The organism is Leptospira gomenensis (genome assembly GCF_004770155.1).
GTDB classification, from domain to species: Bacteria; Spirochaetota; Leptospiria; order Leptospirales; family Leptospiraceae; genus Leptospira; species Leptospira gomenensis.
On the sequence record NZ_RQFA01000073.1, the window covers coordinates 170,001 to 211,316 of the forward strand.

Consider the following 41,316-nt stretch of genomic DNA (forward strand, 5'->3'; position numbering starts at 1 on the left):
TCCGGAAACGAACTGGACGACATACTTCATACGGGCGACGACAACTACGGAGCCGAAGACGTTTCCGGCTCGACGGAGAACACTTCGGAGGAACTGCCGGATTTCATCACACATACCGATTTCGAAGACGACGAAAACGAACCGATTTCCCTTTCGGACGAAGAATTGGGCAATCTTCTCGCGGACAATTCCGGAGAGGACGCAATTCCGTCTTCGGATCTTTCCTTCGAATCCGAAACGGCGGATCAAGAACCTCCGACCCGTTCCGAATTCTATCTCGAAGAGGAGGAGGAAGAGCCTATCTCCCTTTCTCTCGAAGAATTGGATCATATTCAATCCGACGGCGACGCGTTAGACGAAACACAGATCTCCACCGAAGACGGTTTTTCCTTGCCGGAGGAATCGTTTTCGGACCCGACGGGATTCTCCTTCGAATCCGGGGATTCTTTTTCCGAGGCGGAAGAGGACGACGAGCCGATCGCACTCTCCGAAGAAGAACTGGGCAATCTGCTTTCCGACGATTCGGGATCCTCGGGTTTCTCCGAAATTTCTACCGAGACGGAAGGTTTTTCCGACCTGCTCGAAGGAGGGGAACTTCCGGAGGACAGCGGTTCTATGTTCGGGGAAAACGCGAACTTCGATCTTAACGACAAACAAAACTTAGGCGAACCGGAAGGGTTGGAAGCGTTCGATTTGTCGGAGGAATCCCTTTCCGATTCGGCAGGATTTTCGTTGGAACCTTCGGATTCTTTTTCCGAAACGGACGAAGACGAAGAACCGATCGCGCTTTCCGAAGAGGAACTCGGAAATCTTTTGTCCTCGGACTCGGACGATGGACAATCCGCTTCGACTTCCGCATTGTTCGACGAAACCGTTTCGGACGATGATTCGATCTCTCTTCCCGTAGAGGAATTGGACGGACTCGGAGACGACTCGATTTCCCTCGACGGAGACGACTCCCTTTCTCTCGACGGAGACGATTCGTTTTCTCTCGGAGACGACTCGATTTCCCTCGACGGAGACGATTCGTTTTCTCTCGGAGACGACTCCCTTTCTCTCGACGAATTCGATCTGCCTACGAACCACTTCGACTCTGTCGAAACTCCCGCCGACTCGACTGCCGCGTTAGACGAAATATCGGAAGAGGACGAGGGGCCGATCTCTTTGTCAGACGACGAACTCGGTAATCTTCTCGCATCGGACGATTTCGAGGAGAATGATTCCTCCTTCGACTACGATCCGCAAACCGCAGTAGGATCGGAAACGAAGGAAGACGATGAGGGCGAGCCGATCGCACTTTCTTTGGACGAACTGGATCACATCCTCGGAGACGAATCCTCCGAAACGACCGACGCAGAACCGCAATCCACTTTAGAATTTTCCGGAGCCGATTCCGAAATCGATTGGGACGCTCCCGTTTCCGAGCCGTCGGAAATTCCTTTGGAAGACGAGGAACCGATCGCGCTTTCCAGCGACGAATTGGATCATATCCTGACCGGGGAAGAGGAACACTCGGAAGAGGACGAGGGTCCGATCGCCTTGTCCGAAGACGAACTCGGTCATCTTCTCGCGGATTCGCCCGCGGTCGAAGAAGGCCAGGACTTAAACGAAATTTTGGGAGAACTTCCGCCCGCGTCCGATTTGGACGCTTTCGATTCCATAGACGAGGACGTTGCGGGGGGAAGTTCCAGCTTCGCGACCGAAATCGTTCCGACTGCGGAACGGGTAAACGACGAGGAAATGGTGATCGTTCTCGACGAATACGCCGACGAGGAGGAGATGTCTCCGGTCGAGGAGTTGCGGAAAACGCCGGATCCTATCGAGGCCGGCGGCGAAGAAGGGGAAGTTACGCCGTCGAAGGACGAAATGAAACGTATCATGACGTATCTCGACGAACTTCTCGGAAATCTTCCCGACGATCTGATCCGGGAATTCTCCCGTTCCGATTATTTCGAACTTTATAAAAAACTAATGAAGCAGATCGGTGTATGACCGATGGGTTTACTCGAACGGGTCAGTAAACTTGTCAGATCGGATTCGTCCGGAGTTTCGCCGTCTTCGTCTCAGACAACGGATGAAAAAAAATCCCTTCTAAAAAAATCGGAATCGTTTCGGAACAAACCGGGTTTTTTTCAAAAAGCCCTCGGTATGCGAAAACAGTCGGAAAACGAATCCTCTTCGCAGGAGATCCGATCCGATTCGGAAGAACCTCTTTATACGGCGCAAGATCTTTCCGATCACGTCGAACCGTCTTCCCTTGCGGATTTCGAGCTTGATCCCTCTGATTCCCATTCCGAGGAATTTTCCCTTCCTGAGTTGGATCATTCGACGGAAGATTTTTCGGACGAAGAAGATTCCGAGTCGATCGAATTCCCCGAATCAGGATTCGAAAATTCGTCTTCCGAGGTCTCTTCCGATTCGGATCCGTTCGAAATTAAGGACGAGTTTTCCGCACCCGAAGGATTCGAAAATCCGTTCGAGTCCTCCGACCACTCCGCCGAGGAAAACGAAGACGATATTTCGATCGACGATCTGTTCGGAGAAGAAGAAACTCCTTCCCCGGAAATTTCGATTTCGGATTCCGATACGGAAGAGAATTTCGAACCGGAACCGGAGGTTTCGGACGATACGAAAGACGAAAGTTCTCCGTTCGACGAACCGTTGTTAGACGACGATCCGCTTTCCTCGGACGAGGATCCTTTCGGCGAATGGGTCAAGGAAGCCGAACAAGAGGCACAACGTACACCTCCGAAGAAGGATACGAACGCGGTTCCCTCCGAGAAGGCGGAATTCCTGTTCGACGACGATTCGAATTTCACGACTTCGCCGATCGATCTACAGATCGCTTCCCGTAAAAAATTGGATAACTACATTTCCGTTTTCGAGATCAGTAAGGAAATCGGAGTTTCGACCGACTTCGCGAACTTTTTCGAAAACCTTCTTTTTTCGATCATGGGTCAGATCGGCTCCGAATCGATCGGCATTTTCTCCTCCAAAAACGGAAGCCGCGATTTTTTTCGTCTGGAGGATTTTCAAGGAGAGGGTTTCGATCAGGAGTGGACCGTTTCCTCGGAGGACGAAATATATCACGCGGTGTCCAACGCGGGTTCCGTAGTATATGCAAAAGAACTAATAAAGCCGATTCTCCCCGCAAAGGAAAAGGAAATCCTCCAGAAATCGGGGGCGGAACTGCTCGTTCCGATCCGTTATATGGACGATTTTTTCGGTATCATCGTATTGAGTAAAACCATCGGAGGCGAGGACTATTCGGTCGAAGATCTGGAATTTTTGAAGATCATCGGAGAGATCGCCGGTTCCGTTTATAAACGGATTTACGATACGGAACAACTTCATCAGGAGAATCAAAACCTAAAGGAAGTAATACGCACCAACGAACTGATCATTTCGCTCGCGAGGGATTTCGCCGCGATTCGAACTATGGACGAGGCGTACGATCGTCTGTTCGCGGCTTTCCGGGACGAATTGAAAATGCGCAGAGCGACGTTTATGATTCTGGACGGCCATACGAAAAACGAATTCAGGGTTTTCGCTTCCAATCTATTGACGCCCGAACACGTCGGGAATTTTTCTTTGTCACTAGACAGCTCCATCGTCGGGATCGTCTCCAATATCCCGGGAGTGTTTCGCATCGAGAATTTTAGAAAACATCCGGAATTGATGCGTAAACTTTCCAACGACGAACTCGGAATGATGGGCGACTTCATCGTGATTCCCTTCATCAATCTTCATTGGCTTGTGGGAATGTTGATCGTTCATGAAACGGAAATTCCTTGGACGGACACGGATCGCGAAACCGCAGTGGGAATTTCGGAAGTGCTTGCGCCCGTATTCTCCAATCTTTTGCTCGTTCAGGAAAGGGATTCCGTGTTTAAGGATCCGTTTAGTCCCGTCGAAGAGAAGATCGAAGAGATGATCCTCAAATCGGCCCGTCTCGCCAGTTCCTTTAGTCTGACTATATTCAAAATTCAGAATATATCTAGGATGGTGAAACTGAAAGGGTCCGGTTTTTTCGCGGCCTACAGCGAGGAACTCAGAAAGTCGATCCAGGAAAATCTTTCCGAGGCTGATTTCCACTATCGGATCGGTCAGGGAAAATTCGCCGTGGTTCTTGACGGAAAGGATCGCGAGGAAACTCAAGTTCTGATCCGAAAAATCAAAAACCGTCTCGGTGAAACGGATCGCAAATCCAAGGACTTTCAGACATCCGTCATTCAACACACTCTTTGTTATCCCGCGGATACGAGGGAAAAGGAAAGGATCCTCGAACTGCTCGAAGAATCCTGACCTACGGGGATGTTATTCAATTCTCTTAATTTTCTAATATTCTTTCTTGTTTTTTGTCTGATCTATTTCCGCCTCGGCACACAGGGCCAGAACCGACTTTTATTTTTCGGAGGTTTGTTCTTTTACGGTTTCTGGAAAGCGGAGATGGTTCTGCTTTTGTTGTTTTGTATCTCTTTCAATTTCGCGGGAGGGGTTTGGTTGGGCCGTGCGTCCGTAGTTTCCAGGAATAGGATTTTCCTATTTCTGATCGGACTTAACCTCGGAATTCTGGTTTTTTTTAAGTATATTCTTTTTCTATTGAGCATTTGGAATGACACGTTAGGCGTCTTGTTCCCCGGCTCGGACGTTCGGATTCCCGATATCCTTTTGCCGGTCGGGATTTCGTTCTATACCTTCCACAATATCAGTTATCTTTCCGATATCCGGTCGGGAAAAATCCGACCGTGTGTTAATTTTATTCGGTTCGGCGTTTACGACCTTTTTTTCCCCTTACTTTTAGCCGGTCCGATCGAACGTCCCGATTCCCTTTTGCCGCAGATCGAAAACGAACGACATACGGATGAAAGCGGTTTTATCTCGGGAGCTTTTCTTTTTTTTTGGGGAATTTTTAAAAAGGTTTTTATCGGCGATCATCTTCTTTTATTCACGAGTAAGGCGATGGAACCGGGAATGTCTCTGCCTTCGGGAATGATACTTTGGATCGCGTTCTGTTTCGCGTTTCAAGTATATGCGGATTTTAGCGGTTACACCGATGCGGCTCGAGGTCTGGCAAAAATACTTGGCTTTCGGCTTTCATTGAATTTCAATTTTCCCTTCGTCTCCTCCAATCCATCCGAATTCTGGAAACGCTGGCATATCTCCTTGTCCACCTGGCTTAGGGATTATCTTTATATTCCTCTAGGAGGAAATCGAGTTTCCCTTTTTCGACAGAATTTGAATTTGATGATCGTTTGGATTCTGGGAGGTCTTTGGCACGGAGCGACATACGGATATCTGGTCTGGGGATTTTATTGCGGGATCCAAGTCGTTTTTTACAACCTAATCCGAAAATACGTTTTCGATTTTATAGATCAGAATATTAGAATATTAAAATATACTTTCCAAATATCGGGTGTTTTTTCCACTTTTTGGGGGTTCGCGCTCGGATTACTTTTGTTTCAGGTGCGTTCTCCGGACGAACTATGGAGTTTGATCCTCAACGCGACCGGCGGATTCTACTGGAATCCGGTTTTCGCCGGTAAGTTGGCGTTTTTACTCCTTCCGCTTTTGCTTTTGGAGCCGTGGATGATCGTCGCCGGCGGTATGGATCCGTTTTTGGAAAAGCTCGTCTCCAAGCGGAGCCGCTGGATTTTCCTTTCCTGCGGAATCGGCATCGTATTCTGTCTTTTTTCAGTGTTTGAAAAGAAGGAGTTTTTCTACTTTCAGTTTTGAGAATGTATGAAAGGAAAAACGTATCGAAGATGAAAAACGTTTTATCAAAGAGTAAGTTGGGAATTCTGGGGATCGTCGCCGCGTTTTTTATCTTTGCGATCCTACAATGGTTGTCTTTTCCTTTTTTGATTTTGTTTCAGGAGAAAAATTCGTTCTTATATGATCGTCTTTCCTTGTTAGGCGAATCGCTTTTTTTCGAGTCTACTTCCGAAAAGGCGCCGGTCGTATTTTTGGGAGATAGTCAGATTCTTTCCGGAATCAGACCGGCGGATTTGGAAACCCTGATCCGCAGGCCGATTTGGTTTTTACCGAGGCCCTCGGAACAACCCGAGGGCATGTTGTTGCGTTGGAAGGAATACGAGCGCAAATACGGAATAAAACCCGCGCTCGTAGTCGTAAACGGTTCTGTTTTTTCTCTGGCGGATATGGACGTTGCGTCCGCACACAGAAGTTTGGTTTTGAACTACGATTCCTTTTTTCCGGAAATCGTGTTCGATTCCGATTTCAGGAATTTTTATCTTAAAAATTTTTCTTCCGGAACGTTCTACCTTTTGGGTAGGATTTTTCCGTTTCTCAGATTGAACGCGGCCGTATCGACAACGATTAAAATAGTCGGAGAAGGGGACGAGTTTAGCCATTCCGAAACGGATCTGGGTAAACTTCTCTCCGGAAATCCGCTCAGCGTTTGGAAGTCGCGATTCGAAAAAAATCAATTTATAGAAAGTGAATATTCAAAAAACAAGGGATATATGGATTGGGCGCGTTCGGTTCCGTTCGACGGAATTTGCGTTCCCAACGAAAAACCGATTCCTCTGCCGGAAAATTCGGCTCTCGCGCTCCGAAAAATCCGTCCTTCCGCGCCGATCGCTTGGAAAAAACTTTTTTCTTATCTGAGGGAAAAAGAAATTCCAGTTTTGGCGATCACCTTGCCGTTTCGTCCGGACTTCGAAAATGGGATCCTGTCCCTGCCTCATTCCGCGGTTTTCGAATCGATTCTTATAGAAAAGGAAATTCCGTTTTGGAAATCGGGTGGAGAAGTTTTCGATCTTTCCGATTTTGGCGATTATACCCATCTCAATACTTGCGGAATGAAAAAGGCGGTTCCTCTTTTGGCGGACGAAATCCGCAAGCGAATCGAATCTACTCGATAAATCCCGTTTTTCGTTATTCTCGGAAACGGGTCGAATGCGAGCCGAGGTTCGTTCGTTTTACAGACGAGTTCGACGATCTTTCCGTCCCCATCCGAGGCTACAAAAAATCAAAGAACACGATGTCGCTTAACAACGTGCGGCTTTTTTCTTTTTCCCGAGTTTCCCCGCCGCTTCCGCTTTGCGGATATAAGAGGTCGCGTCCGGGACTTGGCAGGAAGTTTTTCCCATCCAGACTTCCACCTTGCCGATTTTTTTCGCGGTTTCCAGAGATTCTTTCAGAAGTTTCGGATAAAAGATTCCTACGGCGATGACGAATCCGTTCATACAATACCGCACACGATTGTGAGCCGATCCTATCTCCGATTCCACACGCTTTAGTAGTTTATGAATTTCTTTTGCATCGATTTCTTCGTCCGAACGGATCGACAATAAACTGGAATAGAGGTTCCATCCAGAGGAAGCAACGTTCTCCTTGGGAGACTCGATCCATTCCCTGGCGAGGTCCCAGCCGTGAGGGGTTTCCGCGGCGATCCAAGGTACAGTGTATTCGCTGGTCATCGGCGAGACGGAACGTTTTACCCAATTCTGAAGATCCTGTTTCCGGATTTTGGTTTCGTCCGCGATCAAACCCGCGAGATACATGGCGTCCGCGTTGCCGGTTTTATAGAGTTCGAGGGCGAGTTGGTTGTCCTTTTTCACCTTCTTTTGGATCTTTTTCAGGTCCCCGACTCTGACCCCGAAAAAAGGCTCCTTGGTCCCGTGATTGAGGAATATTTTCTTTATTTCGGGGGACGACATCCTCTCCAATTCTTTCATCACCTGGTCGGCGTTCATATTCATATACCTTAATTTTATAATTTTCTTATGTTATGGATCGTTCCGTTTTGGAAGCAGTTTTTTGGCCCTTTCCCAGAGCGGAAACGAGTAGTAAAAACATAGGATTGCGAACAAAGATGCGAACGTAAGAAGCAGATGGTATTTGATCGCCCATTCCAGAGCGACTTTGACCCTGTGCAGAATTCCGATTTCGTCGGACGCCTTATTTTCGTATAACGTCAATAATACGGTACAGAATTCGTTTTCGGAATCGAATTCCCCGAGACTGATTCCCAACTTTTGTATTTCGTCCTCGATTTCAAGGATTCTGTTTTCGAGGCTTACGTATTCGTCGATACGGCCGCCTTTGTTTTTTAGTCCGTTCAGTGATGCGCGTATTTTCAGGAGGGATTCCTTTTTCGACTGCAAATCCTTATACTCGTTGGTTTTGTCCTTCTTGTCGATCGTGAGTAGGAGGGTCTTTCCTATCCGTTTGAATTCCTGAACGAGCGGATCGAACTTCTCCGGAGGAACTCCCACCGCGAGTTTTACGATCCTGTTTTTTCTCTGTTTGAGTCCGGAGCTGTTCTCGTATTGTATGATGGATCCTGAAGTGTTGATAAGATCCCGCACCTTCTTTTCATCGTCTTCGATATCGGGAGATAGGCTTTCTATGGTTGCTACCTTTTCGTATTTTTGATCTACACTTTTGGCCGGCGAACCGGCGTTTTCATAACGGATCCGTTTTGTGGCTATGTTCTGTTTGTTAAACGAAGTCTCTCCTCCAAGGAAGGCCCGGTTGTTGTCCGGAAATTCACCCGTCGGTTTGGATCCGGATACGTATCCATACGTCAATCGAAACAGGAACAAAGCCGAAAAGACGGCGCCCGATATCCACAATCCTTTTTTTACGGTCTGATTCATTCGCAATTCCTTATATAGTTTTTCTCGGGATGCGGGGCCGTTTCACCCGATTCGACCGCGAGTCCTTAGCGGGAAAACGGACGTTGTGCGCGGGTTCGCTGGTTTCGTATCCTGTTGGCGCAACAGCTCCGTGGTTTCGACGTTATCCGTCTTTGTTGCGCTCGGAGTTTTCTCGTCTCCGATTCGGGAGAATCCGTCGTCGCCTCGTTTCGATTTCTCCCCCGTTCGTTTCCCGATTTCTGCGATCCGTTTTGTCCGTAAAAGGTTCCGCTTCCCCTATACGTTCGATACGAAATCCGCGGAATATCCGTAGGTTTCTTCGAAGGCGGATTTTTGTTCTTCGGCCGCCCAGAGTTCTAAGGAAGGATCGTATCCCGGGGAGGGTTTGAGTAAAAAGCGGACTCGGTTCTTTTCGATTTTGCAGTTCACCGAGGAGACGAGTCCTCCTCGGTTTCGATTGAACGCGGAACTTAACCGCAGTATCGCCGAAAGTTGACGCACCAAGGTTTGTTTTTTTTCCGAGAGGCGGTTGTATTCCCTGTGTTTGGACTTCGGAGTATTCTTTCGATGATAACGCGCGGTGAGTGCGATGATTTCTATCTCCAAAAACGTGAATCCCAATAACATCTCGGAATTTCGAATCATATAATAACTGTGTTTGTGATAAGCGGAGTGAGAAATGGATTGTCCGATTTCGTGTAGAAGCGAAGCCGCTTCCAACAATTCGCGATCCTCTTGTCCGAGTTTGTGCAACGGCGCCAGTTGATCGAATATCTGCAGACTGAGTTCCGCGACGTGTTTGGAATATTCCTCGTCCCGAGAAAAAGCCTGCATGAAATTGTGAACGCTGGTTTGTCGGATGTCGTCCAGATGTTTGGAATGTTCCGTATTTTCGAAATGTTCCCATTTACGGATCGTGTCGTAGACGATCCCTTCCCGAAGCGCGAACTCGGAAACCGTCAAACTTTGTACGTTTGCCAGCTCGAAAATTTCCTCTAAGATCAAAGCTCCGCCCACGATGATGTCCGCGCGTTTTATATCGAGGCCAGGGATCTTGGCCCTTTTTTTGGATGTGTCCGCTTCCAAAATCAGATTACGAATCCGTTTGAATTCCGAAACTCCGAACTCGAAGTTGTTGAGAGGGATTTCCTCGGTTTCTCCGCGGGAGGCCAGGATCATTCCCGCGACGGACTGGATCGTTCCGGAGGAACCCACCACCAAGTCCGGTTTGAGGTCCCGCAATATTTTCCGAAAGGGAAGCAACATCTCTTCGATAAAAAGTCTACACTTGCGGATGTCGGAGTTGGATAACGTTTCCTCTTTGAAGAATTTTTCGCTGAGTCGGATCGCCCCTAGTTTGAAACTTTTGGAGAAGAGAATATTTCCTCTGTGACCGACTAATACTTCCGTACTACCGCCGCCTATATCGATCATCATAATCTTACGATCGAATACGGGGATTCCCTGTAGGATTCCGAAGTAGATGAGACGGGCTTCTTCGTAACCGCTTACGACGTCTATCGAAATGCCCGCTTCCCGATACGCGGCTTCGAGAAATTCTTCCTGATTGGAAGCCTCTCGTAACGCGCTCGTTGCGACGGCTCTGATTTCGGCGCCCGCGCTTTCCGCCAATACCTTGAATCGTTTGAGACATTCGATTCCCCGTCGAAAGGATTCGAAATCGATTCCTCCGCCTTCCTGGAGTCGATTGCCTAGACGGACCGATTCCTTTTCTCGGGTTACGGCTTCGAAGGTGCCGTTCTTTCGTACCCGGACGATGATCATGTGGAATGAATTGGTGCCAAGATCGATGGCGGCGAGAGGTTTTTCCTGAACCATGCTCCGAACAGATTGCTTTTCCGTTAAAATCGAATCCAGCTTAATTTGTTTTCTTATTTTTTTGTTTTCCAGTTGCCGGGAACCCAAGCGCTGAAATTATTGAAACCGGTCCAATGCGGAAAGTTCTGTAGAAAATTCCGCTTTTAACAGATAATAAAGAGAAAACCTGCGCGGTTCAAAGGTAACACGAAATGATATTTGATAATCTCTACGCCCTCTTTTCCAACGACATGGGAATCGACTTGGGTACTGCAAATACACTGGTGCACGTAAAGGGACAGGGGATCGTCCTTTCCGAACCGTCCGTGGTTGCGGTGCACGCCGCCACCGGAAAGGTATTGGCCGTAGGGCAGGAAGCAAAACGGATGTTAGGGAGAACCCCCGGAGAAATCGTGGCCATCCGTCCGATGAAGGACGGCGTCATCGCCGACTTCGAAACCGTAGAAAAAATGATCCGCTATTTTATCGCGAAGGTGCACAACCGCACTACCTTCGTAAAACCGAGGATCGTCATCGGAGTTCCGTCGGGAATCACCGAGGTGGAACGACGCGCCGTTCGTGAGTCCGCCGAACAAGCCGGTGCGAGAGAAATCTTTCTCATCGAAGAGGCATTGGCCGCGGCGATCGGCGCCAATATTCCCATCAACGAACCCGCCGGAAATATGATCGTGGATATCGGCGGAGGTACGACCGAGATCGCGGTCATTTCCCTCGGTGGAATGGTGATCGCGGAATCCATCCGTACGGGTGGGGACGAATTCGACGAAGCGATCATCAAATATCTCCGGAACCAATACAACCTGGTCGTCGGGGAAAGAACCGCGGAAGACATCAAACTCACCATCGGAAACGCGTATCCGGAGAAAAAAGCGGAAACCATGGAAGTGCGGGGCCGGGATGCGATTTCCGGGTTACCGAGAACTCTCGAATTGGAATCCAATGAAATCCGCAAGGCCCTCAAAGAACCGACCGACGAAATTTTGGACGGAATCAAACGGGTTCTCGAAAGAACTCCGCCCGAGCTCGCATCGGATATCGTGGAACGGGGAATCGTTTTGACCGGGGGAGGTTGTCTTCTTCGCGGTTTGGAAACCTATCTTTCCAAAGAAACGGGCGTTCCCGTATTCCGCGCCGAAAACCCTCTCACGTGTGTCGTACTCGGGACCGGAAAGTATTTGGATGAATTGAAATACATCAAGCCGGGGATTCGTTAGAAAGTTTCGGACGAAGCGGGTCGTAAGTCCGGACGATCGTCACATCGTTCGGACGGCGGTCGGGAGCAAAACAAGATTCGATGTTATGGTTTCAACTCAGCCGAAGTAAGGAGACTCTTTCTCTTCTCTTTTGTGTTCTTTTTTCCGTACTGTCGTTGACCTTTCGCAGTAATGTAATCGTTCGCGGGATCGCCAGTTTTCAAAGAGTCGGAGACGTGGTTTCCGGTTCGATCGATTCGTTCGGGGGATTTTTTAAAGGAGCCTACAACAAGTTGGAATCCTTTGAGACGGTTCGGAAAGAAAGGGATTCTTGCGTAGCCGTAATGGAAGATTATAAACTTCTTCCTCAGGATTTGGAAAAGGCGAATCGGGAAAACGATTCTCTCCGAAAAGAACTTCGGTTTCACAGCAGACAAAAATACGCGACCGTAAAAGCGGAAGTTTTATCCGTTCGTCTGAATTCGATTTATAGAACCATCATCATCGACAAGGGCGCGGACGCCGGTCTCAAACCGTATATGCCGGTGACCGCAAGAGCGGTGGATCAAAAGGGCGCCATCATCGAGGCGTTGGTCGGAAAGGTCATCGCGGTGACGGGCGGATCCGCGGTGGTGCAACCTCTCATCAATTCGAACTTCAATATGGGAGTGTCGATGCCGGACACAAATCTTTGGGCCAACCTTTCGGGAAACTCAGGAAGAGGAACCGAGGCTTTGTTGAATTATATCGATAGCGGTATCATCATAGACCCCCGGGTCTTCGGGGAATATCCGATGGGACCGAGCGAGATGATCCAATACACGGAATCTCTGAGCAAAATCGGAAAGGCCGTTTATACCTCGGGAGGTGGGGGAGTTTTCCCTGCGGGGATTCCCGTCGGAATCATCACCGAAGAAGGTCCTCGAAACGGAAGTTTCAAAAGCGCATTCTTAAAACCGTTCGTTCGTTTCGAGATGTTGGAAAGTGTGACCATTCTGCTCAAACTTCCGGAGAAGTGGTTGGAAACCTGGCCGGAAGGACAAAACATAACGATCGAAAATCCGTATTTCGGCGATCTCAATTACCCCGGAGAAGACCGTCAAAAGGAAACCCAATCCAAAACCCCCGTCACTCCGCCTAACAGCAATCAGACGCCGAACGACAGCGCGCCTAAAAATCCGGCGACCCCACCCGGCGAGGACGAACTACAATGATTTTGGAAAAACTCGTTATCGCCGTGGGAATTCTGATCGCCCACTTTTTGAACGGATCCAATCTCTTCGAGATAGGCTCCGCGATCAAACCGGACTTTATGATCCTTTTGGTCCTGTTTTTCGCGCTTCGCCGAGGAGCGTTGTACGGTCTTTGGATCGGGTTTTTCGGGGGTTTGTTGACGGACAGCGGTTTGGGCGGAGAGATCACTTCCGGCAACGTGGTCGCGTATAAGATCGGCCTTCATTCTTTGACCTTTTGTCTGATCGGTTATCTGGTCGGTAAATTCGCGCGTTCCGCGTATCACGAAAATTATCTTTCGATCACGATCTATTCGCTTCTCATCACCTTCGTCACCCGTGTCGCCACGTATTATCTGTTCTCTCTTTTTTTCCACGAGAATATGAGTTATTCCTTATTCTTTACTTCGATGTTCAACGCGTTGATCGCCCCCGCCTTTTTCTACGCTTTGACTTGGATCTATCAATTGGATCACATGGGGGACGCGTAAATTGTTGGGCGGGGCTCAATCCGCGACGGAATACCGTCTTGAGAGAAGTTTCCGTCTTCGGTTGTATATATTCTCCGGTCTGGTGGTGTTCACTCTGGCCGCGTTTATATTCCAACTTTTTAATCTTCAGATCGTAAACGGTACCGACAACGCCCTCAAAGCGGAGAAGTTCGTTCGCAAAAGCGAGATCATTCCGGCGGCCCGCGGTCAAATGTTCGACCGGAATTTTCTCACTCCCGAAACTTCGATGGCGCTCGTGTCGAATTATTCCTCTCTCGACGCCGTGTTGAACACGTCCCTGTTCAAGTACGATCCGGGCGCCGTAAAAACGTTCATTCACGAATTCGCGAGAACCCTTTCCATTCCCATTTCGTATTACGAAGACGAACTGATCGAGCCGCGTTTTTCCAGAAATCTCAAGGCCAAAAAGCCGATCGTTTTGCTGGAAGGAATTACCACCGCACAACAGGAACGAATATCAGTTTTCGATAATATATCCAAATACATCATCCTTCTTCCTTCGCCGAGGAGAATTTACAAAATGGGACCTGCGCTCGCGCACGTCACCGGTTATATCGGAAAACCGACTCGGAGCGACCTCGTGACGGGCGAAATCAAGTCGTATCAATATCTCGGGAAAAGCGGACTCGAGTTAGAATACGATTCCGAACTTCGGGGTGTGGACGGGTTTCGAATCCAAAAAAGAAGTTCGGAAGGGAACATAGAGGAAGAACGGGTCGTAGAACATTCCTCTCCGGGAAACAACCTGATTTTGACGATCGACAAGGATATTCAGATCGCGGCGCATAAGGCGCTGAAAGGAAGCCGCGGTACGGCGATCGCCGTCAAAGTCGCGACCGGCGAAATTCTCGCGATGGCGTCCAACCCGAGTTATGATCCCAACGTTCTTTCGGGTAAGAATAAGGCCGATCGAGTGGGTCATTTTAAACGTGTTATGGACAACGGAGGTTTTCTAAATCTCGCGATCCAATCCAAGTTCCCGCCGGCTTCCACGTATAAAACGTTAGTCGCCCTTGCCGCTCTCGAAAGTCAGCATAAGATCGGTTACACTCCCGAGACTTCGTATTCCTGCAACGGAAGTTTCGTTCTCAAGTCCACCTTCGCCGGCGTACCGGATCAGGTGTTTTTGTGTTGGGAAAAAGGAGGACACGGGACCAACGATCTCGCGCACGCGATCCAAAAATCCTGTTCGGTTTATTTTTACAATCTGGGATACAAACTCGGTTCCGATGCCATCTTAAACTATTCCCGGCTTTTCGGGTTGGAGAACAAATCCAAGGTGGATCTTCCCGGGGAGATCACCGGTTTTGTTCCTTCCTCCGCTTGGAAAAAAAGGGTGTACGGTACGAAGTGGTTCGACGGTGATACGATCAATCTTTCCATCGGACAAGGATTCATTTCCTCCACTCCGATGGGAATGGCTTTGTTTTATATGGGACTTCTCAATCGGGGACAGATTTACCAACCCTATGTGGTCAGCGAGATCCGAGATCCGGTGGACAATTCCATCATCAATCGAACCACTCCTCAGATTTTGCGGGACATTCCGATTAACCAAAGTTCGGTGGAAGCGATCAAGGAAGGTCTCAAACTCGTCGTCAAAAGCGGAACCGCTTCGTCCGTGTTGAACAAACCGTTTCTCCCGGATATCGCCGGTAAAACCGGAACGGCACAGACGAGAAGAAGGGGCGCTTCCGGATCCAACCACGCTTGGTTCGTAGGTTACGCTCCCGCAAACGCTCCCGCCAGCGAACAGGTGTTAATCGTCGTTTTCGTGGAATACGGAGTCGGAGGAGCTGCGGGAGCCGCTCCGGTCGCACGGGAAATGTTTCACGCGGCGTTTCCTCCCGGTACCTTCAAAAAAACGCAGGATGCGGCCCCTTCCGTTCCCCAGTCCGCACAGGAGGGCGCTCTTGAAACCAGATAAATCCATCGAAAAGATCGATTACTTTTTGGTGATCTCCGTCGTGATCGTCGTACTTTGTAGCGTATTGACCTTGTATAGCCAGGAAGTCAATTTCGAAGACGGCCCGGGTAAGTGGTACCGTCAGCTTTTCTATTTCGTCATAGGTCTCGTGATCATGTATTTCGTATCGCGCATCAACTATCAGCTGTTAGGCGCTTACGCGGTAGTCATCTACGTTTTCACCGTTTTTCTACTTATGATCACCTTGATTCCCGGCATCGGGCATCTTCCTTCGGGAAGGGGGGCACGTTCTTGGCTCAAGATCGGGCCGATCGGGATTCAAGCCTCGGAGTTCGCCAAGTTGTCAACGGTGATCCTTCTCGGTCAGTTCATGGTCCTAAAGGAAAAGGACATGAAAAATTTGGCGGTGTTGTCGATTCCGTTTTTGATCGTTCTCGTGCCGATGGTCTTCATTCTGCTACAACCCGACTTCGGAACGGCGGTTTCGTTTCTTCCGATCCTTTTTACGATGTTGTTTCTCGGAGGCGCCGACATTCTTCATATAGGATCTCTCCTCGCTCTCGGTGGCATCACCTTGATGATTCCCATGTTCGTGGAATACTCGAGGTTGACCCTCATCAACGACATCGCGGATTTTTTACAACGAACCGGTAAGACGGATCTTTTATCGGTCGTCAACCGACTCGGTGGAAAAATCTGGCTCGCCTTGGACGGAAAAGATCTTAAGTCGGCCAACCTCACACCGAAGACGTTAAACGCTCTTAGGGAAGTCGTGGACCAAGTCGTGGAATTGGAAGGAGGATTTTTCTTTAAGATATTCTCCAATCAGAAACTACTGATCGGTTTCGGCGGAATTCTTCTTCTCGCGAGTATCGTTATGGTGGGAATACGGATCGCCCGGGGAAGTAGAACATTACGACAATATTATATTCCTCTGGGGATTCTGGGAATCAGTTTGATTTCCGCGGTCGTAGTAATGAAAACGGTTCCGTTCCGCGAAAACCAAGTGGTCCGTTTGACCGCGTTCTTAAATCCGGAGGAGTTCAAACAAGGAGCGGGGTATCAGCTGAGAGCGTCGAAACCCGCCGTCGGTTCGGGAAGATTTTTCGGTAAGGGCCTGATGAATGCGGAGATGACGGAAGGTCGGATTCCGCACGTGCCGGAATCCAGCACGGACTTTATCTTCGCTTCTTGGTCCGAACAAACTGGATTTTTAGGGTCGGTGTTTTTGTTGTTCTTTCTTTTTTCGATTCCGCTTCGAGGATTGCAGATCAGCTACGAAAGTAAGGACCGGTTCGGATCCTTGTTGGCCTCGGGAATCGTTGCATTACTTTTTTATCATATGGCGATCAATATCGGGATCGTGATCGGACTCATGCCCGTAACCGGTATTCCTTTGTCGTTTATGAGTTACGGAGGTTCTCACTTGATCATGTCCATGACCGCGGTGGGAATCATTCTTTCGATCAAAAGCCGTAAACACGCGAACTAAGATTCGAAAAAAGGATCCGCGATCTCGAAAAAACGGGAAAATCGTCCGATAATCAGAATACTCGTATGGACCCGGTTAAAGATTCCCGTTTCTTTTTCGATCTGAAACATAAGTTCGAATCCATTCTCGAAGATCTGGAAAAAAGGACCTTCGATCAAAAGGGTGAAATTCGGGAATTGGAAACGCTTTGGGATGATATGTTTCAACTCGCCGGAAAAAACGATTCTCCGTATTTTCAAATCCGACTTAAATCTCTGAAAAAACAACTGGATACGTTCGTTAAAAACAAAGGTTACGAAAAAACGGAGTTCGATCGGATATTTCATCAACTCGGTAAGATGAAACGTACGGACTCCGTGGAATTTTTGGACGAGTCCCTGAAAAATCGTCTCGAAAAAATCGCGAGTAGTCATTATTCTCCCGGAGATACTATCTCTTCCGGCGCGGTTCCTCCTTCCGCGACTTCGAAAAAAGGTAAACAATACATCACGTTTCGATGCGGGACGATCCACTTCGTTACGGATCATTCTCCGTTTACGATTCTCAAGGATTTGGATCGGAGAAAAAATACCGTGGAATACAAAGGCGAGATTTATAGGATCTTTCCGAGCGTTTTCGTCTACGGCCTTTCCGAAGAGGAATACAGAAACGAAAGTTTTCTCACCATGAATCTTTTGGCGCTCAAACGCGAAACGGGGGTCGAATTTTATCGGTTCGATACGTTAGGCGAAATTATTCAGATCAACGAAGGGACCTTTCGTAAAGGGTTGAAGTCTTTGGACGAGGCGGATTCGTTTTCCTCGGAGCCGCGTATCCGAACGTATTTCCGTAAAGCGGGTTTACGGTATTATTATATTCCTTCCGCGAACGCGTGAAGATTCAATCCAATCTGGAGAAAACGGTTCCCGCTGCTTTTTCGGAAATTCTCTGATATTTCGAATACGCTTTGATCAACGAGGCTCGTACAACGCGTTTATCGTCGATGCCGGAACGGGCTGCGGTGTCGGCTAACGCTTCGAGCAGGTAGGCCTCGGGCGCCATATACGTGCGGGTCATCGCGATCGGATTTGCGTGCAAGGTTTTTAAAATCGGTCCGAAGTATTTTTCGCTTTCGCACGCGAGCACGGCGACGGCTTGTCCATTTTTTGATCGTGATTTGATGTCGGGAGGCAACCGATCCATCAGCCGATCGTGTCCTGCCCAGACCAATAGGTTCGCGTCCGAATTTCCCGACGCGGTTCTAAGAAACCGTTCCAATGCCTCGTCGATCCGATCGCCCGCGTAGGCGTGAATCCGGAGGATTACTTTCGATTCTCCCGGTCTTGCGATCCGTTCGACTTTGATCTTTCTCAACACGGGGGAATCGGGTGCGCCGTCGATCGTTTCTACGATTTTAAAATTCGGTTTTCGTTTTAAAAAAGATTCTGCCCCGTATGCGGCGCCCCAGTATAGGTTGTCTTTCAAGGAACGCGGATCTCCCGCTTTGCCTTTTCCGCAGGCCAAATACGCTCCGTCACAGAGCGGAACAAAAACTTCGATCGTGACCGCACCGATCGGAAAACCGATTAGTAGTAGGAAGAGTGGGATTGTGATCCGAAAGAGTTTCACTCGTATGTGTGTCTCATCGATCCGAGGAAGGTATATGCAGAAAGTTTAACGTGTTAGGGGCGGTTTTCGGGTGAGGAGAACCGTTTCCGTTTTTCTTAGAACCGCGTCCGAAAAAAGGAAAGCGGGGAAGCGGAAAACCCGGAGAAAGAAATTTCTCCGGAGATACGATTTAGTCTTCCGAGTCTTCGAGAAGGTTGTTCAGACTTTCCACGAGAACGTCCACTTCCACTCCGTATCCCATACAAACCTGCTCGATCGTTTCGAGCTCGTTGATGGAACAGTGAGAGCAACCGCCCAAATGATAGCTGGAAAATACGAGTCCTGCCTCGGGGTGGACCGTCATCGCTTCTCCCACCGTCATTTCCTTGTAAAATCTTGGCTTGACCACTTCCGTCATTGAATATCTCCTACATTCAACCCCTGCGTTCTTTGCTAAGACGAGGGAGGATGTTTTGCTCGATCCGAAAATTCCGCAAATAATACGATTTGCGTTCCCGGTTCGGCATTGCTTCCAATCTATAGACTGGGGAAAGAAAGTCAAGAGCTATGTTTTTCGAAGAATCCGGTAGATTTTATATTCGAATCGAAGAACGTTTCGAATCCTCGCATTTCCTTTACAAATACTTTCCCGACGGTTCGGATGAGCCGATTCACGGTCATTCCTGGAAAGTGGAATTGTTTCTTTCCGGTTCGAAGAACATCGGCGAAGACGGGATCAGTTTCGATTTTCTGACTTCGAAACGGAAGTTGAAGGAATTGGTGGGGAAATTAGATCATATTCTCATCAACGATCTGGAAGATTTTCAATCCGTCAATCCTACCTCAGAAAATATTGCACGGTGGTTTTATCATTTTCTCAAAGAAAGTGTTCACGCTTCCGGCGGAAAGGTGGACCGGATCGTCATCCATGAAGGGCCGGAGAATTTGGCGTTTTTCGAGCCGGCTTAGCCGGATGAGTTCCCACGCGGTTTGTGCGGCGATGAGTTCCCACGCGGGTTGCGACGGTGGAGTTCCCACGCGGGTTGTGGCGGCGAGGAGTTCTCACGCGGGCTGTGCGGTGGAGTTCCCACGCGGGTTGTGGCGATGGAGTTCCCACGCGGGTTGTGGCGGCGAGGAGTTCCTACGTGGGCTGTGCGACGGATGAGTCCCCACGTGGTTTGTGCGGCGAGGAGTTCCCACGCGGGTTGTGGCGATGGAGTTCCCACGCGGGTTGTGGCGATGGAGTTCCCACGCGGGCTGTGCGGATGAGTTCCCACGTGGGTTACGCGGCGAGGAGTTCCCACGTGGTTTGTGGCGATGGAGTTCCCACGCGGGTTGTGGCGGTGGAGTTCCCACGCGGTTTGTGGCGGATGAGTTCCGGCGCGGTTTGTGCGGTGGAGTTCCCACGTGGGTTGCGCGGCGAGGAGTTCCCACGTGGTTTGTGGCGATGGAGTTCCCACGCGGGTTGTGGCGGTGGAGTTCCGGCGCGGTTTGTGGCGGTGGAGTTCCCACGTGGGCTGTGCGGATGAGTTCCCACGTGGTTTGTGCGACGGATGAGTTCCCACGCGGGCTGTGCGGATGAGTTCCCACGTGGTTTGTGCGACGGATGAGTTCCCACGTGGATTGCGACGATGGAGTTCCCACGTGGGTTACAAACAAAGACGTAACAGATAACCGACCAAAACGATCGTAAACCCGAGGCTGAAGAAGAAACCGATCTTTACGGGCTGAGTATGCGTTTTGTAACCGGAAACGTAAATATGCAACGTCAAAAATCCGACCGCGACGGCTTCAGTGATCAAAACCGCCGTCACGGGAGCGATCGGTCCATAGAACAAAAGAAGAAGCGCGGGTAGAAACCCGAGGAAACTCATAAAAGCTCCCGTCGTTATCCACATCATCAAAATCAATCTGGATTGTCTTTCTCCGGGAAACTGGAAAAAGCCTACGGCGGCGCCTACGATCAGCTGATGAATCAACCCGTGTAGGGTATAAAGAATTCCCGCGGCGATCAGGAGGATTTCGGGAAAACGGATATGTTCGAATGAATTCAAAGTCGTATCTCGGATTTATTTTTCCTAAACCTACAAACCGCTCGTCGTATCTCAATCAAAATTCATGTTGACCCGACTTCTCTAAAAAAATGTAATAGAGACCGAAAAAAAAGAACGAGAGATCGAATGCAACAAGAGTTATGGGCGCCTTCTTCCGATCGAATTTCCGCCTCGAATTTAAACCGCTATCAAACCTTCCTGAAAGAATCGAAACGACTGAACTTCTCCGACTACGAATCCTTACGCGCTTGGTCCGTACGGGACGTAGGGGCGTTTTGGGAAAGTATCTGGGAATTTTCCGGAGTGATCCATTCTCGCAGATACGAAACCGCGTTTCAAAAGGAAACCTCGTTTTCCCGGTCCCGTTTTTTCCCCGGGGCAAGGTTGAATTTTGCGGAAAACCTTCTGCGTAGAAGGGACGACTTTCTGGCTCTCGTGTATCGAGGAGAAGACGGTTCGAGAAGGGAGATCAGCTACGCGGAATTGTACCGCTACGTGGCGGCGCTTGCCGCGGATCTAAAACGAAGAGGAGTTCGACCCGGAGATCGGGTCGCGGGTTTGATGCCGAACGTTCCGGAAACGGTAATCGCCATGTTGGCGACCACTTCCATCGGCGCGGTCTGGAGTTCCTGTTCTCCCGACTTCGGAGTCAAAGGGGTATTGGACCGATTTGGTCAGATAGAACCGAAGGTATTGTTTACGACGGATCGTTATTCGTTTAAGGGAAAGGAACTTTCTTTGGCGGAGAATCTGGCCCGGATTCTGGAATCGATTCCCTCTTTGGAGGCGGTGATCGTATCGGATTACAAAGACGGAGTCGAACACGCGCGGAAAACGGAGCCTTTAAATATATTCCAAAAAGAGAATATTCATTTTTTTGAAACCATTGTTGCGGAAAACGAGGGCGCCGACCTTTCGTTTTATCAAACCGGATTGGATCATCCGGTTTATATCATGTATTCCTCCGGAACGACTGGACTGCCGAAATGTATGGTTCAGGGCGCGGGCGTTTGGATCAATCATTGGAAGGAACTCGTTCTACATTCCGATCTTAAAAAAGGGGAGCGTATCTTTTATTATACGACTTGCGGTTGGATGATGTGGAACTGGCTCGTAAGTTCCCTTTCGGTGGGAGCCACAGTGGTTTTGTTCGACGGAAATCCTTTTTTTCCGGGTCCGGAAATTCTGTTCAAACTCGCCGACGAAGAAAAGATAAACGTCTTCGGGGTCGGTGCGAAATATATCCTCACTTTGGAGAAATCGGGTTATGCTCCTAGGGAATTCGATCTGTCCTCGGTTCGGACCGTTTTGTCCACCGGCTCACCGCTCACCGCTTCCGGATTCCGTTACGTCTACGATTTTTGGAAGAAGGACGTACAACTCGCTTCGATTTCCGGCGGAACAGATCTCAACGGTTGTTTCGCTCTCGGAGTTCCGACCCTTCCCGTAAACGCGGGAGAAATTCAGGGACGAGGTTTGGGTATGGACGTGGAGATCTGGGACGAAACCGGCAAATCCGTGTTAGGCGAAAAAGGAGAATTGGTCTGCAAACAACCGTTTCCTTCTATGCCTCTCTATTTTTGGAAGGATCCTGAAGGGAAAAAATACAAGTCCGCCTATTTCGAAACGTTTCCGGAAGTTTGGTGTCACGGAGATTTCGCAGAACTCAAAAAAAACGGCGGATTGGTCGTCTACGGAAGGTCGGACGCCACGCTCAATCCGGGAGGTGTGCGTATCGGAACGGCCGATCTTTATAGTCTGATCGAAACATTTCCCGAAATCGCCGATTCGGTGATCATCGGTCAGGACTGGAAAGAAGACGTTCGAATCGTCCTTTTTTTGAAGATGGCGTCCGGAATAACGTTAGACGACACTCTGATCCAAAAATTAAAAAAAGAAATTCGGGACAAGGTTTCCCCGAGACATGTTCCTTCCAAAATTCTATCGGTACCCGACGTTCCATACACGATCAATATGAAGAAAGTGGAGATCGCCGTAAAACGGACCGTACAAGGGGAGCCGGTCACGAACAAGGAAGCCCTCAGCAATCCGGAATGTCTGGAGTTTTACAGAAATATTCCGGCTCTTCAGGAGGATTGATCGTGGGATTCGAAATCCGAAAAAAGGATCGGGCTCGTCCGAACCGATCGTTTCTGCGTTTCCGAATCCCGTTTCGGTCCCGATCCGAGAGCTCGTCCTTTTTTTTCTCCTCTTGTCCGCGAATTTTCGCCTTATTAATGTTATACGGAGTTACGTCGTTCTTCCATCCTACGGAAGGTAATCCTTCCCGGACGGAAACCGATTCTTCTCCCTTGTTTCGTAATTCGCGTTTGAAGGAAATTCTCGAAAAAGGGGAGCTGAAAGTTGCGGGAAACAATGCGGACGAGCCGTTTTATATCGTCAACGCCAAGGAAGGTTTTCCCGGTTTCGATTACGAACTGGGAAAGGCTTACGCGGATTTTTTAGGAGTCAAATATATCTTCGTTTCCTATTCCGAGTTCAACGAGTTTGCGGATGCGATCAAAAAAAAGGAAGCGGATATCGCCTTGTCTGGAATTTCCAGTTCTTTGGAACGTTCCAAAAAAATACGTTTTAGTTCGGCGTATTTGGTTTCCACGCCGGCGGCTTTGATCCGTAAATCCGCTCTTCCTCCTCCTGCGGAAGGTAGTATCATCACTACTCAGAGTTTTAGGAGTATTTTGGATCTTCAGGATGTAAGCGGGGTTACGTTTGCCGTTCGTTCGTTTTCCAACCGTCACGATTACCTTCTCAAAAAATTCAGGAACAACCGTATATTCACATACGGAGACACTCCTTCGGCCTGGGAGGCGGTAAAAAACGGTACGGCCAACTGTTTCGTCGCCGATTCGTTTTACATTAAAGGAATATTACAAAAAGATAAATCGGTTGCCTCGAACTTCCGGCCTCTTTTGGAACAGGTGCAGAGGGAGGATATAAGCGCCGCTTTTCCGTTAGGCGATCCCGTATTTATTCGTAATTTCGAATTTTTTCTTTCCGAGTTGAGTCGAACCGGAGTTTTACGCGAACTAGAAGATAAATACTTCAATAAATCCGATTGGGTTAAACAATAAAGGCGGGCTGACGCCCGCCTTCGATTTCGTGTTCGCTTTGTTTGTTCTTTTGTTCGTCCGATCTTCCATGAATCGGTCCTTCGGTCGATCCATTCCAAGATAGAATTCTAAGATCGGCGATGCGATTCGGTTTAGCGGGTCGAGTCAGCGATTTTTTCCCGTAGTTCCAGGTAACGATCCTTATTTTCGAATACGATCCGATTGTATTTCGGATTTCCTCCCCAGCGATCGACCGCACCCGGACCGGCATTGTAGGAAAGAAGAGCTTTTTCCGTATCACCCTTTCGCAAATCGAGTAGATAGTTGAGATAGGATACGCCGAGATGAATATTGACCTCCGGTTTGTTCAGATCGTCTCTGTTGAGTTTCCAACCTTCTCTTTGGGAAAGCCAGTTTGCGGTAGCGGGCATTACCTGCATAAATCCCCGTGCGTCTTTGGGCGAACGTGCCGTGGATTTGAATTCCGATTCGAGATGGATGATCCCGGTCAGAAGGGCGACTTTTTCTGTGTCGGAACACCGAAACGTGCAGGAATCGAGTTCCAGTCTTCTTGATTCTTGCAGGATCACCTGGGTTAAGTTTTGGACCGCCTCGGGTGGAAGGGAAGGTCGGACCTCCGTTATGTAGGTCTGAATGGTCTTTGCCTCGACGGCTTCTTCGTCCAGAAGAACCGTATTTTGGTTCCAAGCTCCCGCGAGCGGCGCGAGAATGAGTTGAAAACCGAGCGGCAACAGGAGCCAGAGTAAGTAGCGAAATCGAAATCGGGTCATCTTGCGAAAATTCACTGGATGCCTCCGTCGTTCAAATTTGTGCAACGCACAATATAGTACCAGTTTTTTTGCGGCGCACTATGAGTCAACTCTTATTTATGAGAACGGGAGAGGGGACTTTGCCTCGGTCCGGGGAGGAATTTCCTCTTTAGGGACAGACTATTCCTCAGAGTCGGTTTTTGTTTGGGTCGGAACTCCTCTGAAAAAAAAGACATCCGTTCTTGCGGATGTCTCGGAATTAAGAGTGGAGTTAAAATTCGGGTTTTCGTCAGTCGTTTTCCGGGAGAAATCGGGGGAGTTCCTACTTTACTTTTTCCCACCAATTTTCGGAAACAAAGGGATGGGCCGCGTCTACGATTTCCCCCGGTTTGGGAGTAACCAAATCCATCGGAGTTCCGACCGAAGCTGCCTTTTGTGTTCTCATAATCGGTTCGGTCCAATCGTGGATGGCGAGATTGAATGTTCCCCAGTGAACGGGAAGCATTCGTTTGGCTCGGAGATCCCGATGTGCTTGCACGGCTTTTTCCGGATTCATATGAATCCCTTCCCAGGTTTCGTCGTAGGCTCCGACCTTGATCGAAGTCAGATCAAACGGTCCGAGTTTTGTTCCGATCGTCTCGAAGTGGGAAGAATACCCGGTATCCCCGCTGTGAAAAAATTTATACTTCGGACCGATCACGCTCCAGGAAGACCAAAGAGTGGACTTCCCGTTCCAAAGGCCGCGACCGGAATAATGAACAGCCGGCGTACAGACGATTTCAACCGAAGCCAAGGAACGTTTTTCCCACCAATCCAATTCTATAATTTGAGTCGTTGGAATTCCCCAACTCTCTAAATGGGCACCGATTCCCAGAGGAACGAAATATTTGGTTCCTCGGGAAGCCAGATACTTTGCGGTCTGCATATCCAAATGATCGTAATGATCGTGCGAAATGAGGACCGCGTCGATCGGAGGAAGAGATTCTAAAGCGATCGGAGGAGGGAAAAATCGTTCGGGGCCGATGCTCGTAAACGGAGAAACCTTGTCGGAAAAAATCGGGTCCGTAAAAATTCGAACCCCGTCGATCTCCACCAAAACCGACGCGTGTCCAAACCAAATCGCCCGTAAACCGGGGGCGGCCGGTGAAACGAAACGACTCGAATCCGGAAAAACGACCGGAATCGGAGACGGCGGAACTCTTTCTTCGCTCCCGAACAACTGCCTCCAAATCACTTTCGGATACGATCCGGCGCTCAACATCGGAACGAAAGGATCGTTCTCGAATTTATCGCCGCGGTATTGTTTGGAGGATCGAATCCTTTCCAATCGTTCTCCTTCCGGAGTTCCACCGAAAGAGGCAAGGCAACCGGTTTGTATCAAAACCGAACCGGCCAAGGCGAAAATAAAAAGCGCGGAAAAGAGCGAAATTTTCCGAATTCGAGTTTCGAACATTGGGACCTTCCTTGCGACGATCTACGCTGCGGATTTGACCGATCGTAAAAGTGCGAATCGCATCATACAAAACAACACTCCGTCGGAAAGAAATTTACGAAGTCCCAACAGACTTTTTGCGTCCATTCCCACGACGTAACGAAGCCGTTTCGAGGAATCGTTCGCGGCCTTATAAAGAACCTTCGCCACCGCTTCCGGGCTGCTCGTCATCATCGCTTTTTCCATGTTTCTAAAAACAGCTTCGGAGAAGTTTTTGTATTCCTTCGGAGAGTCGTCGGAAGTCGGATCCGCGGAACGGCCTATAAAATCCGTCGCTATCGCTCCCGGTTCGATCAATTTGACACTAATCCCGAGCGGTTGCAGTTCGTACTGGAGCGATTCGGTAAAACCTTCCACAGCCCATTTAGTAGAATGATATAAACTATATAATGGAAATGTAATTCTCCCTCCCATGGAGGCTACGTTCAGGATTTTTCCCTTTTTATTTTCCCTAAAATGCGGAAGAATGCCACGCACCACGTCCATGAGTCCGAAAACGTTCGTGTCGAATTGTCTCCGGATCTGTTCGTCGGTAGCACCTTCGAACGGTCCCACAAGGCCGTAACCCGCGTTATTAATGACCACGTCAATGTTTCCGAACGTTTTGATTCCTTCCTGGATCGTTTTTTCGATCGTATCCGGTTTGGTTACGTCAAGTTTTGATAAAATCAGATGGGGAAGGCCTTTGAGTTCCGTTTCTTTTTCGGGATTTCTCATCGAAGCAACGACGTTCCATCCTTTTTTTTGAAAAAATTTTGCGGCGGCTTTTCCGATTCCGGAGGAACTTCCGGTGATCAATACGGTTTTTCGGTTCATTCTGTTTTTCCCCTGTTTGTGACTTTCGGTCATTTTTAATTGACTCAGGGTCATATTTAGATGACTTCAAGTCACTGTCAAATGAAAAGGATGGTTCGGAACGAAAAAAGGAAGTTGTCAGCCTGTGAATCGGCGCGATTGTTGGAAAAAGGACGGATCGATTCTCGGGAAATGGAACGGCGTTTGATGAAAAGTAGAGCGGTCAAAGAGGACGATAAAAAAATCAAACGGGAACAGCTGATCCGAACGGCGATCACCTTGTTCAATAAATCTCCGTTTGAAAAAATTTCCATGGATCAGATCGCCAAAAAGGCAGGCGTCGCCAAGGGAACCCTCTATCTTTATTTCAAAACGAAAGAAGAGCTCTTTTTAGAAATTCATAGAATGGATTACGAATTTTGGTTCGAATCCTTTCAAACCTATTTAAAATCGAGATCGCCCGGGCTGGCTCCCACAGATCTGGCCTCCTGGATCACCGAGTCTTTGCGGGAAAATCAGAGGATGGTGCGTTTGATGGCCATCGCTTCCGCGTTGTTAGAAAAGAACGTGGTTTATGAAAGTGCATTCCGTTTGAAGGACTCAGTTCGAAAAAACGTTTTGGATTCTTCCGTCGATCTCTGTCGGGTTCTCAAATTGAAAAAACCGGAAATCGCGATAGAATTTCTGACGTATTTGCACGCTTTGATCGTGGGGCTTTGGCATCACGCGGAGCCTTCTCCGATCGTTTCGAAGGTGCTTTCTTCCAGCGACGATTTTGAAATTTTTCGGATTGATTTTTTTCGAATTTTGGAGACTGCGATTTTGGCTCTTTTGACGGGGCTTTCCAAAGAACGCTGAAAGTTTTGATTCGCGTGTGAGTTCCCGCACAAGTTTGTATCACGGACAAATTTCCGTGTGACAGTGGGGTTGTGTGTGAGTTCCCGCGCTGATTTGTCGTTCCAACAGATTAGCCGTGATCGCGGGGTTGCGTGTGAGTTCCCGCACTGATTTGTCGTTCCAACAGATTGGCCGTGACTGCGGGGTCGCGTGTGAGTTCCCGCACCGATTTGTCGTTCCAACAGATTAGCCGTGATTGCGGGGTTGCGTGTGAGTTCCCGCGCTAATTTGTCGTTCCAACAGATTGGCCGTGATCGCGGGGTTGCGTCCCTTTTCCCTGTTCTCTTTTCCACAATCAGAAACGTAGGAACTCCTAATTCTCGCGCCGATTTCGAAATCAAAGAATCTCTTTTAAAAATCGGCAGGTATTCTTTTGAATTTGCACTATAGTAATCGCTATAGAACCAGACCGAAGGAGCAAACACGCGCATGTCAACGGAATTGAAATCAAAAAAACGAACTTTCAAACCGATCGATTCACGACAACCCACCGTGCGAAAGATGGATTTCGAAACAATGTCGGATCTCCCGTCACATTACTTCGCGGGGAATTCTTTTATTACGCATATGATCAACGCCTATCACATTCTTTTTCCCGAAGGAGAACGTTTTTTCATCAGAAGTGTGAAGGCATTTTCCGATCGGGTTGTCGATCCGCAGTTGCAGACGAATATCAAGGCTTTTATCGGTCAGGAGGTTCAGCACGGAAAGGAACACGAGAAGGTTTTGGAAATTCTCGCACAACAAGGCCGGCCGGTGAAACGGTTTATAAGATTTTTTGAATGGAGTGCATTCCGAGTCATGCTTCCTTTTTTCGAGTTTTTCTTCGGGAAAAAATTGAAACTTTCCGTCACTGCGGGAATGGAGCATTATACGGCGACGATGGGAGAAATCACGCTTCGACACGGTTTCCACGAAAAGACGTACGGCGAGATGAGGAATCTTCTACTTTGGCACGCCTGCGAAGAAATCGAACACAAGTCTGTGGCATACGACCTCCTACAGACCGTTTCAAACAGTTATACGTTGAGAATTTTCGGATTTTTTCTGGCGTCCTGGATTTTCTGGGGATATGTTGTCTTCTTCCAACATTGGTTCCTGTTGACAGATCCCGGAATCGGTTGGAAAAAATATTTCCAAGATATGAACTCCTCCCGCGAATACGGTCGCATCCTAATTGCGGAAACCGCAAAGGCTTTTTTTCTATATTTAAAACCCGGATTCCATCCAGCACAAACCGGCGGTTATGAGATGGAGGACCGGGCTTTGTCAACGATCATATAGTTTAATATATTATGAAAAAATAATATTATTTGCGGGGAAAGATACGATTCTCCACAAATAACGGAAAGCGGATCAACGGATAAAAAACGATAAATACTTCCTATAATCAGAAAAATTCGGGAATTTTTTTATAGTCGTTCCGTTTTCGATATGATTCTTTTCGATTCATAGATTAAAAAACTATAATTTAATCTCGGGTTTCTAAAACGAATTTACGTCTTAAAAATCAGGGTCAAAATCCGTTCCGAACTAAACGCGGCGGATCACTCCCTTTCCTTTTAAGGAGACGTTTATGCGGCAACTGGAATCGAATACTCAGAATTTTCCGAAAGTGATGATTCTGGAAGACGACGCGCTTCTTCTCGGAACGCTGGCTCATATGTCGGAGGCTCTTGGAATTTCCCATTGTGGGGTTCAAAACGGTCTGCAGGCTTTGGAAAAAACGAAACATTTCGAACCGGACGCGTATTTCGTGGATCTTGAAATGCCTTTTATGAACGGTTGGGAATTCATCGAAAGGGCAAAACAGGAAAAGCCGGATTCTATTTTCGTGGTTATGACGGCTCATTCCGAACCTAGGACGATCATCGAAACGATGAACTTGGGAGTTTTCGATTATATTCTCAAACCCGTTGCTCCGACCGAATACAAATCCGTACTCGAAGATATCGCCGTGGAACTGCAACGTCGCAATAAAAAACGTCTTTTTGAAGAGGAATCGGATTTGCTTCTTAAGGAACAACTAAACTGGGTCTCCTATAAACGTTCGAAACTCACCGAACTGGATCTTATGGTCGAACTTTCCAAAAATACGTTGAACAGCGTGAAATACGCGTTATTAAGCGGAGGTGGAATCGGAACCATGATCAGTTTGGTGAAGATGATTCGCGGAGCATCCGATCGTAAGGATTCCAATTTTATCGTTCCCGCGGAACTGATGGAAATGTTGATCGAGAATACGGAATATATAGAAACGAACGTCAACCGTCTCGAAGAAACGCTTACCCTTTTGAATCGAGATATCGAACCGAAATTACGAACGGTTTATGTTTCCGATCTCGTCGATTCCCTTCGCGAAATATACGATCGATTTTTATACGAAGAGAGATCCTATATCGAGGAAAAGGAGCTCGTTTTTCAAATGTCGAATTCGAATCTGAACGTCAAAAAGGAACGGATACGGATCGATATGGATTCTATTTCGACGATCTTCCACGAATTGCTCGTTAACGCCCTCAAATACTCGGCCAAGGGAAGCGTGATCGACGTTTACTTTGCGGTCAAGGCGGGTCTTTTTAATCTTTTCGTAAAAAATCGTTTCGATTCCGAGTCGTTAGACACACTATCGCAAGAACAGGAAATTCTAGTGAAACAACCTTTTTATCGTTTGGCGAAATTCTTCGACGAAAAGGTAAAAACCGAATCCGTTTTTTCAGGATTGGGTTTGACCTTGGTGGATATCATCGCTAGAAAACACGGGGGTAGTTTCGGAATCAAAAACGTCCGCGATCATTCCGTAAGCGACGGACCTGAAGTAGTGGTTCTTGCGGCTTTGACCTTATCGATCTCTTAATCGGATACCGACACTTCTTCGGAGCGTACGAACGAATCGATAAACTTTTCGAGAGAAACGCGCATAACGTGTATTTCGGACGATCGTGCGTTATGCGCGTTGAGAAGGGAAACGAAATCTTACCGGAAAGCCGTTCCGTATTTTTCTTATTTTTTCTTCCCTAACTTTTCCGCAAAATCCACAAGGAGACGGACCCCATATCCGGTCGGGCCGTTTCCTATCTGTGTTCCGGAACTTTTTTTTCTCCAGGCGGCGCCCGCTATGTCGATGTGCGCCCACGCGATTCCCGGATCCACGAAACGTTCCAAATATTTTGCCGCGGACAAGGATCCTCCCGCTCTTCCCGCGACGTTTCGTAGATCGGCGATATCACTTTTTAGATCTTCCGCGTATTCGTCCCAGAGGGGCATTTCCCAAATTCGTTCGTCCGAAGTCTCGGATGCGGCTTTAAGAAGTTCGGTCAACGTCTCCGAGTTACTCATCACCCCCGCGGCTTCGTGACCGAGTGAAATGATGATCGCACCGGTTAAGGTCGCGAGATCCAACATGTAGTCCGGTTTGAATTTTTTTCCCACGTAAGACAACACGTCTCCCAAAACGAGACGGCCTTCCGCGTCCGTATTCTGGACTTCCACGGTGAGTCCGTTGTGCGCGGTGTAAACGTCTCCGGGTTTGAGCGCGGCCGCATCCGGCATATTCTCGGCGACCCCGATCGCCGCGATTACCGGAACGCCTAACCCGAGTTCGGCGATCGCCCCGATCGCGTGTATCGCGGCGGCGGCTCCGCACATATCGTATTTCATTTCGTGCATATCCTGTGCCGGTTTGATGCTGATTCCGCCGGAGTCGAAGGTTAGTCCTTTACCGATGATCGCAAGTTTTTTCTTTGTGCTCGGTTTTGCGGGGGAATATTCCAATAGAATCATCTTCGCCTTTTTGTCGGAACCTTCACAGACGGAAAGGATTCCGTTCATCTTTTCCTTTTTCAGTTGCGGCTCGTCGAAGACTGTGATCTTTAGACCGTTGTCCTTGGCGATTTCCTTGGATCTAGAGACGAATTCCTCCGGAGTGAAATGATTTGCGGGAAGATGCGCTATATAACGGGTTCCGTTGACGTAACGGCTGACAACTTTCCCTTTTTTTAGTCCGCGCTCCGCGTCCTTCGTTTTGGCCGCGTCCTGTAGGACGAAGGATACCGCTCCGATCTTCTTTACATTTTCCTTATATTCCTTGGAAAGGACGTTGATCGAATACGCGCCTTGTTCCAGGGAGTTTACGACCTGATATACGAGCGCGTCCGCCGGGAGTGCCGTCGTTAAAAGTTTAGGAAAATGTATTTCCAATCCTACTCCGTCCCATTTTTTCAGTTTTTCGCCGAAGGTAAAAAATTGCTGAGCGACGTTTCTGATTTTGACTTTGGAGGATTCGCCTAATCCGAGATAGATGATCTTTTCGGATTCGTCCGTAAATACCTGACCGCCGTCTCCCGTAAAAATTCCGGCGGCGGTTTGCAAGGAAAACTTCGTCTTTAGGTTTTCGGGAAAATGATCCTTAAAAAGTATCTGTAATTTGTAATAGGACTTGGAAGGATTTTTTCCGATCGAGAGTTGGATCTTATTCTTATCCAGTTTCATTTTTTCTCCAATGTTTTGATGTCGGCGAGTATTTCATCCACGTGGCCTTTTACGCTTACTTGAGGATATATTTTCAGTAGTTTTCCGTCTGCTCCGATGAGAAAGGTGGTTCGGACGATTCCCATAAATTCCCTTCCCATAAATTTCTTCAAATGCCATACGTCGTAGGACTCGCAGATTTTTCCGTCTTCGTCCGCAATGAGGGTGAAGTTTAGGCTCTGCTTTTCTATGAATTTCTGATGCGATTTTACGCTGTCTTTCGAAACTCCGACCACGTTGAATCCCGTTTTTTTGATTCGGGAAAAATTATCCCGAAAATCGCAGGCCTCTGTCGTACATCCGGGGGTGGAATCTTTCGGATAAAAATAAAGTACCGTTCCTTTGGGACCCGCCAGTTCGGACAACTTTACTTTTTCTCCTTTTTCGTTGAGCCCCGTAAAACTCGGAGCCTTGGAACCTACTTTAAGTTCGCTCATGTTTGCCTCTTGTAACGTTCTTAGAATTCTTTTTTTTAGAGGCCGGGTTTGCAAGAGAGTTCTAAAAAAAAACGGGGATTTTCCGTCGGATCTGCGAGAATGTGGGAACTCCCCCGGAGTTTGGGTCGTTTTTGGAAGTCGATCCCCTCGTAGATTTTGGAATGAGGTCGGAACTCCACGATCACTCGATTTTTTCGGAGAAGTTGGCGGAAGACGAAACGACGCGTGAGTTCCCGCGGAAGTTTTACCGTCAAAGCACGGGTGGTGTGCGAGAGTTCCCACGGTTGCTCCGATTTTTCAATGCTACGGATGTCTCCGAGAGTCGATCCCGCGCCAGGGATCGGAGCGACGCGGAACGCGGTTTCGAAGAAACCGAAGCGAACGCGAAGTCGCGGAAGAGCCCGGTCTTCGCGAAGCGAAGAGGCGCCCGTTCGTTTCTTTCTGCTGTTCGTTTTTCTCTTGTGATTTTTCAAAATATGGCCGATGGTTTGGGTATGGATTCTAGAGAACGGGCGGAGACGATTCGGGAAGGGAATCGTGCGATGAACGAAGGTGATATTCGTAAGGCGCGGGATCTTTTTATCAAGGCCGATTATAAGGACGGACTCATTCGTTTGGGCGATTATTTTATGTACGAAAAAAAAATGCCCTTACTCGCCTACGGATATTATAAAAAAGCAGGTTATCAAAGAAGAATCGACGAAATTTTTCAGAGAATGATCTGGGCGCTCAGTCAGTGGATCGGTGCGGATAAATTCAAAGCGAAACCCGCCGATCCGGGTGTAAGGGAAGGAGAAGACGCCGGCACCGGTGTTCCGACCTCTTCCAGTTTTCCGGACCCATCCGAATTTAGGATTCATCCGCTGCTCCGGCAAACGGCACTGGAAATTCTCAAAAAAAAGGGAATCCAAGTTTAGTTTTTTGGAACGTGGTCGGAGCTCCGTTGTCGATCGGTTTTTGGTCGGTCATTCGGTGCGTTCGGTCGGTCGATCCCTGTTTTTTCAAACTTTTTTCGTAAACGATTCGGGTCGGAACTACTCGTCCACTCTCTACTTACGAGTCGGATCTCGATGTGGCCGAATCTCGGAATTGATTTACAACGCTGCACGAATCGTTAAATTCAGCGTATGGTCGGAACTCCGAAAACGTCCGTTTTTCTCGTAGACGATCATCCGGTCGTTCGAAACGGCCTGAGCGCGGAAATCGAGCTCGAACCCGGCTTCTCTCTCGCAGGTTCCGCGTCCTCCGTCAAAGACGCGATCCGCAAATTGGGATTCGTAAAAGTGGACCTTCTCGTCTGTGACATTTCCCTACAGGAAGAAAACGGAATCCAAGAATTAGAAACGATCCGACGAAAATTCCCCGAACTCAAAATCGTTTTTTTAACGATGCACCGGGATTGGACGTATCTGCAACGCGCGTTCGCGCTCGGAGCGAACGGATATCTATTGAAAAGCCAATCCATTCCTGAAATTTTTTCTGCTCTCCGGGAAGTGGCGGAAGGAGGAAAGGTTTTTCCCGAGGAAATAAAAAATTTCAGAACGCCCGCAGACCTTCATAGAAAATGGGGAGAAGTCTTGGAGCGTTTGACGAAACGGGAAAAGGAAATCCTAAATCTCCTTTCGCAAGGAAAGTTGAATCGCGAAATCGCGGAGGAATTGGGTTTGAGCGTTCGAACCGTCGAAACCCACAGGGCTTCCTTATTTAAGAAGTTGAAAATCGAAAACGTCGTCGAGCTCGGAAAGATTTCTATCCAATTGAAATCCGAAGGATGGTTGTGATTTTCAAAACGATTCCTTTCGCGTTCCTCCAATCCGATATGAATCCGCGAAAAACTAAAACCGCGGATTAACAAGGAAGAAGTACGGTGAATTTGCTTCCTTGACCGAATTCGGAATCGATGAAAACTTCCCCTCCGTGGGCGATCGCGATTTTTCTTACGATAAAAAGTCCCAACCCGGCGCCTTGCGGTTTTTGTGTTTCGATAGAGGAATGATAGAACGCTTCTTTGATTTCCCTGCTTAATCCCGGACCGTCGTCCTTCAACACGATGTAAAGCGCGCCAGATTCCTTTTCGACTCGTACGGAAAATCGTCCGTTTTCTCCGATAGCATCCGCGGCGTTTTTGGCGATATTCAGAATCAAACGGCGTATTCGAAACGGATCGAGTTTGATTTCGCCGTCGGCGACGATCTCGCATTCCAATCGAATCCCGCTTCCTTGAAAGAACAGTTCCAAGTCCTCTCGAATTTCCGCGAAAAAATCTCCGACTTTTACGGATTTAAGATCGAGTATGATTCGTTTTTTAGAAAATTCTAATATATCTAAGGACAAATTGGCGAGCGCTTCCGTCTCCTTTTGGGCCTGCGCGATATCGTTCTGTCGGGAGCTTCCGTTTTTTTGAAGGTTGTACAAAACTTTTCGAATGAGAACCACGTGATGTCCGATGTCGTGGGCTATTTCTGCGGACAATTCTCCTATGATTGCGAGTTTTTCGCGATCCTGCCGGAGAAGGTTCTGGATGGAAAGCGCGAGTGCATACGCGATTCCCTGCACCCAATCCATCTCGGAATCCGAATCGAAATAATTTCCGATCGGAAGATCCAATACCACGAAACTCGTTGTCGTGTTCCGCACCGGAAGCAATAATCTTTCTCCCAACACAATCGGAGAGGTAAGGTTCTCCAAGTCCAAAGAATACGAAGTCAACAATCCCGACACTTCTTGGATCGCCAAATCGTTGTTAGTATCGATGGAGTATTGTTTCCAACTAGCTGAAGAATTCTCCGGTAGATAAATGAAAAATCCGCGCGAATTCTTAGATACGTTTTTACTTTTTTTTCCGATGAGCCTGTCGATTACGGTTAAGGAATCTTTCTCGGAAGTTTCTCTTACGTTTCGCGAAAGTATTTCCAGTGTGGTCCGCGTAGCTGAGGAAAACGTCGGAGACTTCATAATATCTCTCGTGGAGGATACGAGCGTCTTCATTCTAAAAGAAAGAGTTTCCGAACGATTCAACGAATTGGAGAAACGTTTGGACAGAAGCAGGGCGTGAGAAGCGATCAGAAACAACTGACCGTATTGGATCATGTAAACCGAATCGATGAGATCCTCCGCATACAGAATGTCGTTTAACGTACAGATCGTCATTCCCGCATAACCCAAGAATAGGATCATCGCCCCTTCGTATCTTTTTCTAATTCCGTAAAAAAGCATAAACACCCACAAAGGAATCGTGGTGAATGCGGCATAGGCTCCAAGAGGTCCTAATGTAAGCGTATAAAGTTCGTTGGGAAGAAAGGCGGCCGCCGTCGCGCATACGAAAAATGGGAGGTTGAAAAAGATTCCGAACCTTCTCCACAGATCGACGGGACAAAAACGATATAAGAAAGAATATAAAACCGGTGCGGAAAGATATACCGTGACGTATTCCAAACGGTTGAGAAATTCCCAGGAAAGAAGTTCCGAAAAAAGGACGTAGGCGAAACGTTCGTCCGTCGTCAACGCGCGTGCGAAAATCAAAATACAATGGATCGAAAAGAAAAGTGGTGCGGGATCCTTCCTCCGGAAAACGAAAAACAATAGATTGTAGATCGCCATGATCGCAGCCGACGCACATACGGCGAATACCAAAGCGGTTTTTCCCTGCTTTTCCCTTACGATCCGATCCAAACTTCCTATGTGTATCGGAAACCAATAACCGCCCCATCGATTTTGAAAATTGGAAACGTAAAGAACAAGATCCAAGGATTCCACATCCGGAAGATCGACGATCTGCGGAAGATACTGCGCGTTCGAAGTGGTTTTCGTAGTTCCGACCTTTCCCGCTTCTGCGATCAGTCTTCCGTTTGCGAAAAGCCGATACGAAGTGCCCAAGTCGGGAATCGAAAGGGCCAGTCCGGTTTCGTTTTGAGGAAGCAGTAGTTTGAGTCGATACGTCGCGTAACCGTGATCGGAAACCCGTTCCCCGAAATAGACGGTTCCGTTCCAGACGGAGGGGGATTTTACGAATATGAATTTTTCCGTTTCGGATTCGTTTTCAGCCGTGGAAAGAAGTTGTTTCCAAGCGAATTTCCAATCACCTTTTAAAGGAACGTTTCCGTCGAACGCGGGATTCCAATGTCTCAGATCTAAAGTTCCTTTTTGTGCGTGGAATTTTTCCGAATACGGTCTTTCGACGCATCCGGAAACTGAGGCGATCGCAACGGCCAAAGATAAGAAAAAATTAATGCGAATTGGGAACTTCATCCGAGTTCAGAAAATCAAAACCGAAAACGACGGACCGGTCAAATGGAAAAGCGGCTCCACTCGAAAAAACTTTCTGCAAAGGGACGAACTGTCCGTCGTTTGTCGGCGAACGGGCGTTAAGTCGTATTCGCGCTTCGCGCGAGGGGCCGATATCGTGTTATAAAATCGCCAGAATTTATCTTTGCAAAACGTAGGACGCGATTTCTATGTCCACAGAATCCTAATGAAACCTATTCGTTTAATTAAAATCCTTTTCGTTTTTAGTTTGTTCTTTGCGATCGCCGTCGGTGCGGTCTGGGTTTATTTGCACTCTTATCCATTCCGTTTCCTTTCGGAAACTACGGATCCGAGGACGGATGACGAAAATAAGAAGGAATTTTTGGCATCCACTTGGTCTTCGGATATAATCGCGATGACGCAGAACGTGTCTCTCTACGACGAAATCCATCCGTTTTTATATACTCTCGAAGGAGGACGAACCAATACGGGAAATATAAAATCGATTTGGAATCCGCGGGCACAAGAGGTTTATATCTGGGCCCTTAGGACGATTTCACCCAAAACGAAGATCATTCCCACCATTTTTAGGTGGGAAAACGATTTCGAAAAGGTTTCGGATGCGATCGGGCTGAACGGTAACCTTAAAGTAAGAGATCATCATATTTATAGAATATTAGAAGAAATTGATGCTTATGGATTCGACGGAATCGACATCGATTACGAAGGGATGACTTGCGACAAGAAGGAAAGTTTCGAATCGTTTCTCGTCCTTTTGTCTGCGGAGTTGAAGAAAAAAAACAAAATTCTTTCGGTCGCGATTCATCCCAAAACTTTCTCGGAAAATCCTTCCGAATATTTCTGTAAAGAGTCCGGTAAAAAGATGAACGTCGATTTTTTCGAAGCGTATCGCGGACAACTTTCGCATGATTACGAGTTTTTAGGAAAGGTTGCGGATAAGGTGAAGATAATGGCCTATGAGCTTCATCCGCGAAAGAACGCGTTTCCCGGGCCTGGTCCTCAGGCGCCTTCCTGGTGGATCGAAAGAATATTAGAATATTCTACTAAAAAGATACCGAATGATAAATTGTATATGGCAATTCCCACTTATGGGTATGATTGGCCTTTGAACTGTGATATCCCCTCCAAAGCTGTGTTTTATTCCCGTGCACAATACATAAAAAAGAATTGGATGCCGAAAGAGGAGGAACCGACGGACGTTTCTCGAATCTATCGGGAGACTAAAAAATCCGGCGACTGGATTTATCTGCGCCCGTATTTGTATCGTCACGAGGGTCGTGTCTACGACGACCCGTCCTTGTGGTATTCGCTCGGCGGATGTGATCGTGTCGCGTTTTACATGAATCGTAGGTCTTTCGAAACGAAGATGAATCTATTAAAAAAATATAAAATTCGCGGATTTTCATTTTGGCAGTTGATCCAGGACAACGATCCGGAGATTCATTCGTTTTTGCGGGAAATGATAGGGAAAACTTCCTCTCCAGAGAGCTCTCGGCCGTAATTCCGACGATTCGCCCGTAATACGAGCGCGGCCCCACCCTGAATTGGGTGGTGGAGGAGAGGTGGTGGGAAAAAATCCGATTTTTTTTCCTATCAGAAAATTCCATTTTCTGCAAGCCGAGTTTTTCTTTCTAGTCTGTAGGAATTCCGACAATCACACCTAACGCACGAGCAAGAGACCCCTCAATTCCATTCAATTCAGATTCTTTGCCAATTCTGAGTCGTCGAGTTCCGAACAAAAAAACGGCGAGTCGAACGTTTAGGCGCAGTTATAGTCGCTTAACAATTTGGAATTTTCCTCCGGTTTTTCGTCCACTTCGACGCATAAACTTTGAAGACATTCAGTCCACAATGGTTAAAAGCGAGATTGCGCGAAAACATCAGCGTGCTTTTCCTAAACGTAGACGTCGTCCCTACACCATTCAATGGATTCAAATGATCGAATCAAGAATACGGAATGTGTTTTCTTGAGCGGGAGTTCAGGGAGCCACGCGCCCGTTGAGACCAAGCCGGATAAGTCACGTTCCGATCTTGGAGATTATCAATACGAAGTTCATCTTCCGAAAATGATCGATGAAATTCCGACCAACGACCGGAACAAATTCTACTTAACATCACCTTCTCCTGTCGTTTAATGGAGTGAGATCAACGAAGTCGATATCGACGATGAATTAACTTAAGGAGAAACTGATGAGATGAGCGGAGTTCTTTTATAGAACTTGCATCTTTTTTAATACTGCTCTGGCTTGTTGTATGCTGCGTAGTATTCTGATAAATGGATAGGGCATTCCGTGCAAAAGTCACTTAAACGCCCTCTTTCTGATTTTTCTTCCGTAGATCCATCCTGCGATTAAAAGGGGATATCCTAGCCAAGCTGCTGCAAGTGCGAAAGGATTGGAATGGCTTTCACTGATTCCTGGAACTTGTAATGCCAACCCGGCCAAAAGAAGAATAACGTGAAGTTCCGCATATTCGGAATTTTCGACGAAGCGATATTTCCCTAAGCCGGTCCCCGAAAAAAAGGCGAAAACTCCCAGAAAAATTCCGATTCTACCGAGTGTTACGTCCGAGTCGTTCGGTATGTGGGGGACGTCGAAGGGTTGTAATATAAGACGAAATCCTAATAAAAGAATAGAAGAAATCCCTAATATAGAATGTAATTTTAATTTTTGTTTCGACCTAAACAAAAACAAACGATTAAGGCTCTCCGCTTGCAATCGGAACCGGTTCGTTTTCCGGCAACAGGCTTGCAGCCATGATTTCTGCAGACTCGGATTCAGGGTCGGTCTTCGGTCGCGGTGTCGTTCTTTGGGTAGATTTGAAATAAAAATACATGGGAATCGATAAGAGCGTAAACCCGATTCCCCAAAAGGCCTCAGCGGGTTTGTTCCATAACAACGTTATTATGATTCCCACATTGGACGCGATGTAGAGATAGGTTGTATAAGGATATCCCGGAATTCTAAACTTTAATTTATAATTACGTTTTTCGAATAAGATTGGCGTATACGCGGTTATAGTCGCCAACAAAAGTGTGGAACATGTGATGAGATATAAAAGGCTTTCGATCTCTTTTACGAAACAGAATAGGCAGGCGTAAACGCATTGAAAGGCCAATGACATATAAGGGCTTTTGTATTTCGGATGAAGTTTTGCCATGTTTGAAAAGAAGAAGCCGTCTCGAGCCATGGCGAAATAAATTCTAGATCCGCCGATTATATAAGCTGAAATTGATCCCAAGAAAGCCCAACAGATAAACGCTGTAATTGCCATTGTCGCTTTTGAACCGAATAACGCCGATGAGGCGGTGATTCCGATTTTATCACCCGCTAACTCTGCGACGGAGCCAGAACTTAAAAAAAGAAAATTCATTAGAATGTATAGGGTCGTGACTAAAGCGCAGGAATATAAAACCGCTTTATAAATATTTTTGTCAGGGTCTTTCACCTCTTCCGCGACGTAAGTAATCATGTTCCAGCCAAGATACGAGTAGGTAACCGGAATTACTCCTGCTAAGAGAAGTTCGATTCCACTCCAGCCAGAAGGAAGAAAGGAAAAAGACTGGAATCTTGCAGTGTCATAGTTGCCAATTGAAAAACCCAATACGACGAAAGAAACCAATCCGAGTATCTTTACTCCCGTGAAGAGGTTTTGAATTCTGGATGCGGTCGAAATTCCGAAAAAATTTACGATCGTAAAGAGAAGAATCGCACCCATCGCAAGTATTTGTACTGTGCCGATGGATATCGTCAGTCCCAAGAAGGGGATTTCAAAAAAATAGATGTCCCACGCAGGACGAGTTAGCGAAAAAAACGATTTAGAAAATGCTAATGCAGAGAGTGAGATTGATGCCGAAAAGTTGATGGATAAGGAAAGCCATCCGCTCGAGAAGGCGACTATCGGAGAATACGCTTCCTTTAGATATACGTAATCTCCTCCCGCGTACGGAAATAAGGAAGCGGATTTTGCATAAGACATTGCTCCTGCTACGGCTAAGAAACCACCTAAAATCCATGCGAGCAACACTAAGTTCGGGTTCGGAACTTGATGAAGTATATATCCGGTTGTGATAAAGATCCCTGGACCTACCATAGAGCTAAACATGAGGGAGATCGAGTCGAACAGATTGAGGGATCTTTTAAGTTGCATCGTTTTCTGACAGCTTCGGGGCTTCGTTTTCGCAAACAAGGATTTTTCCTTTTGCAAGTTTTTTAGAGTAGGTGAGGAGTTCCGACCTAAAAAAGAGGTTTGGGTGGTGGTGATTTTTTGAGTTAGAAATTTTGGTTGTGAAATTTGTGCGGTCTTCCGACCTACCAATGGAAAATATAATTTATCTTATGTCACATTAATAGTGTAAATAACACGGGGCAATTTCGCATTCGAAATTGCCCCGTGTTATTTGTCGAAGCACCGACCACCTCCATACAGTCAAAGAGACATAACGGAAGAACAAAACGATTTTTTTTCGTAACTCCAAAATCTAAAGAATTTTAATAAAATCTATTTGACTATACAAAGCTGATTTATACTTTGGTCCTTACCGCTGTTTCAGAAATGAGACAGCAGTGAATAACTAAGTTGCTTCTTCTTCTCGT

33 protein-coding genes and 1 pseudogene (1 of these 34 cut by a window edge) are annotated in these 41,316 nt (G+C 47.5%); 20 read left to right on the top strand and 14 right to left on the bottom strand.

What is annotated here, in order from left to right:
* The 4 genes in view from EHQ17_RS17050 to EHQ17_RS17065 are tightly spaced (at most 29 nt apart) and all read left to right on the top strand, a layout consistent with a single transcriptional unit that may run on beyond the window.
* Positions 1-1,992 carry the 3' portion of a hypothetical protein gene (locus EHQ17_RS17050; protein WP_246057600.1) on the top strand. Its footprint begins 912 nt before the window's first position, so only the last 1,992 of its 2,904 coding nucleotides appear in the window; its start codon lies off the left edge, out of view; its stop codon occupies positions 1,990-1,992.
* Positions 1,993-1,995: 3 nt separating this feature from the next.
* Positions 1,996-4,305 (top strand): GAF domain-containing protein, encoded by a 2,310-nt coding sequence (locus EHQ17_RS17055; protein ID WP_135590354.1) that lies wholly within the window; start codon positions 1,996-1,998, stop codon positions 4,303-4,305.
* Between the two features lie 9 nt (positions 4,306-4,314).
* Positions 4,315-5,736, top strand: coding sequence for an MBOAT family O-acyltransferase (locus tag EHQ17_RS17060; RefSeq protein ID WP_135736216.1), 1,422 nt, complete (start codon positions 4,315-4,317; stop codon positions 5,734-5,736).
* Between the two features lie 29 nt (positions 5,737-5,765).
* The gene (locus EHQ17_RS17065; RefSeq protein WP_246057601.1) at positions 5,766-6,887 is read left to right on the top strand and encodes a hypothetical protein; all 1,122 of its coding nucleotides are present in this window, start codon (positions 5,766-5,768) and stop codon (positions 6,885-6,887) included.
* Positions 6,888-7,013: 126 nt separating this feature from the next.
* On the opposite strand, the gene EHQ17_RS17070 is transcribed toward EHQ17_RS17065, so the two are convergent.
* The 3 genes from EHQ17_RS17070 to EHQ17_RS17080 all read right to left on the bottom strand — a co-directional run bounded on the left by EHQ17_RS17070 (position 7,014) and on the right by EHQ17_RS17080 (position 10,466).
* The gene (locus EHQ17_RS17070) at positions 7,014-7,721 is read right to left on the bottom strand and encodes a DNA alkylation repair protein (RefSeq protein ID WP_135590355.1); all 708 of its coding nucleotides are present in this window, start codon (positions 7,719-7,721) and stop codon (positions 7,014-7,016) included.
* A 33-nt stretch (positions 7,722-7,754) separates the two neighbouring features.
* Positions 7,755-8,627, bottom strand: a complete 873-nt coding sequence (locus tag EHQ17_RS17075; RefSeq protein ID WP_135590356.1) for a DUF4349 domain-containing protein — start codon at positions 8,625-8,627, stop codon at positions 7,755-7,757.
* A 276-nt stretch (positions 8,628-8,903) separates the two neighbouring features.
* A complete protein-coding gene (locus tag EHQ17_RS17080) occupies positions 8,904-10,466 on the bottom strand; it encodes a Ppx/GppA phosphatase family protein (RefSeq protein ID WP_135590357.1) in 1,563 nt (520 codons plus the stop codon).
* Between the two features lie 191 nt (positions 10,467-10,657).
* Here EHQ17_RS17080 and EHQ17_RS17085 point away from each other — a divergent pair, with 191 nt between their 5' ends.
* The 6 genes from EHQ17_RS17085 (at position 10,658) to EHQ17_RS17110 (ending at position 17,697) form a co-directional block, all read left to right on the top strand.
* Positions 10,658-11,680, top strand: coding sequence for a rod shape-determining protein (locus tag EHQ17_RS17085; RefSeq protein WP_010574148.1), 1,023 nt, complete (start codon positions 10,658-10,660; stop codon positions 11,678-11,680).
* An 80-nt stretch (positions 11,681-11,760) separates the two neighbouring features.
* A complete protein-coding gene (gene mreC, locus EHQ17_RS17090; RefSeq protein WP_135590358.1) occupies positions 11,761-12,873 on the top strand; it encodes a rod shape-determining protein MreC in 1,113 nt (370 codons plus the stop codon).
* Positions 12,870-13,382, top strand: a complete 513-nt coding sequence (gene mreD / locus EHQ17_RS17095; RefSeq protein WP_135590359.1) for a rod shape-determining protein MreD — start codon at positions 12,870-12,872, stop codon at positions 13,380-13,382. The genes mreC and mreD overlap by 4 nt, the downstream gene beginning before the upstream one ends.
* A 1-nt stretch (position 13,383) precedes the next feature.
* Positions 13,384-15,330, top strand: a complete 1,947-nt coding sequence (gene mrdA / locus EHQ17_RS17100) for a penicillin-binding protein 2 (protein WP_135590360.1) — start codon at positions 13,384-13,386, stop codon at positions 15,328-15,330.
* A complete protein-coding gene (gene rodA, locus EHQ17_RS17105; protein WP_135590361.1) occupies positions 15,317-16,822 on the top strand; it encodes a rod shape-determining protein RodA in 1,506 nt (501 codons plus the stop codon). Before mrdA ends, rodA begins: the two co-directional genes overlap by 14 nt.
* A 65-nt stretch (positions 16,823-16,887) precedes the next feature.
* On the top strand, positions 16,888-17,697 hold the full coding sequence (locus EHQ17_RS17110; protein WP_135590362.1) for a hypothetical protein: 810 nt from the start codon (positions 16,888-16,890) through the stop codon (positions 17,695-17,697).
* A 4-nt stretch (positions 17,698-17,701) separates the two neighbouring features.
* Here EHQ17_RS17110 and EHQ17_RS17115 read toward each other — a convergent pair whose 3' ends face one another.
* Entirely contained in the window at positions 17,702-18,436 is a 735-nt protein-coding gene (locus tag EHQ17_RS17115) for a hypothetical protein (RefSeq protein ID WP_425460725.1), read from the bottom strand.
* 163 nt (positions 18,437-18,599) lie between these two features.
* Entirely contained in the window at positions 18,600-18,827 is a 228-nt protein-coding gene (locus tag EHQ17_RS17120) for a DUF1858 domain-containing protein (protein WP_135590363.1), read from the bottom strand.
* 149 nt (positions 18,828-18,976) lie between these two features.
* Here EHQ17_RS17120 and EHQ17_RS17125 point away from each other — a divergent pair, with 149 nt between their 5' ends.
* The gene (locus EHQ17_RS17125) at positions 18,977-19,378 is read left to right on the top strand and encodes a 6-carboxytetrahydropterin synthase (protein WP_135590364.1); all 402 of its coding nucleotides are present in this window, start codon (positions 18,977-18,979) and stop codon (positions 19,376-19,378) included.
* Positions 19,379-20,058: 680 nt separating this feature from the next.
* On the opposite strand, the gene EHQ17_RS17130 is transcribed toward EHQ17_RS17125, so the two are convergent.
* Positions 20,059-20,463: a hypothetical protein gene (locus tag EHQ17_RS17130; RefSeq protein ID WP_135590365.1), complete on the bottom strand. Its 405-nt coding sequence runs from the start codon at positions 20,461-20,463 to the stop codon at positions 20,059-20,061.
* Between the two features lie 126 nt (positions 20,464-20,589).
* Here EHQ17_RS17130 and EHQ17_RS17135 point away from each other — a divergent pair, with 126 nt between their 5' ends.
* Both EHQ17_RS17135 and EHQ17_RS17140 read left to right on the top strand, forming a co-directional pair.
* Positions 20,590-22,563, top strand: coding sequence for an acetoacetate--CoA ligase (locus tag EHQ17_RS17135; protein ID WP_135590366.1), 1,974 nt, complete (start codon positions 20,590-20,592; stop codon positions 22,561-22,563).
* A 137-nt stretch (positions 22,564-22,700) separates the two neighbouring features.
* Complete coding sequence (locus EHQ17_RS17140; protein WP_135590367.1) at positions 22,701-23,555, top strand: substrate-binding periplasmic protein; 855 nt, start codon at positions 22,701-22,703, stop codon at positions 23,553-23,555.
* Positions 23,556-23,686: 131 nt separating this feature from the next.
* On the opposite strand, the gene EHQ17_RS17145 is transcribed toward EHQ17_RS17140, so the two are convergent.
* From EHQ17_RS17145 to EHQ17_RS17155, 3 genes are all read right to left on the bottom strand, one after another.
* Positions 23,687-24,340, bottom strand: a complete 654-nt coding sequence (locus EHQ17_RS17145; protein WP_135590368.1) for a lytic transglycosylase domain-containing protein — start codon at positions 24,338-24,340, stop codon at positions 23,687-23,689.
* Between the two features lie 286 nt (positions 24,341-24,626).
* On the bottom strand, positions 24,627-25,757 hold the full coding sequence (locus EHQ17_RS17150) for an MBL fold metallo-hydrolase (RefSeq protein WP_135590369.1): 1,131 nt from the start codon (positions 25,755-25,757) through the stop codon (positions 24,627-24,629).
* A 21-nt stretch (positions 25,758-25,778) separates the two neighbouring features.
* Positions 25,779-26,612 (bottom strand): SDR family oxidoreductase, encoded by an 834-nt coding sequence (locus EHQ17_RS17155; protein WP_135590370.1) that lies wholly within the window; start codon positions 26,610-26,612, stop codon positions 25,779-25,781.
* Positions 26,613-26,798: 186 nt separating this feature from the next.
* Here EHQ17_RS17155 and EHQ17_RS17160 point away from each other — a divergent pair, with 186 nt between their 5' ends.
* The 3 genes from EHQ17_RS17160 to EHQ17_RS17170 all read left to right on the top strand — a co-directional run bounded on the left by EHQ17_RS17160 (position 26,799) and on the right by EHQ17_RS17170 (position 30,345).
* On the top strand, positions 26,799-27,449 hold the full coding sequence (locus EHQ17_RS17160; protein ID WP_167881084.1) for a TetR/AcrR family transcriptional regulator: 651 nt from the start codon (positions 26,799-26,801) through the stop codon (positions 27,447-27,449).
* Positions 27,450-27,917: 468 nt separating this feature from the next.
* A complete protein-coding gene (locus tag EHQ17_RS17165) occupies positions 27,918-28,772 on the top strand; it encodes a metal-dependent hydrolase (protein WP_135590372.1) in 855 nt (284 codons plus the stop codon).
* 292 nt (positions 28,773-29,064) lie between these two features.
* Entirely contained in the window at positions 29,065-30,345 is a 1,281-nt protein-coding gene (locus EHQ17_RS17170; protein ID WP_135590373.1) for a response regulator, read from the top strand.
* 146 nt (positions 30,346-30,491) lie between these two features.
* Here EHQ17_RS17170 and EHQ17_RS17175 read toward each other — a convergent pair whose 3' ends face one another.
* Positions 30,492-31,979 carry a leucyl aminopeptidase family protein gene (locus tag EHQ17_RS17175; protein ID WP_135590374.1) on the bottom strand — a complete coding sequence of 496 codons (1,488 nt, stop codon included), beginning with the start codon at positions 31,977-31,979 and terminating at the stop codon, positions 30,492-30,494.
* Positions 31,976-32,455, bottom strand: coding sequence for a thioredoxin-dependent thiol peroxidase (gene bcp, locus EHQ17_RS17180; protein ID WP_135590375.1), 480 nt, complete (start codon positions 32,453-32,455; stop codon positions 31,976-31,978). The genes EHQ17_RS17175 and bcp overlap by 4 nt, the downstream gene beginning before the upstream one ends.
* Positions 32,456-32,931: 476 nt before the next feature.
* Here bcp and EHQ17_RS17185 point away from each other — a divergent pair, with 476 nt between their 5' ends.
* Both EHQ17_RS17185 and EHQ17_RS17190 read left to right on the top strand, forming a co-directional pair.
* The gene (locus tag EHQ17_RS17185; protein ID WP_135590376.1) at positions 32,932-33,372 is read left to right on the top strand and encodes a hypothetical protein; all 441 of its coding nucleotides are present in this window, start codon (positions 32,932-32,934) and stop codon (positions 33,370-33,372) included.
* Between the two features lie 210 nt (positions 33,373-33,582).
* A complete protein-coding gene (locus EHQ17_RS17190) occupies positions 33,583-34,236 on the top strand; it encodes a response regulator (protein ID WP_135590377.1) in 654 nt (217 codons plus the stop codon).
* A gap of 67 nt (positions 34,237-34,303) precedes the next feature.
* On the opposite strand, the gene EHQ17_RS17195 is transcribed toward EHQ17_RS17190, so the two are convergent.
* Positions 34,304-36,703: a sensor histidine kinase gene (locus tag EHQ17_RS17195; protein WP_135590378.1), complete on the bottom strand. Its 2,400-nt coding sequence runs from the start codon at positions 36,701-36,703 to the stop codon at positions 34,304-34,306.
* 223 nt (positions 36,704-36,926) lie between these two features.
* Between EHQ17_RS17195 and EHQ17_RS17200 the strand changes: the two genes are divergently transcribed.
* Positions 36,927-38,222 carry a glycosyl hydrolase family 18 protein gene (locus EHQ17_RS17200; RefSeq protein WP_135590379.1) on the top strand — a complete coding sequence of 432 codons (1,296 nt, stop codon included), beginning with the start codon at positions 36,927-36,929 and terminating at the stop codon, positions 38,220-38,222.
* Positions 38,223-38,573: 351 nt separating this feature from the next.
* Positions 38,574-38,901 (top strand): annotated as a pseudogene (locus tag EHQ17_RS17205) (DUF3383 family protein); the annotation flags it as partial.
* Positions 38,902-39,021: 120 nt separating this feature from the next.
* On the opposite strand, the gene EHQ17_RS17210 reads toward EHQ17_RS17205, so the two are convergent.
* Positions 39,022-39,414, bottom strand: a complete 393-nt coding sequence (locus EHQ17_RS17210) for a hypothetical protein (RefSeq protein ID WP_425460723.1) — start codon at positions 39,412-39,414, stop codon at positions 39,022-39,024.
* A gap of 4 nt (positions 39,415-39,418) precedes the next feature.
* On the bottom strand, positions 39,419-40,870 hold the full coding sequence (locus EHQ17_RS17215; protein WP_135590380.1) for an APC family permease: 1,452 nt from the start codon (positions 40,868-40,870) through the stop codon (positions 39,419-39,421).
* Between the last annotated feature and the right edge of the window lie 446 nt (positions 40,871-41,316).

Excerpts from the sequence above, each read along its gene's own strand:
- EHQ17_RS17055 (WP_135590354.1), top strand. The coding sequence starts at position 1,996 with ATGGGTTTACTCGAACGGGTCAGTAAACTTGTCAGATCGGATTCGTCC.
- EHQ17_RS17060 (WP_135736216.1), top strand. The coding sequence starts at position 4,315 with ATGTTATTCAATTCTCTTAATTTTCTAATATTCTTTCTTGTTTTTTGT.
- EHQ17_RS17065 (WP_246057601.1), top strand. The coding sequence starts at position 5,766 with ATGAAAAACGTTTTATCAAAGAGTAAGTTGGGAATTCTGGGGATCGTC.
- EHQ17_RS17070 (WP_135590355.1), bottom strand. The coding sequence starts at position 7,721 with ATGAACGCCGACCAGGTGATGAAAGAATTGGAGAGGATGTCGTCCCCC.
- EHQ17_RS17075 (WP_135590356.1), bottom strand. The coding sequence starts at position 8,627 with ATGAATCAGACCGTAAAAAAAGGATTGTGGATATCGGGCGCCGTCTTT.
- EHQ17_RS17080 (WP_135590357.1), bottom strand. The coding sequence starts at position 10,466 with ATGGTTCAGGAAAAACCTCTCGCCGCCATCGATCTTGGCACCAATTCA.
- EHQ17_RS17085 (WP_010574148.1), top strand. The coding sequence starts at position 10,658 with ATGATATTTGATAATCTCTACGCCCTCTTTTCCAACGACATGGGAATC.
- mreC (WP_135590358.1), top strand. The coding sequence starts at position 11,761 with ATGTTATGGTTTCAACTCAGCCGAAGTAAGGAGACTCTTTCTCTTCTC.
- mreD (WP_135590359.1), top strand. The coding sequence starts at position 12,870 with ATGATTTTGGAAAAACTCGTTATCGCCGTGGGAATTCTGATCGCCCAC.
- EHQ17_RS17110 (WP_135590362.1), top strand. The coding sequence starts at position 16,888 with ATGGACCCGGTTAAAGATTCCCGTTTCTTTTTCGATCTGAAACATAAG.
- EHQ17_RS17120 (WP_135590363.1), bottom strand. The coding sequence starts at position 18,827 with ATGACGGAAGTGGTCAAGCCAAGATTTTACAAGGAAATGACGGTGGGA.
- EHQ17_RS17125 (WP_135590364.1), top strand. The coding sequence starts at position 18,977 with ATGTTTTTCGAAGAATCCGGTAGATTTTATATTCGAATCGAAGAACGT.
- EHQ17_RS17135 (WP_135590366.1), top strand. The coding sequence starts at position 20,590 with ATGCAACAAGAGTTATGGGCGCCTTCTTCCGATCGAATTTCCGCCTCG.
- EHQ17_RS17140 (WP_135590367.1), top strand. The coding sequence starts at position 22,701 with ATGTTATACGGAGTTACGTCGTTCTTCCATCCTACGGAAGGTAATCCT.
- EHQ17_RS17150 (WP_135590369.1), bottom strand. The coding sequence starts at position 25,757 with ATGTTCGAAACTCGAATTCGGAAAATTTCGCTCTTTTCCGCGCTTTTT.
- EHQ17_RS17155 (WP_135590370.1), bottom strand. The coding sequence starts at position 26,612 with ATGAACCGAAAAACCGTATTGATCACCGGAAGTTCCTCCGGAATCGGA.
- EHQ17_RS17160 (WP_167881084.1), top strand. The coding sequence starts at position 26,799 with ATGAAAAGTAGAGCGGTCAAAGAGGACGATAAAAAAATCAAACGGGAA.
- EHQ17_RS17165 (WP_135590372.1), top strand. The coding sequence starts at position 27,918 with ATGTCAACGGAATTGAAATCAAAAAAACGAACTTTCAAACCGATCGAT.
- EHQ17_RS17170 (WP_135590373.1), top strand. The coding sequence starts at position 29,065 with ATGCGGCAACTGGAATCGAATACTCAGAATTTTCCGAAAGTGATGATT.
- EHQ17_RS17175 (WP_135590374.1), bottom strand. The coding sequence starts at position 31,979 with ATGAAACTGGATAAGAATAAGATCCAACTCTCGATCGGAAAAAATCCT.
- bcp (WP_135590375.1), bottom strand. The coding sequence starts at position 32,455 with ATGAGCGAACTTAAAGTAGGTTCCAAGGCTCCGAGTTTTACGGGGCTC.
- EHQ17_RS17185 (WP_135590376.1), top strand. The coding sequence starts at position 32,932 with ATGGCCGATGGTTTGGGTATGGATTCTAGAGAACGGGCGGAGACGATT.
- EHQ17_RS17190 (WP_135590377.1), top strand. The coding sequence starts at position 33,583 with ATGGTCGGAACTCCGAAAACGTCCGTTTTTCTCGTAGACGATCATCCG.
- EHQ17_RS17195 (WP_135590378.1), bottom strand. The coding sequence starts at position 36,703 with ATGAAGTTCCCAATTCGCATTAATTTTTTCTTATCTTTGGCCGTTGCG.
- EHQ17_RS17200 (WP_135590379.1), top strand. The coding sequence starts at position 36,927 with ATGAAACCTATTCGTTTAATTAAAATCCTTTTCGTTTTTAGTTTGTTC.
- EHQ17_RS17215 (WP_135590380.1), bottom strand. The coding sequence starts at position 40,870 with ATGCAACTTAAAAGATCCCTCAATCTGTTCGACTCGATCTCCCTCATG.